At 71.7% G+C, this 55008-nt stretch carries 57 protein-coding genes and 1 pseudogene (1 of these 58 only partly in view); 30 read left to right on the top strand and 28 right to left on the bottom strand.

What is annotated here, in order from left to right; all coding sequences use genetic code 11:
- Positions 1-307: 307 nt before the first annotated feature.
- From ACP4J0_RS14005 to ACP4J0_RS14015, 3 genes are all read left to right on the top strand, one after another.
- Positions 308-865, top strand: a complete 558-nt coding sequence (locus ACP4J0_RS14005) for a hypothetical protein (RefSeq protein ID WP_426598994.1) — start codon at positions 308-310, stop codon at positions 863-865.
- 106 nt (positions 866-971) lie between these two features.
- On the top strand, positions 972-1670 hold the full coding sequence (locus ACP4J0_RS14010; RefSeq protein WP_426598995.1) for a class F sortase: 699 nt from the start codon (positions 972-974) through the stop codon (positions 1668-1670).
- 208 nt (positions 1671-1878) lie between these two features.
- Entirely contained in the window at positions 1879-3036 is a 1158-nt protein-coding gene (locus ACP4J0_RS14015) for a SchA/CurD-like domain-containing protein (RefSeq protein ID WP_426598996.1), read from the top strand.
- A gap of 85 nt (positions 3037-3121) precedes the next feature.
- On the opposite strand, the gene ACP4J0_RS14020 is transcribed toward ACP4J0_RS14015, so the two are convergent.
- The gene (locus ACP4J0_RS14020; RefSeq protein WP_426598997.1) at positions 3122-4150 is read right to left on the bottom strand and encodes a methyltransferase; all 1029 of its coding nucleotides are present in this window, start codon (positions 4148-4150) and stop codon (positions 3122-3124) included.
- Positions 4151-4209: 59 nt separating this feature from the next.
- Positions 4210-5280: a right-handed parallel beta-helix repeat-containing protein gene (locus ACP4J0_RS14025; protein ID WP_426598998.1), complete on the bottom strand. Its 1071-nt coding sequence runs from the start codon at positions 5278-5280 to the stop codon at positions 4210-4212.
- 142 nt (positions 5281-5422) lie between these two features.
- Here ACP4J0_RS14025 and ACP4J0_RS14030 point away from each other — a divergent pair, with 142 nt between their 5' ends.
- The 6 genes from ACP4J0_RS14030 to ACP4J0_RS14055 all read left to right on the top strand — a co-directional run bounded on the left by ACP4J0_RS14030 (position 5423) and on the right by ACP4J0_RS14055 (position 10726).
- Positions 5423-6220 (top strand): restriction endonuclease, encoded by a 798-nt coding sequence (locus ACP4J0_RS14030; RefSeq protein WP_426598999.1) that lies wholly within the window; start codon positions 5423-5425, stop codon positions 6218-6220.
- 77 nt (positions 6221-6297) lie between these two features.
- Positions 6298-6834, top strand: a complete 537-nt coding sequence (locus tag ACP4J0_RS14035) for a cysteine hydrolase family protein (RefSeq protein ID WP_426520100.1) — start codon at positions 6298-6300, stop codon at positions 6832-6834.
- Between the two features lie 55 nt (positions 6835-6889).
- Positions 6890-7231 (top strand): VOC family protein, encoded by a 342-nt coding sequence (locus ACP4J0_RS14040; RefSeq protein WP_426599000.1) that lies wholly within the window; start codon positions 6890-6892, stop codon positions 7229-7231.
- A 423-nt stretch (positions 7232-7654) separates the two neighbouring features.
- A complete protein-coding gene (locus ACP4J0_RS14045) occupies positions 7655-9124 on the top strand; it encodes an MFS transporter (protein ID WP_426599001.1) in 1470 nt (489 codons plus the stop codon).
- A 303-nt stretch (positions 9125-9427) separates the two neighbouring features.
- Entirely contained in the window at positions 9428-9769 is a 342-nt protein-coding gene (locus ACP4J0_RS14050; RefSeq protein ID WP_426599002.1) for a transglycosylase family protein, read from the top strand.
- Between the two features lie 87 nt (positions 9770-9856).
- Complete coding sequence (locus tag ACP4J0_RS14055; protein ID WP_426599153.1) at positions 9857-10726, top strand: oxygenase MpaB family protein; 870 nt, start codon at positions 9857-9859, stop codon at positions 10724-10726.
- Between the two features lie 45 nt (positions 10727-10771).
- Here ACP4J0_RS14055 and ACP4J0_RS14060 read toward each other — a convergent pair whose 3' ends face one another.
- The 6 genes from ACP4J0_RS14060 to ACP4J0_RS14085 all read right to left on the bottom strand — a co-directional run bounded on the left by ACP4J0_RS14060 (position 10772) and on the right by ACP4J0_RS14085 (position 16832).
- Positions 10772-11737 carry a YihY/virulence factor BrkB family protein gene (locus ACP4J0_RS14060; RefSeq protein WP_426599003.1) on the bottom strand — a complete coding sequence of 322 codons (966 nt, stop codon included), beginning with the start codon at positions 11735-11737 and terminating at the stop codon, positions 10772-10774.
- A gap of 303 nt (positions 11738-12040) precedes the next feature.
- A complete protein-coding gene (locus tag ACP4J0_RS14065) occupies positions 12041-12448 on the bottom strand; it encodes a hypothetical protein (protein WP_426599004.1) in 408 nt (135 codons plus the stop codon).
- A 105-nt stretch (positions 12449-12553) separates the two neighbouring features.
- Positions 12554-13390 carry an ABC transporter ATP-binding protein gene (locus ACP4J0_RS14070; protein ID WP_426599005.1) on the bottom strand — a complete coding sequence of 279 codons (837 nt, stop codon included), beginning with the start codon at positions 13388-13390 and terminating at the stop codon, positions 12554-12556.
- A 224-nt stretch (positions 13391-13614) separates the two neighbouring features.
- On the bottom strand, positions 13615-14343 hold the full coding sequence (locus tag ACP4J0_RS14075; RefSeq protein WP_426599006.1) for a S1 family peptidase: 729 nt from the start codon (positions 14341-14343) through the stop codon (positions 13615-13617).
- A 190-nt stretch (positions 14344-14533) separates the two neighbouring features.
- Positions 14534-15943 (bottom strand): cytochrome P450, encoded by a 1410-nt coding sequence (locus ACP4J0_RS14080; RefSeq protein WP_426599007.1) that lies wholly within the window; start codon positions 15941-15943, stop codon positions 14534-14536.
- A gap of 136 nt (positions 15944-16079) precedes the next feature.
- Positions 16080-16832 carry a sulfite exporter TauE/SafE family protein gene (locus ACP4J0_RS14085; protein WP_426599154.1) on the bottom strand — a complete coding sequence of 251 codons (753 nt, stop codon included), beginning with the start codon at positions 16830-16832 and terminating at the stop codon, positions 16080-16082.
- A 332-nt stretch (positions 16833-17164) separates the two neighbouring features.
- On the opposite strand from ACP4J0_RS14085, the gene ACP4J0_RS14090 reads away from it, so the two are divergent.
- The 6 genes from ACP4J0_RS14090 (at position 17165) to ACP4J0_RS14115 (ending at position 22380) form a co-directional block, all read left to right on the top strand.
- Positions 17165-18337 (top strand): ATP-binding protein, encoded by a 1173-nt coding sequence (locus tag ACP4J0_RS14090; protein WP_426599008.1) that lies wholly within the window; start codon positions 17165-17167, stop codon positions 18335-18337.
- Entirely contained in the window at positions 18334-18735 is a 402-nt protein-coding gene (locus ACP4J0_RS14095; RefSeq protein WP_426520120.1) for a roadblock/LC7 domain-containing protein, read from the top strand. The genes ACP4J0_RS14090 and ACP4J0_RS14095 overlap by 4 nt, the downstream gene beginning before the upstream one ends.
- Positions 18732-19112 carry a DUF742 domain-containing protein gene (locus ACP4J0_RS14100; protein ID WP_426599009.1) on the top strand — a complete coding sequence of 127 codons (381 nt, stop codon included), beginning with the start codon at positions 18732-18734 and terminating at the stop codon, positions 19110-19112. Before ACP4J0_RS14095 ends, ACP4J0_RS14100 begins: the two co-directional genes overlap by 4 nt.
- On the top strand, positions 19087-19680 hold the full coding sequence (locus tag ACP4J0_RS14105; protein ID WP_426599010.1) for a GTP-binding protein: 594 nt from the start codon (positions 19087-19089) through the stop codon (positions 19678-19680). Before ACP4J0_RS14100 ends, ACP4J0_RS14105 begins: the two co-directional genes overlap by 26 nt.
- A gap of 15 nt (positions 19681-19695) precedes the next feature.
- Positions 19696-21045 (top strand): cytochrome P450, encoded by a 1350-nt coding sequence (locus ACP4J0_RS14110; protein WP_426599011.1) that lies wholly within the window; start codon positions 19696-19698, stop codon positions 21043-21045.
- Positions 21046-21252: 207 nt separating this feature from the next.
- Complete coding sequence (locus ACP4J0_RS14115; protein WP_426599012.1) at positions 21253-22380, top strand: tryptophan dimethylallyltransferase family protein; 1128 nt, start codon at positions 21253-21255, stop codon at positions 22378-22380.
- A 99-nt stretch (positions 22381-22479) separates the two neighbouring features.
- Here ACP4J0_RS14115 and ACP4J0_RS14120 read toward each other — a convergent pair whose 3' ends face one another.
- From ACP4J0_RS14120 to paaI, 3 genes are all read right to left on the bottom strand, one after another.
- Positions 22480-23778 (bottom strand): flavin-containing monooxygenase, encoded by a 1299-nt coding sequence (locus tag ACP4J0_RS14120; protein WP_426599013.1) that lies wholly within the window; start codon positions 23776-23778, stop codon positions 22480-22482.
- A gap of 133 nt (positions 23779-23911) precedes the next feature.
- On the bottom strand, positions 23912-25258 hold the full coding sequence (paaK, locus tag ACP4J0_RS14125) for a phenylacetate--CoA ligase PaaK (RefSeq protein WP_426599014.1): 1347 nt from the start codon (positions 25256-25258) through the stop codon (positions 23912-23914).
- The gene (paaI, locus tag ACP4J0_RS14130; protein ID WP_426599155.1) at positions 25255-25668 is read right to left on the bottom strand and encodes a hydroxyphenylacetyl-CoA thioesterase PaaI; all 414 of its coding nucleotides are present in this window, start codon (positions 25666-25668) and stop codon (positions 25255-25257) included. The genes paaK and paaI overlap by 4 nt, the downstream gene beginning before the upstream one ends.
- A gap of 227 nt (positions 25669-25895) precedes the next feature.
- On the opposite strand from paaI, the gene paaA reads away from it, so the two are divergent.
- The 5 genes from paaA to paaE are packed head-to-tail and all read left to right on the top strand — an operon-like array spanning position 25896 to position 29669.
- Positions 25896-26873, top strand: a complete 978-nt coding sequence (gene paaA, locus ACP4J0_RS14135; RefSeq protein WP_426599015.1) for a 1,2-phenylacetyl-CoA epoxidase subunit PaaA — start codon at positions 25896-25898, stop codon at positions 26871-26873.
- A complete protein-coding gene (paaB, locus tag ACP4J0_RS14140; protein WP_426520136.1) occupies positions 26870-27163 on the top strand; it encodes a 1,2-phenylacetyl-CoA epoxidase subunit PaaB in 294 nt (97 codons plus the stop codon). Before paaA ends, paaB begins: the two co-directional genes overlap by 4 nt.
- A 9-nt stretch (positions 27164-27172) precedes the next feature.
- Positions 27173-28000, top strand: a complete 828-nt coding sequence (gene paaC, locus ACP4J0_RS14145; RefSeq protein WP_426599016.1) for a 1,2-phenylacetyl-CoA epoxidase subunit PaaC — start codon at positions 27173-27175, stop codon at positions 27998-28000.
- Entirely contained in the window at positions 27994-28509 is a 516-nt protein-coding gene (gene paaD, locus ACP4J0_RS14150) for a 1,2-phenylacetyl-CoA epoxidase subunit PaaD (protein ID WP_426599017.1), read from the top strand. Before paaC ends, paaD begins: the two co-directional genes overlap by 7 nt.
- The gene (paaE, locus tag ACP4J0_RS14155) at positions 28509-29669 is read left to right on the top strand and encodes a 1,2-phenylacetyl-CoA epoxidase subunit PaaE (RefSeq protein WP_426599018.1); all 1161 of its coding nucleotides are present in this window, start codon (positions 28509-28511) and stop codon (positions 29667-29669) included. Before paaD ends, paaE begins: the two co-directional genes overlap by 1 nt.
- A gap of 272 nt (positions 29670-29941) precedes the next feature.
- On the opposite strand, the gene ACP4J0_RS14160 is transcribed toward paaE, so the two are convergent.
- The 3 genes from ACP4J0_RS14160 to ACP4J0_RS14170 all read right to left on the bottom strand — a co-directional run bounded on the left by ACP4J0_RS14160 (position 29942) and on the right by ACP4J0_RS14170 (position 32210).
- The gene (locus ACP4J0_RS14160; protein WP_426599019.1) at positions 29942-30847 is read right to left on the bottom strand and encodes an aminoglycoside phosphotransferase family protein; all 906 of its coding nucleotides are present in this window, start codon (positions 30845-30847) and stop codon (positions 29942-29944) included.
- A gap of 79 nt (positions 30848-30926) precedes the next feature.
- The gene (locus ACP4J0_RS14165) at positions 30927-31520 is read right to left on the bottom strand and encodes a tellurite resistance TerB family protein (RefSeq protein ID WP_426599156.1); all 594 of its coding nucleotides are present in this window, start codon (positions 31518-31520) and stop codon (positions 30927-30929) included.
- A 309-nt stretch (positions 31521-31829) separates the two neighbouring features.
- Complete coding sequence (locus ACP4J0_RS14170; RefSeq protein WP_426599020.1) at positions 31830-32210, bottom strand: winged helix-turn-helix transcriptional regulator; 381 nt, start codon at positions 32208-32210, stop codon at positions 31830-31832.
- 104 nt (positions 32211-32314) lie between these two features.
- Here ACP4J0_RS14170 and ACP4J0_RS14175 point away from each other — a divergent pair, with 104 nt between their 5' ends.
- Both ACP4J0_RS14175 and ACP4J0_RS14180 read left to right on the top strand, forming a co-directional pair.
- Positions 32315-32722 carry a RidA family protein gene (locus tag ACP4J0_RS14175; RefSeq protein ID WP_426599021.1) on the top strand — a complete coding sequence of 136 codons (408 nt, stop codon included), beginning with the start codon at positions 32315-32317 and terminating at the stop codon, positions 32720-32722.
- Positions 32723-33153: 431 nt separating this feature from the next.
- Positions 33154-34035, top strand: a complete 882-nt coding sequence (locus tag ACP4J0_RS14180) for an SDR family oxidoreductase (protein WP_426599157.1) — start codon at positions 33154-33156, stop codon at positions 34033-34035.
- Positions 34036-34188: 153 nt separating this feature from the next.
- Here the strand turns inward: ACP4J0_RS14180 and ACP4J0_RS14185 are convergent, their stop codons facing one another.
- Entirely contained in the window at positions 34189-34629 is a 441-nt protein-coding gene (locus ACP4J0_RS14185) for a hypothetical protein (RefSeq protein ID WP_426599022.1), read from the bottom strand.
- A gap of 173 nt (positions 34630-34802) precedes the next feature.
- Here ACP4J0_RS14185 and ACP4J0_RS14190 point away from each other — a divergent pair, with 173 nt between their 5' ends.
- Positions 34803-35732, top strand: coding sequence for a GNAT family N-acetyltransferase (locus ACP4J0_RS14190; RefSeq protein WP_426599023.1), 930 nt, complete (start codon positions 34803-34805; stop codon positions 35730-35732).
- Between the two features lie 115 nt (positions 35733-35847).
- Here the strand turns inward: ACP4J0_RS14190 and ACP4J0_RS14195 are convergent, their stop codons facing one another.
- Positions 35848-36210 (bottom strand): hypothetical protein, encoded by a 363-nt coding sequence (locus ACP4J0_RS14195; protein ID WP_426520150.1) that lies wholly within the window; start codon positions 36208-36210, stop codon positions 35848-35850.
- 105 nt (positions 36211-36315) lie between these two features.
- Here ACP4J0_RS14195 and sigJ point away from each other — a divergent pair, with 105 nt between their 5' ends.
- Positions 36316-37236 carry an RNA polymerase sigma factor SigJ gene (sigJ, locus tag ACP4J0_RS14200; RefSeq protein ID WP_426599024.1) on the top strand — a complete coding sequence of 307 codons (921 nt, stop codon included), beginning with the start codon at positions 36316-36318 and terminating at the stop codon, positions 37234-37236.
- Positions 37237-37349: 113 nt separating this feature from the next.
- Here the strand turns inward: sigJ and ACP4J0_RS14205 are convergent, their stop codons facing one another.
- The 3 genes from ACP4J0_RS14205 to ACP4J0_RS14215 form a co-directional block, all read right to left on the bottom strand.
- Positions 37350-38045 carry a GntR family transcriptional regulator gene (locus ACP4J0_RS14205; RefSeq protein WP_426599025.1) on the bottom strand — a complete coding sequence of 232 codons (696 nt, stop codon included), beginning with the start codon at positions 38043-38045 and terminating at the stop codon, positions 37350-37352.
- A gap of 143 nt (positions 38046-38188) precedes the next feature.
- Complete coding sequence (locus ACP4J0_RS14210) at positions 38189-38929, bottom strand: aspartate/glutamate racemase family protein (protein ID WP_426599026.1); 741 nt, start codon at positions 38927-38929, stop codon at positions 38189-38191.
- 64 nt (positions 38930-38993) lie between these two features.
- Positions 38994-40481: an NCS1 family nucleobase:cation symporter-1 gene (locus ACP4J0_RS14215; protein WP_426599027.1), complete on the bottom strand. Its 1488-nt coding sequence runs from the start codon at positions 40479-40481 to the stop codon at positions 38994-38996.
- A 144-nt stretch (positions 40482-40625) separates the two neighbouring features.
- On the opposite strand from ACP4J0_RS14215, the pseudogene ACP4J0_RS14220 reads away from it, so the two are divergent.
- Positions 40626-41006 (top strand): annotated as a pseudogene (locus tag ACP4J0_RS14220) (hydrolase); the annotation flags it as partial.
- Between the two features lie 23 nt (positions 41007-41029).
- Here ACP4J0_RS14220 and ACP4J0_RS14225 read toward each other — a convergent pair.
- Positions 41030-42085, bottom strand: coding sequence for a LacI family DNA-binding transcriptional regulator (locus ACP4J0_RS14225; protein WP_426599028.1), 1056 nt, complete (start codon positions 42083-42085; stop codon positions 41030-41032).
- A 204-nt stretch (positions 42086-42289) separates the two neighbouring features.
- On the opposite strand from ACP4J0_RS14225, the gene ACP4J0_RS14230 reads away from it, so the two are divergent.
- The 4 genes from ACP4J0_RS14230 (at position 42290) to ACP4J0_RS14245 (ending at position 47430) form a co-directional block, all read left to right on the top strand.
- Positions 42290-43663, top strand: a complete 1374-nt coding sequence (locus ACP4J0_RS14230) for an extracellular solute-binding protein (RefSeq protein WP_426599029.1) — start codon at positions 42290-42292, stop codon at positions 43661-43663.
- A 21-nt stretch (positions 43664-43684) separates the two neighbouring features.
- Positions 43685-44635 carry a carbohydrate ABC transporter permease gene (locus tag ACP4J0_RS14235; protein WP_426599030.1) on the top strand — a complete coding sequence of 317 codons (951 nt, stop codon included), beginning with the start codon at positions 43685-43687 and terminating at the stop codon, positions 44633-44635.
- 2 nt (positions 44636-44637) lie between these two features.
- On the top strand, positions 44638-45537 hold the full coding sequence (locus ACP4J0_RS14240) for a carbohydrate ABC transporter permease (protein WP_426599031.1): 900 nt from the start codon (positions 44638-44640) through the stop codon (positions 45535-45537).
- A 69-nt stretch (positions 45538-45606) separates the two neighbouring features.
- The gene (locus ACP4J0_RS14245; protein ID WP_426599032.1) at positions 45607-47430 is read left to right on the top strand and encodes a glycoside hydrolase family 2 protein; all 1824 of its coding nucleotides are present in this window, start codon (positions 45607-45609) and stop codon (positions 47428-47430) included.
- Positions 47431-47480: 50 nt separating this feature from the next.
- On the opposite strand, the gene ACP4J0_RS14250 is transcribed toward ACP4J0_RS14245, so the two are convergent.
- The 4 genes from ACP4J0_RS14250 to ACP4J0_RS14265 all read right to left on the bottom strand — a co-directional run bounded on the left by ACP4J0_RS14250 (position 47481) and on the right by ACP4J0_RS14265 (position 50831).
- A complete protein-coding gene (locus ACP4J0_RS14250) occupies positions 47481-48419 on the bottom strand; it encodes a TauD/TfdA dioxygenase family protein (RefSeq protein WP_426599033.1) in 939 nt (312 codons plus the stop codon).
- 903 nt (positions 48420-49322) lie between these two features.
- Positions 49323-49769: a DUF2267 domain-containing protein gene (locus ACP4J0_RS14255; protein ID WP_426599034.1), complete on the bottom strand. Its 447-nt coding sequence runs from the start codon at positions 49767-49769 to the stop codon at positions 49323-49325.
- A 70-nt stretch (positions 49770-49839) separates the two neighbouring features.
- On the bottom strand, positions 49840-50268 hold the full coding sequence (locus ACP4J0_RS14260) for a DUF2267 domain-containing protein (RefSeq protein ID WP_426599035.1): 429 nt from the start codon (positions 50266-50268) through the stop codon (positions 49840-49842).
- 125 nt (positions 50269-50393) lie between these two features.
- Positions 50394-50831, bottom strand: a complete 438-nt coding sequence (locus ACP4J0_RS14265; protein WP_426520176.1) for an Hsp20/alpha crystallin family protein — start codon at positions 50829-50831, stop codon at positions 50394-50396.
- A 128-nt stretch (positions 50832-50959) separates the two neighbouring features.
- Between ACP4J0_RS14265 and ACP4J0_RS14270 the strand changes: the two genes are divergently transcribed.
- Positions 50960-51604 carry a type III effector protein gene (locus ACP4J0_RS14270; protein ID WP_426599036.1) on the top strand — a complete coding sequence of 215 codons (645 nt, stop codon included), beginning with the start codon at positions 50960-50962 and terminating at the stop codon, positions 51602-51604.
- Here the strand turns inward: ACP4J0_RS14270 and ACP4J0_RS14275 are convergent.
- The 4 genes from ACP4J0_RS14275 to gap form a co-directional block, all read right to left on the bottom strand.
- Positions 51585-52418 (bottom strand): class II glutamine amidotransferase, encoded by an 834-nt coding sequence (locus tag ACP4J0_RS14275; RefSeq protein ID WP_426599037.1) that lies wholly within the window; start codon positions 52416-52418, stop codon positions 51585-51587. The genes ACP4J0_RS14270 and ACP4J0_RS14275 overlap by 20 nt on opposite strands.
- Before the next feature lie 49 nt (positions 52419-52467).
- Complete coding sequence (locus ACP4J0_RS14280) at positions 52468-53946, bottom strand: glutamate-cysteine ligase family protein (RefSeq protein WP_426599038.1); 1479 nt, start codon at positions 53944-53946, stop codon at positions 52468-52470.
- 152 nt (positions 53947-54098) lie between these two features.
- Positions 54099-54596, bottom strand: a complete 498-nt coding sequence (locus ACP4J0_RS14285) for a peptidylprolyl isomerase (RefSeq protein ID WP_426520184.1) — start codon at positions 54594-54596, stop codon at positions 54099-54101.
- Between the two features lie 49 nt (positions 54597-54645).
- On the bottom strand, positions 54646-55008 hold the 3' portion of the coding sequence (gene gap / locus ACP4J0_RS14290; protein ID WP_426599039.1) for a type I glyceraldehyde-3-phosphate dehydrogenase. It continues 636 nt past the right edge of the window; only the last 363 of its 999 coding nucleotides appear in the window; its start codon lies beyond the right edge, outside the window; it ends in the stop codon at positions 54646-54648.

Below are 55008 nucleotides of genomic sequence, written 5' to 3' on the forward strand. Positions count from 1 at the left end.
GGTCCAGGGGTCGGTGACCGTCTTGGAGACGTGGACCCGCCGCCCGCCGCCCGCCGCCCGCCGCCCGCCGCCCGGTGCGCGTCCGGCGGCGTGCCGCGTGCGGGAGCGACGTGCGTGTGTACCACCGCTGGGTGATGCCGCGGCGTCCCTCCCACCCGCCCACGGGCCGCGGATCCGGCGGGCGTTCACCCGGCTGAGCGCCTCGAGTGGTGCGATGCGCGGAGTTGGCTGACGGTGATTCACGTCGGGGCCGGGTCACCTCAGCTGACGAAGCACCAGCTGCCCGGTCGTGACGGAAGGAATTCTGATGCGCTCAGCTCGCATGCTCCTGACCACGGCGGCGGCCTCGGCCGTCCTCGTCCTCGGTGCTCCCGGCGCCTACGCGGCGGTCGGGGGTGACTGGGACCAGGACGACGCCTCCCACAGCAAGGAGCACGACGACGCTTCCCACAAGAAGGACGACGAGGCTTCCCACAGCAAGGGTGACGACGACGCCTCCCACAGCAAGGGTGACGAAGACGCCTCCCACAGCGAGGGTGACGACGACGCCTCCCACAGCAAGGAACACGACAAGGGCGGCAAGTACGACGAACCGCGTGGCGGCATGCACACGGGTGGCGGTGCGCTGACCATGGTGAACGGCGACTGGGAGGGTGGCTCCAAGGGCTCGGACAGCCACAAGCAGGACGACGGTGAGAAGTCCTGGGGCGGCGGTGAGCACGAGAAGCCGCGCGGCGGCATGCACACCGGAGGCGGCGGGCTGGACGCGCCGACCACGACCGTGGGCGGGCTGGCCGTCCTGGCCGTGGCCGGGACCGGTCTGTACGCCGTCCGACGCAGGAAGTCGGCAAACGGGGTGGCGTGAGCCATGCCGGGCGCGATAGCAGTCGGGCCGCCACCCAGGCACCGTGTGGCGGCCCGGCTCGCTCCCTCCCCTCCTGTCCGCCCGTGCCTCAGTGAGGTGGTCCTCGATGCCAGTCCCCCCTTCTCCCCCCGCCGACGACGAGCAGGCGCCGACCACGTCCCGCAGCATGACGGTGCTGTGCGCCGTGGCCCTCCTGGTCCTGGCGATGAGCCTGCTCGGCGGCAACGACACGCCGACCGACTCCATGCGTCCCCCGGTCGCCGCGCAGCCCAGCGTGTCGGCTCCGCCCGCCGCGGCCGGCCAGGCGGGGGCGGACACGGACGCGGACGCGGACACGGACACGGACGCGAACCTTCCGCGCTCGAAGCCGGTACGCCTGCTCATCCCGGAGATCTCCGTCGACGCCCCCTTCACCGACCTCGCCATCGGCGCGAACGGGCAGCTCCAGGCCCCGCCGCCCGACGACACCAACCTCGTCGGCTGGTACGCCAAGGGCGCCTCCCCCGGAGAGAAGGGCACCTCGATCATCGCCGGACACGTGGACACGAAAACGTCCGCGGCCGTCTTCGCGTACCTCGGCCAACTGGACGAGGGCGACGTCTTCCACGTCGAGAGAGCCGACGGGCGCACGGCGTCCTTCGAGGTCGACGGCCTGGAGACGTTCGACAAGAACGACTTCCCCAGCGAGCGCGTGTACGGCGACGCGGACCGGGCCGAGGCACGGCTCATCACCTGCGCGGGCGACTACGACCGCAAGGCGAAGGACTACACCGAGAACCTGGTGGTCTTCGCGCACCTCACCTGAGTTCCGGACGACCGAGTTCCGTATACCGAGTTCCGTAGACCGAGTTCTGTACGACCGAGTCCCGCAAGCCGTCCCGGTACCGCCGGTCACCCGCGCAGTGCACACGAGTCGCGGGCCCGCGGGGCCGGGCACAGGATCGAGGCACGCTGGCGTCGCATCACTGCGGGTCGACGTTCAGTTCCTCCCCAGCGAAGGAGATGAGCGCAGGATGACCACTACGTCCACCCCTGCCCCGAAACCGCTGACGCGACAGGTGTCGCACCACGTCTCCCAGTCCGTGTTCGACGGCTCCAGACTCCGGGTCGTCCTGCTGGTGGAGGTCTACGACGGAGCCCAGCAGCAGTTCCTGGAGACGTACGAGCAACTGCGCAGCCATGTCGAGTCCGTCCCCGGGCACCTCGGCGAGCAGCTCTGCCAGTCCATCGAGAACCCCTCGCAGTGGCTGATCACCAGTGAGTGGGAGAGCGCCCCGCCGTTCCTGAACTGGGTGAGCAGCGAGGAGCACGTGCGGATGGTGAAGCCGCTGCACGACTGCGTCCGGGACACCAGGTCACTCCGCTTCCACGTGGTGCGCGAGACGAGCCACCGGGCTGCGGGTGCCGAGACCGCCCGGGGCGGGCTCCAGACGGCGCCGCGCGTCGGTGACGGCGTGATCCGGCACGCCCTCACGTTCACGGTGAAACCGGGCAGCGAGGAGGCGGTCGGCAAGATCCTCGCCGGCTACGCCGCGCCCGAGCTGCGGGTCGACGACTCCACGCGGCTGTGCCGTACGTCCCTGTTCCTGCACGGCAACCGGGTGGTGCGGGCCATCGAGGTGCGCGGCGACCTGCTGGCGGCCCTGCGGCACGTGGCCCAGCAGCCCGAGGTGCGGGCCGTCGAGGAGGCCATCAACCCGTATCTGGAGCAGGACCGCGACCTCGGTGACCCGGAGTCCGCCCGGATGTTCTACGCGCGGGCGGCGCTGCCCGCCGTCCACCATGTGACCGCGGGACAGGAGGACCCGGCCGCGCGGCGGCACGCCTTGTCGTATCCGGCCCGGCCGGGCTGCGGCATGCGGCTGGCCCGGCTGCTGGCCGAGCGCGACGAGGCGGTGGCGGACGACCCGAACAGCCCGGTCCTGTGCAGCACGATCTTCCAGCGCGACGACATCGTGGTGCGGCTGGTCGACGTACGTGGCGGGCTGGACGCCGCCGGCCCGGCGATGTCCCTCGGCCTCCGGGACGCCGGCCAGGTGGCCGAGCTGACCACGCTCCTGGACGGCCCGGCCGCCGCGGACGCCTCCGCGCCGGCGGGTGATGACCTCGCCCGCGCTCTCGAGGGTGCCCGCATGGAGCTCGTCACCGACCGCCGCTCGCCCGGTGCCTGACCCTCCTCCTCAAGGCGTCCACGTGTCGGCCGCCGGACCGCGTCGTGCGCGGGCCGGCGGCCGAGGTTCGTGTCTCCCGGTGGGCTCACCGGGGCACGGTGCAGTCGAACGCGTGCAGGTAGGGGTTGACGGGGCGGATGTCGTCGATGACGAGGCCCGCTTCGGTCAGCCGGCCGACCATGCTGTCGGTGGTGTGCTTCGCGCCGCCGACGTTGAGGAGCAGCAGCAGGTCCATGGCGGTGCTGAACCGCATCGAGGGCGTGTCGTCGACGAGGTTCTCGATGACCACGACCCGCGCCCCGGGCCCGCCCGCCGCACTGACGTTGCGCAGCGCGCGGGCGGTGCTGTCGTCGTCCCACTCCAGGATGTTCTTGATGATGTACACATCGGCCTGGACGGGGACGGCCACCCGGCAGTCGCCCGGTACGACGCGTACCCGGTCCGCGAGCGCTCCGCCCTCGCGCAGCCGAGGGTCGGCGTTCTCCACGACGCGCGGCAGGTCGAGCAGGGTGCCGTGCATCGCGGGGTACTTCTCCAGCAGGCTGGCCACCACGTGCCCCTGGCCGCCGCCGATGTCCGCGACCGACGTGGCGCCCGACAGGTCGAGGAGGGCCGCGACGTCCCGGGCCGACTGGCGGCTGGACGTCGTCATGGCCCGGTTGAAGACCTCGGCCGACTCGGGTGCGTCCTCGTTGAGGTAGGTGAAGAACTCCTTGCCGTACAGGCCCTCGACGACGTTGCGGCCGGTACGCACCGCCTCGTCCAGCCGAGGCCACGCGTCCCAGGTCCACGGCTCCGTGCACCACAGCGTGATGTGGCGCAGGCTGTGCGGATCGTCCTCGCGCAGCAGCAGGGACATGTCGGTGTGCGCGAACCTGCCGTCCTCGCCCTCGGTGAAGACGCCGTAGCAGGTCAGGGTGCGCAGCAGCCGGCGCAGCGGCCCGGGCTCGGTCTTCACCGAGGCCGCGAGGTCCGCCACGGCCATGGGGGTGTCACCGAGCGCGTCGGCGACCCCGAGCCGGGCGGCCGCGCGGAGGGCGGCGGCACATGCCGCCCCGAACACGAGCTCCCTCAGCCGCATGGGCGGGGGCGGGGCACTCCGTGCGGTCGTCATGTGCCGCCTTCCTTCCTGCTTCGGCCTGCGTCGGTCCACGGGTGGCTACGGCCGGTCGGTCAGCACAGCCCCGCGGGCTTGGATGCCCCGCAGGTGTTGCTTTCGAAGGTGTTGCTCTTGGCGGCCGCCCCGGTCTCGGTGCTGACGAGGTCGGCGGGGGAGTTGTCACGCAGCCTGTTGCCGTTGATCTCGTTCTTCTCGCCGGTGACACCCACGAAGCTCTTGAACAGGACGATGCCGCCCGACATCGGGGACGTGCCGGAGTTGCCCTCGACCATGTTGTCCGCGACCAGGACCTTCTCGGTGCCGGTCAGGACGATGCCGGAGCCCTGGAGCGCGTCCAGCCGGTCGGTCTTGGGGCAGGACTTGTTGTTGCGCACGACGTGGTTGTCGCGCACGACCAGGTCGCCGGCCTTGGGCTTGTTCTCGTCGCCGACGACGAACACGCCCGCGCAGTTGCCGCTGATGTAGTTGTCCGCGACGGCGAGGTTGCGCAGCCGGCGGACGGTGACACCGATCCGGTTGCCCTCGACCCGGTTGTGCACGACGACCGTGCCCTCGGTGTCCGCGGCGCCTTCCTCGGCCTTGACGGTGTTGGCGAGGAAGATGCCCGCGTCGCCGTTGTCGCGGGCGACGTTGTCGCGGAAGGTGCCGTGCACCGACTGCTCCTGGGCGATGCCCCAGACACCGTTCTTCTCCGCCGTCACGTTCCGCACGGTGAGCCCGTCGGTGGCCACGGAGAACAGGCCGGTGCGCTTGAAGCCGGTCACCGTCAGGTTGGCGATGGTGACGTCCTTGACGTTCTTGTCCTTCGTTCCGATCACGCAGATGCCGTTGCCGTCCTCGGCGCAGGTGCTGCCGGCGGCCTTCTCCGTGCTCGGCTTGACGACCGTGCTGCGGCCCACGCCGCGCAGGGTGAGCCCGGGCGTGCTCACCCTGACGCTCTCGTGGTAGGTGCCGGGGGTGACGAGAACGGTGTCGCCCGGCTCGGCGGCGTCCACCGCCTTCTGGATCGATTCGCCGGGGTGGACCACGTGGGTCGTGTGGTCGGCGGATGCCGGAGCCGCGCCGAGCCCCGTGCCGACCATCGCTGCGGTGCACACCAGGTACACAACATGGCATTTCTTCATATTCCGCACGTTATGCCCGAAAGATTCACGCGCGGGACGGATGAGCCATCCGACGGCGTGTCATGAACGGACGGTGAACCGGTGGTTCCCGGGCAGACGGCGTAAGTGACCGACATGCCGGCCGCAGGGAGGAACGACCATCGTGACCGTGTCCGAACACCGCACCCGCCCGAGACGCTCCGGGCGCCGCTTCGACCTCCGGGCGACGGCCATGTTCTTCGGTCTCGCCGCTGTCGGCCTGATCATCGCGGGGTGGGTCGTGCGGACGGCGTTCGACGTCGCGGAGCGGCGTCCCGCCTGGGCCGTCGTCCTGGTACTCGGGGCAGTGGTGGCAGGCGTCGTCTGTTGGCGCGGGCGCTCGGGGTTCTCCGCGTCCCGGCTGGCACGCCGCACCACCGGGGCGTTGGAGGAGGCCACGGCGACAGCCCTGGACGCGCTGGAGGAGCCGCGGACGGCCGCGCCGGCGGCCGAGGCGCACGGCGCCGAGGAGTCCGCCGAGGTCGCGGTCGTCGACCACGAGGCGCTGAGCCCCGACGAGTTCGAGCAGGTGATAGCCGATCTCTGCGTACGGGACGGCTGCGCCGAGGTGGAGGTCGTGGGCGGAGCGGGCGACCTCGGCGCGGATGTGGTGGCGCTGGCTCCCGACGGCCGGCGCGTCGTCATCCAGTGCAAGCGCTACGGCGACGACAACAAGGTCGGCTCCCAGGACCTTCAGCGCTTCGGCGGCACCTGTTTCACCGTGCACGAGGCCGACATCGCGGTCCTCGTCACCAGCAGCGACTTCACCGCACCGGCCGCCGAGTATGCCGAGCGGTGCGGAATAGTCTGCGTGAACGAGGAGCGGCTGCGCGCCTGGAACGAGGGCCGGGGACCGGCGCCCTGGGCACTGAGTCCCCTCGCCGGGGAAGCGACGGCACCCTCGGACCGGGCCCTCGGATGATCTGCCCGCGGACTCCTCGCCCCGCCGTCCGCCGGCAAAGAGCGGTTTTCCCGCCGCCCGGTGGCAACCTGGGCAGCATGGGCAAGACCGCGCTGATCGTCATCGACATGATCAACACCTACGATCACGAGGACGCCGACTCGTTGATCCCCTCTGTGGAATCCGTGCTGCCGGCGCAGACCGGCCTGCTGGAGCGGGCGCGGCGACAGGGCGTCCCCGTGATCTACGTCAACGACAACTTCGGTGAATGGCGCTCGCACCACGGCGAGATCCTCGACAAGGCTCTCTCGGGACCGCACGCCCGGCTCGTCGAGCCGCTGCGGCCCGACGAAGCCTCCCTCTTCGTGGTCAAGGCACGCCACTCGATCTTCTTCGAGACCCCGTTGACGTACCTGCTGCACCAGCAGGGCATCGACCGGCTCGTGCTGTGCGGGCAGGTGACCGAACAGTGCGTGCTCTACTCGGCGCTCGACGCCCACATCCGCCACCTGCAAGTCATCGTCCCGCGCGACGCGGTCGCCCATATCCACGCCGACCTCGCGGACGCCGCGCTGCGCATGATGCAGCGGAACATGGGGGCCCGGGTGTGCGACAGCGGCGAACTGTGGACGTGAGGTGATCCTCCGCGGTACGGCACGCCGAGGCGGGCGCCCGGCCGGTGCCGGCGGCGTGACCCTCGGCCTTCTCGCCGGCACCCCCGTCGACGACCACGCGGCGGCCCCGGGCCGGTACGAGCGGCTGCCGGGAGCACCGTCGGCGTTCGTCGCGAGCGGCTCGGAGACGGGGTGGGAACGCGCGGAGCACCGGTCGCCGGGCGTCGAGCACCGGCCCGATCGCTCCGGCCGCGCGACGCGCACCGTCTTCGCCGACGACTTCGACGCCCGCGTGGCCGCGATCGCCGAGCGCGGCCTGGAACCCGCGAAGCGGGAGGCCTGCCCGAACGGTGTGCGCAGGGCGGGACACCGGGACCCGGGCGGGAACGAGATCGAGTTCGGCGGCGCCCCCCGCTGACCGGGGTGCGCGTGTCGGGACCCGTCCCGTGGGATCCGCGGCCTGAACACGGGCAGTACGAGCCGCGGCCGACGTGCGCGTGTCCTCGCCGTCCGCCGAAGCGGCGCCGCCTCACCGTCGTCCGGCCCGCCACCGGGCCGGCGGCGCGTGGCGGAGGCCGGGCAGACGCCCCGCCGCGCTCGCCGCCTCCGTCACTGCGGTGTGCGCCCCGGCCGCCCTCACCGAGGTGGGCGACCCGGCCCTGACGGGCCCCGGCCGCGCCGTGCTCGCCGCCCGCGCCCCCAACCGCCTGCCGAGCGCCGCCGACTGCGCGGCCACCGCCGTACCGCGGGGTACCGCTCGACGAGACGGCCGCGGCCCGATCCATGATCGGACGATCCGGTCCTGACACACCCGCGTCCCCCACCCGCATTGGAATCCACCATGCCCTCCGTGCGCACCACCCCGGCCCCCCTGCCCTGGTACCGCGAGGTCTCCAGGGAGAAATGGAAGTCGTTCTTCGCCGCCTGGATCGGCTACCTCCTCGACGGCTTCGACTTCGTCCTGATCACCCTCGTACTGACCGAGATCGCCGACGACTTCGGACTGTCGACCGTGGAGTCCGCGAGCCTGGTCTCCGGAGCCTTCATCACCCGCTGGCTCGGCGGCGCCGTGCTCGGCGCGCTCGGCGACCGCTTCGGCCGCAAGAGCGCCATGGTGGCCAGCATCCTGCTGTACTCGGTCGGCACCTTCGCCTGCGGCTTCGCCTGGGACTACACCAGCCTGTTCACCGCCCGCCTCCTGATCGGCATGGGCATGGCCGGCGAGTACAGCGCCAGCGCCACCTACGTCCTGGAGAGCTGGCCCGTCCGGCTGCGCAACCGCGCCTCCGGGTTCCTCATCTCCGGCTTCTCGCTGGGCGGCGTCCTGGCGGCGGAGGTCTACGAGCACGTGGTGCCGGGGCACGGCTGGCGCTGGCTCTTCTACATCGGTCTCCTCCCCGTGGTCGTCGCGCTGTGGGTGCGGCGCGCGCTGCCCGAGGCCGACGACTGGGAGGCGCGGGTGGGGAACGCCGGTGAACGGCCGAACCCGTTCCGGCCGCTGTTCGCGGGCCGTCGCCGGGCGGTGGTCAACACCGTCCTCACGGTCGTCGCGACGGCGTCGCTCTTCGCGGTGTTCACCCCGTTCGGCGCCGGGGCGGTACCCGTCCTCTCCGTCGTGGCGGCGGCCTGTCTGGTGGCGTTCGCCGTGCAGCTGGGCGGGCGCAGACGGTGGCTGCTGTTCGTCGCGCTCTGCGTCACCGTGTTCTGCGCCTTCCTCTACAGCTGGCCGGTCCAGGCACTGCTGCCCACCTACCTCAAGACCGAGCTCGGCTTCACCCCCGAGCACGTCAGTGACGCGCTCTACTACGCCGGGTTCGGCACCATGGCAGGCTGCGTCGTCACCGGATTCCTCGGCGACCGGTTCGGCACGCGCAGGGCGTACGCCTGCACGCTGCTGGTCGGCATCGCCTTCGTCTTCCCCGTCTTCGCGATCAGGGACAGCCGGGTCGGACTGGGCGTCCTGCTCTTCCTGATGCTGGCCTGCATACAGGGCATCTCGGGGCTGCTGCCCAAGTTCATCGCCGGTCACTTCCCGACCGAGACCCGGGCCGCGTCCCTGGGCTTCACCTACAACGTCGGAGCACTGGGCGGCGCCGTCGCGCCGGTCCTGGGTGCCAGGCTGGCGTCGGCCATGTCCCTGGGCCAGTCACTCGCGGTGCTGACGTTCTCACTGACCCTCGTAGTGATCCTGCTGATCGGCTTCGACGTCCCGAGCCGTCTCAACCGCCTCGTCGACCCGGAGGCCGTACCGGACTACCTCGCCGCCGACGCGGTGACGGACAGCCCGCGTCGCGTACGGTCGGCGACGTGATGCCGGGTAGCGGGCGGGGGACCGGTGCGTCTCCCGCGTGAGGGCCTCGTCGTCCCACGACCCCACGCGCCCCTCGGCGCCCACGAAGCGCCGTCGTCGCGTCGTGGAGCATGCCGGAGTACACGAGGGCGGCGGCGTATGCCGGTACAACACCCCGGCGGGGCGGGCCGGTTGGTTTCACCGGGCCGGCCGTGTCGGGGATGGTTCGTGTGCTCCGACTGGCGTAAGGCGGGGTGTTCGGCGCGGCAGGCGGTCGTCACGTGCGGTAACAGTCTATGTATGATCTGTAGACGAAAAGCTCATATGAGTGGCGTGCGCAGTTCGCAGGGCCGCAAGGTCCGGACCGCCGTGGTGGTCCTGTTCGCCGCGACCGCACTGGGTACGACCACCGAAGCGGCGGCCTCCCGGTCGGTCCCCCTGCGCACCGACTGGGACGCCATCGCCGCGTGCGAATCCGGCGGCGACTGGGACGCCAACACGGGCAACGGCTACTACGGGGGCCTGCAGTTCGCACCGTCGAGCTGGATCGCGGCGGGCGGCCTCGAGTACGCCCCGCGCGCGGACCTCGCCTCCCGCGCGGAGCAGATCGCCGTGGCCGAACGCCTGGCCCGTATCCAGGGGATGTCGGCCTGGGGCTGCTCCTGATGTTCCCGCCGGGCGGAGCGGGGCAGACGTAGTCATATGTGAGCCACCCGGCCGCGGCAGGGGAAGGAGGGCTCGCCGGCCATGCGCATGCCTTCCGGAAACAGCTGCCCCGACCCGCGCGCACGGCTCGGTGACCTGATCTTCTCCAGGGTCGCCGGGCCGCAGGGGCCGGAGAACCACGCGCGCATCCACGACACACCGGGCCCACGCTGGTTCGGACCGGAGCGGCCGATCAGACGGGTGCACGGGGACGCCTCGATGTTCATCGGCGGCCTCTCCGCCCTGCTGCTCCAGTCGCTCCACCCCCTGGCCATGGCGGCGGTGGCCGCGCACTCCGGATTCCGCGGCGACCCCTGGGGCCGGCTGCAGCGGACGAGCACCTTCCTGGCCGTCACCACCTACGGACCGGCCGACAGCGCGCGGGAGGCGTGCGCGCGGGTACGGGCCGTGCACGACACCGTGCGCGGCACGACCTCCGACGGCCGGGCCTACGCCGCCGCCGATCCGCACCTGCTGTGCTGGGTGCACGTCGCCGAGGTCGACAGCTTCCTGCGGGCCCACCAGCGCTACGGAGCCCAGCCCCTGGACGACGACGGGTGCGACGCCTACGTGGCCGACACGGCGCGCATCGCCGTCGCGCTCGGCGTCCCGGACCCGCCCGTGGACCGTGCCGGACTCGTGGAGCGACTGGCCGCCTACCGCGGCGAACTGCACGCGACCGGCGAAGCGCGGAGCACCGCGCGGTTCCTGCTGCTGAATCCGCCCGTGCCGCTGCTCGCCCGCCTCCCGTACGCGGTCCTCGCCGCCAACGCGGTCTCGCTGCTGCCGGTCTGGGCCTCGCGTGCCCTGTGGCTGCCGCGGGTACCGCCGGCGGAAGGCGTGTGCGTACGCCCGCTCGGCGTGGCCGTGACCGCGGGCATCCGCTGGGCGCTGACCCCGCCCCGCGCGGGGACGTAGCCCCGGGGCCCGCGCCGGCCGGGCGCCCCGTGGACGCCGGCGACGTCAGGCACCCGGTCCGGGGTCCGGCTGTACGGGCGTACGGATACCGGCCCGGGCCGCTTCCAGCTGGGCGGCGAACGCGATGCCGAGGAAGAGCGCCACGGCGGTGAGGTTCGCCCACAGCAGCAGTGCGATGAAGGCGGTGAGCGGACCGTAGACGGCACCGAAGGCGCCGCTCCGGCCGACGTACAGCGCGAGCAGCCAGGTCGCCGAGACCCACAGCACGAGGTGGACCGCCGAACCGAAGGCCAGCCAGGTGTAGCCGGGCTGGTCGCGGCGGGGTGACCAGCGCAGGATCACCGCCGAGGCGACCCAGGCCAGCAGCAGTCCCGCCGGCACCTGCAGCACGCCCCACCACCCGGTGCCGCCGTCCCGGTCGCCGACGGAGCGGGCCACGGCGTCCCCGACGGCCTCGCCCGCGACGAGCACGAGGAACCCCAGCACCATGGGCAGCCCGGCGGTGAGCGCGAGCACCAGCGCCCTCGCGTACTTGCGGGGGAAGGGACGGTCGCGCTCGATGCCGTAGATGCGGTTGGCGCCCCGCTCGATCTGGCCCATGGCCGAAGCGAGGTTGAGCACGGCGAACGCCAGGCCCAGCCACAGAGCGAGCGTGCTCCACGCGTCGCTGCCGGCGCTGCGCCGGGTGGACTCGAACGCCTTCTGGACGACGTCGGCACTGGCCCCCGGCACGATCCGGCCGAGGGTGAGCTCGATGACCCGGCCCACGGCCTCGGTGTGCACCGACGTGGCCAGGCCGACGAGCGCGATGGTGAACGGGACCAGGCCGATCACGACCTGGAAGGCGAGGGCCCGCGCGTTGGTGAAGCCGTCCGCGTAGCGGAACCGGGTGAAGGCGTCGGTCAGCAGCCGCAGGCGGCCGTACCGGCGCAGGGCGGTCAGGGCTTCGTCGCCGGAGAGTTCTTCTCCGAGCATGTCCCGGGTCTGCGGGACGTGGACGGCGGTTCCCACGGTGTGGCTGCTCCTCGGCTCGGGCGGTCGGGCGGGCAGGCGGACGGGGCGGGGGTCCTCCACCCGTACGCATGCCCCGTCAACGAGGCGGCAGCGCGGACGGGACGCCCCCCGCACCTCGCCGGCATCACCGTGTTGACCGGGGTAACCCGTGGGCGTGCACTTGCGCCCCCATCGCCGCAGGGCCCGTTTTCTCCGGACGGCGGACGGGCAGGCCACCGCAGGGGGAGCCGAGGGGCGGTCCCGGACGTTCAGTGGCCGATACGCCCGGGGCCGCCCCTCGCACCGCTCCCGCCCGACGGGCTACGCGTCGGCCTCCCCCTTGTCCCGGGCGGCGAGTTCGTGCAGGCGGGCCAGTTCGGCGGCGTGCTCGCTCACCCGCACACCGATGAGTCCGTAGGTGAGGAGCACCGCACCCCCCACGGAGACGGGGACCGAGAGGCCGAGCAGAGCCAGCGCCTCGGGCCAGTCCCGTTCGTCACCGCAGGGATCCTTGAACGGTCCCTCGTTCGCGGTCCCGTCATCGGTGAACAGGCGGGCCTCGCACTCCACCGGGTTGGTCGCGTACGTGCGGTCGGCTTCGTACGGGGTGGTGAGCAGTACGCCGCACCACACCCACAGCACGGCTGCCACGGCGAGCAGTCCGAAGCCGAAGCTCGTTGTCCGGCGGCCGCGTTCACGGAACCGCATGTCGAATACTTGTGGATGCACGGGGGGTGAACTTAGCAGCTGTGCGGCGAAGTACCGGTCATGCGACAACTCGGATCGACCGGGTGAACCACTGTGGTCATGCGGGCACTCGCGCAGGCGAGTCACTCAACTCCGCACACCCCGCCCCGAGTAGGCGGACCAGCGGCCCCCGTGCCTGGCCACCGTGATGTCACGGCCGAAGCAGGTGGTCAGGAGGGAGTCGGTCAGGACGTCGGTCACGGGTCCCTGGGACAGGATCCGGCCCTCGCGCAGCAGCAGGGTGTGGCTGACCGTCGGGAACAGCTCCTCCAGGTGGTGGGTGACCGTCACGGTGGCCAGCTGCGGGCGCCCCTCGGTGAGTCGGTGCATGGCCTCGACGAGGTCCTCGCGGGACGGCAGGTCCAGTGCGTTGAACGGCTCGTCCAAAAGCAGCAGGGCGGGGTCGGCCATCAGCGCCCTGGCGATGAGGACGCGGGCCCGCTGCCCGCCCGAGCAGACGCCGTACGGCCGGTCCGTGAGCTCCTCGACGCCGAGTTCGGCCAGGAGTCCGTGGGCGCGGAGCCGGACCTCGCCGTCGTACGTCCGCCACAGGGGCTGCACGGTGCCGCTGTGGCCGGTGAGTACGACCGCGTGGGCGGTGAGGTCCTGCGGCACCCGCTGGGCGGAGGTGACATGGCCGATGTGTGTCCGGAGCTCGCGGACGTCCACCCGGCCGAGCCGGCTGCCGAGGACGTCGACGGTGCCGGTCGTGGGGTGCATGAGCGCGCCGAGCAGCCGCAGCAGGGTGGTCTTCCCGGCGCCGTTGGCCCCCAGGAGCGCCCAGTGCTCTCCCGGCCGGACCGTCCAGTCGATCCCGTCGAGGATCAACCGGTCCGTCGTGTGGCGGCCGACGCTCACGTCCTGGAGCCGGAGCACGGCCGCCTCGTGCTCGTCCGCCGGGGACTCGGCTGTCTGTCCGGCCATACCGGGGCTCCTTCGCGCGGGACGCAGATCGTTCACGGTGAACGGTAGATGCATTCACCACGCGCTTGTCGGGCCGTCCGGTCCCTGGACGCCGGGCACCGGGAACGCGTCGGCGTCCCGCCGGTATCGACGGCGAGCGCCGGGTCCCGCGGCCTGCCTCCGCCGGAACGGAGACAGGCCGCGGTCGGGCCGGACGCCGGTTCGGTCCTCGGGGTGGGGGCGGGTCAGACGCCCGCGACGGACTGGATCCACGAGCGGTAGGCGGTCACGTTCGTGTACGCCGTCGTGGTCTGCCGGTCGCTGGTCGAGGCGACGCCCACCTGGATGCCGCCGGCCATCATCGGGCCGCCGGAGTCGCCGCCCGCGGTGATGCCGTCGACGGGACGGGCACAGATCGCCGAACCGTAGTAGGCGTCGCGGCAGCCGTGGGTCACGCTCACGTTCGCGACCTTCAGGTACGGGGACTGGCAGTTGATCTCCGAGCCGCACCGGGAGGTGGCACCCCAGCCGTAGACCTGTACGGTCTGGCCGACCCGCACCGTACCCGGCTGCCCGAGCTGTGCGTAGGAGGCGGAGACGGAGCGGTCGAGCCGGACCAGCGCGAGGTCCGACGAGGAGTGGGTGACGGTCCGGACGCCGTTCGCCACGGTGCCGCCGGACCGCTGGTCGAGGCTGCCGATGCGGAAGGAGAGTCCTCCGCCGCTCACGCAGTGCTTGGCGGTCAGGATCCAGGTGGGGGAGATGATGGTCGACGAGCAGGTCTGGGTTCCGTTGGAGAACAGCCGGGCGGCCCAAGGGGCGTTCTGCGCGTAGCCGCCGCCGATGATCGGCTGGGGGCCGCCGTCACCGGGCCGCGGCTCCGCGGCGGAGGCGCTCGGCGCGAGCGCGAGGGCGGACAGCAGGGCTGCCAGGAGAGCGGCCGTCAAGGCGGGGACGAGTCTGGATATGCGCAAGGCTCCTCGATTCCGACGACACGCGTGGGAGCGCGTGGTGATGTGTGGGGGCGCCGCTCAGCATGTCCGGCGGGGATCCGGGGCCACCAGTCCCGACTTCTCATAACGCGCCGTTATGCCGAGGGATCCGGGCCGGCTGTCGGGTCCGGGCCGGCCTTCGCAGCCTGCCGGCCGGCCCGGCACCTCGGTTTCAGCCGGCGGACGGAGCCGGGGAGTCCTCTCTGCCGCGCACGGTCATCAGCAGGGTGCGGGGCCGCACGGTGGCCGCGGCGACGGGCCGTACCGTCTGGCCGGGGGCGAGTTCGAGCCGTACCCGCCGGGTGATCGTGGCGAGGGCGGTGACGAGTTCGGTGAGGGCGAACCGGTCACCGATGCACTTGTGCTTGCCCGCGCCGAAGGGCAGGAACGCGTGCGTGGGGCGGGGCTGGTCGCTGTCCAGCCAGCGGTCGGGGTCGAAGCGCAGCGGGTCCGGGAACAGTCGCGGGTCGCGGTGGAGGGCATGCTGGCAGTAGGCGAGTTCGGTCCCGGCGGGCACGGTCCAGGGGCCGAGCCGGGTCTCGGTGACGGTGCGGCGGGTGACGAGCCACCCGGTGTGGTGCAGCCGCAGGGTCTCGTCGACGACCCGCCCGAGGTACGGAAGCCGCCCCAGGTCGTCGAACGTGACCGGCCGGTCGCCGAGGACGTCGTCGAGTTCCCCCAGGACCCGCGCCTCGACCCCGGGGTTCCGGGCGAGTTCGTACAGCACCCAGGACAGCACCGAGGCGGTGGTCTCCGTGCCGGCCACGGCCAGGGTGAGGATCTCGGAGGAGATCTGGTGCCCGGTCGGCGGCCGGCCGGTCTCCTCGTCGGTGGTGCGCAGGAGCAGGGACAGCATGTCGCCGGTGTCGTGGCCGGAGGCCTGGAGGTCGGTGACGGCACGGTCGACGGTGGCCCGTACGGCGTCGCGCGCGGCGGTGAAACGGCGGTTGACGGGCAGCGGCAGCCGCTCGATCCAGTCGGGCAGCATGACGCGGGCGCCGACGCCGTTCATCACGACGGAGAGGTCGGCGCGCAGCCGGCGGAAGGTGGCCTCGTCGAGGCTCCCGGAGAACACGGTCTTGGCGAGCATGTTCAGGCTGAGGCCGACCATGGCCTCGCGCACGTCGAGCCGCTGCCCCGGCGCCCAGCCGTCGACGGCGGCCTCGGTCTCGCCGCGCATGGTGTCGACGTAGCGGGCGATCCGGTCGCGGGCGAAGGCCGGTTGGAGCTGACGTCGTTTGCGGACGTGGGCCTGGCCGGCGGCGGTGACGACGGAGTCGCCCAGCAGCTGGCCCATCTTCTCGAAGAACCGGCCCTTGTCGAGGTTCGGTCCGAGGTCGGTCAGCATGGTGCGGATGAGGTCGGGGTCCTGGACGACCAGGGTGCGGGTGCCGGGCTGGAGGGTGATCTCGACGAGCGGTCCGTAGGCGGTGCGCAGGGAGGCGATGAAGCCGAGGTTGTCGCGCAGGAGCTGTACCGCGTGTCCCAGAAGCGGCAGCGAGCCCGCTGCCCTGGGTATGGGGGGAGGCGCTACGAGCGTCACGAGGGTGCGTCCCTTCGAGTCGACCTTGGGCGCCTCCATGGCTTCCCTGATCGCTCCCCGGGGCAATCCGCGCGACGGCGTGGTGTATCCCACGCGCCCTGGCCGCGCGGTCACGGTGTGGGTTAACAAGCGGCGGGGAAGATTCCACTTTTGTCCGCCTCCCCGGGCCGCCGGGTCAGCGGAGCAGTAGCTGCACGAGGGCGACGGTGCCGACCGCCAGGACCAGCATCCGCAGGACCAGAGGGCTGAAGCGCCGGCCCACCTTGGCCCCGCTGTAACCGCCGAGGGCCGAGCCGACGGCGATGAGCGCGACGGCCGTCCAGTCGAAGTCCGCGGCGAAGAGGAAGAAGAGCGCGGCGACGGTGTTGACGACGGCGGAGAGCACGTTCTTGACGGCGTTGAGGCGTTGCAGGGACTCGTCGAGGAGCATGCCCATCAGGGACAGGTAGATGATCCCCTGCGCGGCGGTGAAGTAGCCCCCGTAGACGCTGGCGAGCGTCAGGCCGGTGAACAGCAGTGGGCCGCCGTCACGGCGGGGGGAGGCGCCGGTGCGTTCGCGGCGGCGCTGCACCAGCCTGCCGAGCCGGGGCTGGAGCGCCACCAGCACCAGGGCCAGACCCACCAGAACCGGCACGATCGTCTCGAAGGCGTCGGCGGGCAGGGACAGCAGCAGAGTGGCGCCGGTGAGACCGCCCAGCAGCGCCCCGAGGCCAAGTTTCAGGATGCGCCGGCGCTGGCCCCTCAGTTCCTTCCGGTAGCCGATGGCCCCACTGATGGAACCGGGGATGAGCCCGAGCGCGTTGGAGACCGTGGCGGTGACGGGCGACAGTCCCGTGGCCAGCAGCACCGGAAAGGTGATCAGCGTTCCGGAGCCGACGACGCTGTTGATGGCGCCGGCCCCGAAGCCCGCCGCGAACACCGCGGCCATGGCCTCCGGCGTCACGCCGTGCCGTCCCGCGCCGACCCCGGGCCCGACCGGAAGGTGTCGTGTGCATCTTTCACGGGGTCGACTGTACTCACCGTCCAGGACCGGCCGTGCGCCGGTCCCCAACCGCTGCTGAACGAGCGTTTCTTGACGTCAATTCACCTGATCATGCGGTGATACGATCACCGCGTTTGCGGAGCGGGCGGATGGGTGAAAGACGGCATTCCCGACTTCAGGGACAGCCTGGGCAGCCACCTCGGTGCGGGCAGTCCACCGGGCCGCCCGCGTAGACGGGAACTCAGCAAACCGGCCTTCAGTCGCCTGAAGAGAGTCTTATGACGGAATACATAGGGAACCCATTGCTCTGGGTCGCCCTCGTCGCCCTCGTCGCCGCCGCCGCGCTCATCAGCCGCCAGCGCAGGGCGGCGCGAGCTTTGCGGCAGGAGGTTCAAGGGCTCAGGGCCCATTACACAGAGCTGGAGAACGATTACGGCAAGTCCGTGCAGGCGGCACAGGAGCGGGCCGAGGACGAGACGAAGACCGTCCTGAAATCGGCCATGCGGACCCTTCAGGGCCTCGCCGCCGAACAGCAGCTGGTCCTCTCCCGGCTGCAGACCAAGTACGGCGACTCGGCGCTCCTCCAGGACCTGCTGGAGATCGACCACACCAACTCGCAGTTCGGCCGGCGTGCCCAGTCCATCGCGGTCCTGTGCGACGGCTGGCTGGGCGGCCGGCGGGACACCGCCTCGGTCTACGACGTGGTGCGCAGCGCGCAGGGGCGCGTCCGGCACTTCCGCCGGGTGGAGATCCTCTCGCAGGTCGACTTCGGCATCACCAGCCGGGCCGTCGAACCCGTCGCCCTGGCCCTCGCCGAACTGCTCGACAACGCCACCAGCTACTCCAGCCCGGACACCGTCGTCGAGATCAACATCCGGACCGTGCCCAAGGGCATCTGCGTCGTCGTCGACGACGCCGGTGTCGGCATGAGTGACGAGGAGCGCGCCCGCGCCGACAAGCTGCTCGCCACCGAGCGTGCCTCGGGTGTCGCGGGGCTCGGCAATCCGCCGCAGTTCGGCTTCGCGGTCATCGGCCTGCTGTGCGAGCGCTTCGGCTTCGAGGTGTCGGTGGACTCCTCTTCCCCCTACGGAGGTGTACGCGCGGTGGTCCTGTTGCCGCACGAACTGCTCACCGCCATGCCGGAGAAGAAGGCACCCGCCCCGGCCGCCCGGGTCACGGCCCGGCCCGGCCAGGACGGCGGACCGGAAGCAGCGCTCACCTCGTCCCGGACCGATGACGGTCTGCCCCGGCGCCGCCGCAAGCGCCCGATGGCCATCGTGCCCGGCAGCGCGCCCACCCCGCGCTCCGCCGGCCGCTCCGACTCCGAGCAGGCGCAGATCATGGCCGCCTTCCAACGGGGCACGCAGACCGGCCGCGTCACCCGGCCCGAGGAGACGGGCCGGACGAGCAGAACACCCGGTGCAAGCAGCGAAGGACATGAGGACTCGTGAACGACGACCTGTCATGGATGCTCGACAGCGCCCTGGAGATTCCCGGGGCCCTGCACGCGGTCCTGATATCCGCCGACGGACTGCTGATGGCCCGGACGCAGGACTTCGACAAGGACGACGCCGACCGGGTCGCCGCCGCGATGAGCGGCGTGCAGTCACTCAGCCGCACCCTCGCCTTCTTCTGTGAGGACCCGAACCACGCGTGGCGGCAGACCCTGGTCGAGTTCGACGGCGGCTGGGTCTTCCTGATCTCCGCCGGCGAGGGCGCCTACCTCGGCGTCTCCGCCTCCCCGGAGGTCGACATGGCGGACATCACCTTCCGGATGCAGCAACTCGTCGCCCAGCTCGGCAAGCGGCTGACGACACCGCCGCGCGAGAACCTCGGCACCCGCTCATGACCGGCCACGACGACGGCTGGGAGTCCGAGGCCCCCGAATTAGTGCGGCCGTACGTCATCACCAAGGGCCGCGGCCTGCCCGACGAGGAGCACCTCTCCCTCATCACCCTGGTCACCGCCTCCGCCGAGGACGCGCGGCGGCCGGCCCGGCTGTCCCCCGAGGAGCAGAGCCTGCTGGACCTCTGCTCCGCCGGCTACCTCTCGGTCGCCGAGATCGCCGGCCACTCCCACTTCCCGCTGGGGGTGGTGCGGATCCTGCTGGCGTCCCTCATGGAGGGCGGCCACCTCATGACCCGCCCGCCCGTGGCCCGCGCACGCCTGGCCGACAAGGAAATCCTGGAGGAGGTGCTCAATGGTCTCCGCGCCAAGTTTGGGTGAGCAGGACTACGTACGCGGCGGAGCTACCCAGACGGCGGTGAAGATCCTCGTCGTCGGCCACTTCGCGGTGGGCAAGACCACCCTCATCGGCTCCATCTCCGAGATCGAGCCGCTGTCCACCGAGGAGACGATGACGCAGGCCGCGGAGTCGGTCGACGACCTCAAGGGGGTCCAGGGCAAGACCACCACCACGGTCGCCATGGACTTCGGCCGCCTCACCATCAGCGACCGCGTCGTGCTCTACCTGTTCGGCACGCCCGGTCAGCAGCGCTTCGTCCAGATGTGGGAGGACATGGCCCGCGGAGCGCTCGGCGCCCTGGTGCTGGTCGACCCCGAGCGGCTGGCCGACTCGTTCCCCGTGATCGACCTCATCGAGCACTACGGACTCGACTACGCCATCGCCGTCAACCACTTCGACGGCGCCCCGCTGCGCGACGAGCGGGCGCTGCGCGAGGCACTGGACCTGCTCGACGACACCCCCGTCGTCACCTGCGACGCCCGCGACGAGAAGTCCTCGGCCGCCGCACTGACCACCCTCGTCCGCTACTTGCTGGACCGCACCCGCTAGGAGCTGGGAGCAGACATGAACGCCCACGACACCGCCCCGGTGCCGCCGCCCGGGTGCCCGGCACACGGCTCCGGTGCCCGCGTGCCGCTGCACGGCCCGGAGTTCGCCGCCCACCCGCAGGCGTACTACGAGTACCTGCGCCACTACGGGGCGGCCGCACCCGTCGAACTGGCCCCCGGGGTCGAGGCGACGCTGGTCACGGACTACGCGGCGGCGCTCCAGCTGCTGCAGGACTCCGGTTCCTTCCGCAAGGACGCGCGTCGCTGGCGGGCCTTCAACGAGGGCAAGGTGGGCCCGGACAGCCCCGTCGCACCGCTGCTGGCCTACCGGCCCAACTGCATGTTCGCCGACGGCGCCGACCACCTGCGCCTGCGTCAGGCGGTCACCGACAGCATGGCGCGGGTGGACACCCGCCGGCTGAGCCGCAGCACCGAGCAGATCTCCGGCTACCTCATCTCCCAGTTCGGCGGCCGAGGCTCGGCCGACCTGCTCGGCGACTACGCCAGGCAGCTGCCGTTGTTCGTGTTCAACGAACTCTTCGGCTGCCCCGCCGACATCGGCGACCGGGTGCTGTTCGGCATCTCCGGCATGTTCGACGGAGTCAACGCCGACAAGGCCACCGCCGTGCTGTTCCAGGCGGTGGAGGAACTGGTCGCGCTCAAGCGGAGCAAGCCGGGTGAGGACGTCACCTCCTGGCTGATGCGACACGAGGCGCGGCTGACCGACGAGGAGATGGTCCACCAGCTCGCGCTGCTGCTGGGCGCGGGCGCCGAGCCGCTGCGCAACCTCATCGGCAACACCCTGCACCGGCTCCTCACCCACGACCGGTACGCCCGTGAGGGCGGCCTGATCGACGAGGCCCTCGACGACACGCTGTGGGAGAACCCTCCCATGTCGAACTACGCGCCGCACTACCCGGCCGCCGACACGGAACTCGCCGGACAGCACCTGCAGGCGGGCGACCTGGTCCTGGTCAGCTTCGCCGCGGCCAACACCGGCCCGGCGCTCAAGGCCTCGCGCCAGGCCGGCAGCAACCGCGCGCACCTGGCCTGGAGCGCGGGCCCGCACGCCTGCCCGTCCAAGGAACCGGCCCGGCACATCACGGTCACCGCCATCGAGCACCTGTTCAACGAGCTGCCCGACGTCGCACTCGCCGTACCCGAGGACAGCCTGACGTGGCGTCCGGGCCCGTTCAACCGGGCCCTGGCCACGCTGCCGGCCCGCTTCACCCCGGTGCGGTCCGGACGGGGTACCGGCCCGGAGCCGGACACCGCGACGGCCGCGCGGGAGAAGGCGGCGAACACGGCCCACCCGGCCGAACGCAGCGGCATGTGGAGCCAGTTCCTCAACTGGCTCACCAGGTGACATGCGCAACACCTGACCAACCCGCCCCTTCCGCATGAAGATCCAACGGCACGGGTAGTGAGCAACGCGGCATTCAAGTTGCTTACGAGTAAAAGGAGGTGTCGTGGACCACATATCCACGGACGCCGCTTTCCCGCCGCCGATCCCCCCGATACCCGCCTCCCCAGGCGGGTATCGCTTTGTGCGGCTCCGGCGGGGGCCGGGCCGGTGACCGCCGACACGACGGGCACGGTCCTGCGGGGCACCCCGACGCTCGGCGCCCTCACCAGCGGTCAGCTGCGAAGACTCGGCGCGGTCGCCGGCCTGTCCGAGTCCGACGTCGAGACCTACGCCCAGGTCCTGACCGGCTCTCTGGGGCCGGTGGCCGAGCGACCGCTGAACCTGCCGCCGCCCACCCGCACCTTCCTGTCCGACGACCACACCCCCGTGGAGTTCTCCCTCTCCTTCCGGCCGGACGCGGCTCCCGCCCTGCGGTTGCTCCTGGAACCGGGCTGCGGCGCAGACAGCCTGGCCCGCAACGGCAGCGTCGGAGTCGAGACGATCCGGGCGATGGCACGGCGCTGGAACTTCACCACCGGCCCGCTCGACGACCTCCAGGACCTCTTCCTGCCACCCGCCCCGCACGGTCCCCTGGCCCTGTGGTGCGCCCTGGAACTGAGACCCGGCGGTGTGCCCAAGGTCAAGGTCTACCTGAACCCGGCAGCGAACGGCGCGGAACGTTCCGCCGCGACGGTGCGCGAGGCGCTGCACCGGCTGGGCCATCACAGGGCCTTCGCCACCCTGCCTCAGGGCAGCGGATACCCGTTCCTCGCCCTGGACCTGGGTGACTGGGAGGAACCCCGGGTGAAGGTCTACGTGCGCCACGACAACCTCACGGCCGGCCAGGCCGGGCGGTTGTCCCGCATGGACCCGGGCCCCGGCCCCGCGGGCATCGAGGGCTTCTTCCGCACGGCCGCGGGCCTCGGGCCCGACGCCACGGGGCTCGGCAGGCGGCCCGGCCTGTCCTGCCACTCCTTCACCGACACCGCCACCGCCCGGCCGAGCGGCTTCACCCTCCACATCCCGGTCAGGGACTACGCCCGGCACGACGGGGAGGCCCTGGAACGGGCGGCGAGGCTGCTGCGCCACCACGGCATGGACGCCTCGGCGCTCGTGCGCGCGCTCGCCGCCGTCACCGACCGGCGGCCCGAGGACGGCGTGGGGCTGATCGCCTACCTGGCGCTGGCCCACCAACAGGGCCGCCCGCCGCGGGTGACGGCCTACCTCTCCTCGGAGGCGTACGCGGTCAGGCCGCCGGTCGCGGAGGCTGTCCGCCGTCCGGTGGCGGTGCGCTGAGCGGACCGTGCGGACACCGCAGGGCTCCCGGCGGACGTACCGGGAGCCCTGGTCACGGACGTGGTGGCCGGGCACCGCCGACGGCGCCCGGTGGGGCGGCTACACGGGCAGCGACTCCCGGAACTCCGCCAGATACGGGCCCACGTCGACCTGGATCGACGCGCCCTGCGTCCGGCCGTAGCGCTGGACGATGGCGGCGAGGTAGGTGTCGATCTCCTCGCGCATCTCGTCCGCCGCGGGCAGCTCGGCATCGCCGTCGATGATCCGCGCCACCCACTGTGCCTGGGCCTCCACCAACCGGGTGATCGCGCCCACCGGCCGGACCAGTCCGACGAAGTACAGGCCCGGCCGGTCGGCCGGGACGACCCGTCGGTACAGCTCGACCGAGCCGTCCGCCGCCACCGGACAGCCGGCGGGCAGGAAGGGGAAGGTCATCTGGAAGCCGGTGCAGTACACGACCGCGTCCGCCGCCACCCGGGTGCCGTCGGTGAAGACGACTTGGCCGCCGTCGAAGGAGCCGATCGCGGGCTTCGGGGTCACGGCGCCGTGCCGGATCCGGCTGAGGATCTCGTCCGAGAGGGTCGTGGCGGAGGAGAAGAGCGGATGGTCGGGCTCGGGCAGTCCGTAGTCCGCCAGCCTGCCGCGCGCGACGTGCAGGGCCTCCTCGGCCCACTGGCGCCGCTCGGCGAAGGACATCTCGTTCCACCACGGCGCTTCGGCGATCTCGTCGAGCGACTGCCCGTACAGCTGCTTGGGCACGATGTGCAGTCCCCGGCGCACCGACAGCACGGTCTGGGCGGCATGCCGGGAGAGGTCCGCGGCGATGTCCACCGCCGAGGCGCCGAGGCCCACGACGACGACACGCTGTCCGGCGAAGTCGCGGCCGTCGCGGTAGTCGAGGGAGTGCAGGATCCTTCCGGTGAACGCGTCGGAACCCGCCGGAAGAGGGTCGGGCAGCGCGGGGTCGGTGTGGTGTCCCGACGCGACGATCACCTGCTCGAACCGCCGCGACGCCACCGCGCCGTCCGCGTCCCGGCTGACGACCGTCCACATGCCGTCCGGGTCCCGGCCCACGGACACCACCTCGGTCCGCAGCTCGACGTGGTCGCGTATGCCCGCCCAGTCCGCGAAGGAACGCAGATAGGCGGCGACCTGGCTGTGCCGGGGGTAGAGCGGGTACGAGGACGGCATCGGGAAGCCGGCGTAACCGGTCAGCTGCTTGGCGGTGTTGAGATGCAGCGACAGGTACCCGGGGCCACGCTCTCCGGCCTCCGGCTGACGCCAGATCCCGCCGACGTCGGGAGCCTTCTCCAGGCAGACGAACCCGATGCCACGCTCCTTGAGGGCGTGGGCCACCGCCAGCCCCGACAGACCTGCACCGATCACACACACACGCACGGGATTTACCCCCAGGACGTACTCAATCTCCCCCGATCATGCATTCACTGCCCATCCACACCTCCGTGCACACCAGTACGGGAGGTGAACGGACGTGTCGGTGCTCACGTTTCGTCCCTCCGCAGGCCGACGGTCACTCCCCGCGCAGATCCCTGACCCGGCGGAGCTTGCCGAGCGAGCGCTCCAGGGTCTCCGGGTCGGTGATCTCCACCTCCACGGTGACGCCCACGCCGTCCTTGACGCCCCGTCCGATCGCCTCGGCGGCGGCCTCGCGCTGCTCGGGACCCGCGTCGGGGCGGGCCTCCACCCGTACGGTCATGTGGTCCATGCGGCCGCGCTCGGTGAGCCGGATCTGGAAGTGCGGGGTGACGCCGGGCGTGCGCAGCACGATCTCCTCGATCTGCGTCGGGAAGACGTTCACCCCGCGCAGGATGATCATGTCGTCGCAGCGGCCGGTGACCTTCCGCATCCGGCGGAAGGCGGGCCGTGCGGTGCCCGGCAGCAGCCGGGACAGGTCGCGCGTGCGGTACCGGATCACCGGGAGCGCCTCCTTGGTGAGCGAGGTGAAGACCACCTCACCCTCCTCGCCCTCGGGCAGCACGGCGTCCGTGAGCGGGTCGACCACCTCCGGGTAGAAGTGGTCCTCCCACACGTGCAGCCCGTCCTTGGTCTCGACGCACTCCTGTGCCACGCCGGGGCCGATCACCTCGGACAGCCCGTATATGTCGACGGCGTGGATGTCCATCCGCTCCTCGATCTCGCGGCGCATCTCCTCGGTCCACGGCTCGGCACCGAAGATGCCGACCTCGAGGGAGGTGGTGCGCGGATCGACGCCCTGCCGCTCGAACTCGTCGAGCAGGGTGAGCATGTAGGAGGGGGTGACCATGATGATCTCGGGCCGGAAGTCCTGGATGATCTGCACCTGCCGCGCCGTCATGCCGCCGGAGGCCGGGATCACCGTGCACCCGGCGCGCTCGGCGCCGTAGTGGGCACCGAGGCCGCCGGTGAACAGGCCGTAGCCGTAGGAGATGTGCACCTTGTGCCCGGGACGGCCGCCGGCGGCCCGGATCGAACGGGCGACGACGTCCGCCCACATCGACAGGTCGTTGTCCGTGTAACCGACGACGGTGGCACGGCCGGTGGTACCGCTGGAGGCGTGCACGCGCCGCACGTCGGCCATCGGGACGGCGAACATGCCGAAGGGGTAGGTGTCCCGCAGGTCGGCCTTGGTGGTGAAGGGGAACCGGGCCAGGTCCGTGAGGCTGCGGCAGTCGTCGGGCGTCACCCCGGCGGCGTCGAACTTCTTCCGGTACAGCTCCACGTTCTCGTAGGCGTGCCGGAGGGTGGTGCGCAGCCGGTCGAGCTGCAGCTCCCGGAGCCGCTCCCGGGACAGCCGCTCGGCGTCGTCCAGCAGGTCGTGGGGGAGGGGCTCTCCCCGGCGGGGAGCCGGGGCCGCCCCGGTCGTCGGCTCGCTGCTCATCGCGACTCCTTCGTCGTCGTGCCCGGCGTCTCGCGCGCCGTAGTGTCCCGCATGCTGCGGCTGCGTCCGCGGAACTCCGCGATCACCTCTCCGGCGCGCCGCACGGTCACGTCGTAGACGCCGCTGCGGCCGAACCGGGCGCGCTCCTCGGCACGCGCCACGAGCACGTCGCCCTCACGGGCCGGCGCGACGAACACGATGTCGGCGCCCGCCGCCACGGTCACCGGGCCGTGGCTGTTGCACGCGCAGGCGAAGGCGGTGTCGGCGAGGAGGAACAGGTAGCCGCCGTGGGCGATCCTGTGTCCGTTCACCATCGCCGGGGTCACGGTCATGCGGAGTACGGCGCTTCCCTCCCCGTGTTCGACCAGCTCGATGCCCAGCCGCCGGGACGCCTCGTCCGCGCGGAACATCACCTCCGTGGGCGACGGCTCAGCGGCCCGCGACACCTGTCCCACCACGTGGTTCCACCACCTTGTCTCCCGACCGACCATTCGGTTCGCACATGGCAGGGCCCAGTAATCCAGCGGTGTGTCCGCCCTGTCAAGAGTGTGGCCGGCGTGAGTCCCGGGTCTTGCCCGGCACCGGGAAACGCGTCACACTGATACCGAACGAATGGTCGGTTGGGAAGCTGGTGACGATGACCACGACACACGCCGCCGAGGCACCGCCCCCGGACGGGTTGCAGGAGCAGTTCGACGCGACGATCGCGCACGACCAGCGCGTCGAACCGCGCGACTGGATGCCGGACGGCTACCGGAAGACGCTGATCCGGCAGATCGCCCAGCACGCGCACTCGGAGATCATCGGCATGCAGCCGGAGGGCGAGTGGATCACCCGGGCGCCGTCGCTGCGCCGCAAGGCGATCCTGTTCGCCAAGGTCCAGGACGAGGCCGGGCACGGGCTGTATCTGTACTCGGCGGCCGAGACGCTCGGCGCGGACCGCGACGACCTCACCGAGCGGCTCATCGAGGGACGCCAGAAGTACTCGTCGATCTTCAACTACCCGACGCTGAGCTTCGCCGACGTCGGCGTGATCGGCTGGTTCGTGGACGGCGCGGCGATCTGCAACCAGGTGCCGCTGTGCCGCAGCTCGTACGGGCCGTACGCGCGCGCGATGGTGCGCATCTGCAAGGAGGAGTCCTTCCACCAGCGGCAGGGCTACGAGCTGCTGATGACGATGATGCGCGGCACCGACGCCCAGCGCGAGATGGTCCAGGACGCGGTGGACCGCTGGTGGTGGCCGTCCCTGATGATGTTCGGCCCGCCCGACGACGCCTCGCCCAACTCGGCGCGGTCGATGGCCTGGAAGATCAAGCGGCACAGCAACGACGAACTGCGCCGCCGCTTCGTCGACATGACCGTCCCGCAGGCGGAGAAGCTCGGCGTCACCCTGCCCGACCCGGAGCTGCGCTGGAACGAGGAGACCGGCCACCACGACTTCGGCACCCCGGACTGGGACGAGCTGATGCGCGTCATCAAGGGCGACGGCCCGTGCAACGAGCAGCGGATCCGGCGGCGGCGGACCGCCCACGAGGAGGGCGCCTGGGTGCGCGAGGCGGCCACCGCCCACGCGGCCAAACAGGCGGCCCGCGCGGAGAAGGGAGCGGCGGCATGACCTCCGGGAAGCAGGGCTGGCCGCTGTACGAGGTCTTCGTACGCGGCAAGCGCGGCCTCAACCACGTCCACGTCGGCTCGCTGCACGCCGCCGACGACACGATGGCCCTCACCCACGCCCGCGACCTCTACACGCGGCGCAACGAGGGCGTGAGCATCTGGGTCGTGCGCTCCGAGCACATAGCCGCCTCCACCCGCGACGAGAAGGACCCCTTCTTCGCCCCCAGCGCCGACAAGGTCTACCGCCACCCGACCTTCTACGACATCCCCGACGACGTCCCCCACATCTAGGAGCAGGGCATGAGTGACGACCACGTCTACCTGAGCCTGGCCGAGGGGCACGAGGACGACACCCGCTGGGCGTACGGCACCGGCTTCGAGGACCCGCTGCACGGCGTCGACACCGCCGTGCCCGAGGGCGTCGACGCCGGTGAACTGGCCGCGGACTGCGTGGCCCTCGCCGACGACGCCCTGGTCAGCGCGCAGCGGCTCGCCGAATGGGTCACCCGCGCGCCCGAGCTGGAGGAGGAGGTGGCGCTGGCCAACATCGGCCTGGACCTCCTCGGCCAGGCCCGCCTGCTCTACTCGCGCGCCGGCCAGGCCGACGGCACCGGCCGCGACGAGGACGCCTACGCCTACTTCCGGGATGCCGGCGACTTCCGCAACGTGACCCTGGCCGAACTGCCCGGCGGCGACTTCGCCTTCGCGATCGTGCGGCTGCTGGTGCTCTCCAGCTGGCGCCTGGCCCACTTCCAGCGGCTGGTGACCCACCCCGACCCGGTCCTGTCCGCGGTCGCCGCGAAGGGCGTCAAGGAGCTGACGTACCACCGGCAGTACGCCGCCGAGTGGGCCGTGCGGCTGGGCGACGGCACGGACGAGTCGCACCGCAGGACGCGGGCGGCGCTGGACCAGGTCGCTCCGTACCTCGGCGAACTGCACACGGCGTACGACGCACGGGACGAGGTCGCCGACGACCTGCGCCAGGTCACCGAGGCGGCCGGACTGACCCTGCCGGTGTACCGGCCCCTGCCCGGCTCCGGCCGTACCGGCGAGCACACCCCGCATCTGGCGCCGCTCCTCGCGGAGTTGCAGGGCGTCGCCCGCGCCCACCCGGAGGCGACATGGTGACCGGTGGCCTCGCACCTCTGGACGCCCGCCGCGCGCGGCACGTCGCCGAGCAGGTGCCCGACCCCGAGCTGCCCATGCTGACCCTCGCCGACCTCGGTGTGCTGCGCGGCGTCGAGGTGACCGGGGACGGCACCGTGGTCGCGAGCCTCACTCCCACGTACTCCGGGTGCCCGGCCATGGCCGAGATGCGGGCGGACGTCGCCGCCCGGCTGCGGGACGCGGGGTTCGCGCGCGTGGAGATCCGTACGGTCCTGGATCCGCCCTGGACCAGCGACTGGATCACCGGGGCCGGCCGCCGCAAGCTCGCCGAGCACGGCATCGCCCCGCCCGGCGCCGCCCCCCGCGGCCCGGTCGCCCTCGTCCTGTCGCCCACCCGGCCCGCGGTGCCCTGTCCCCGGTGCGGCTCGGCGGACACCGAGGAGACCTCCCGCTTCGCCGCCACGTCCTGCAAGGCGCTGTGGCGCTGCCGGTCCTGCCGCGAGCCGTTCGAGTACGTCAAGGAGATCTGATGGCCCCGACCGCCCCCGCCTCGGCGACCGCGTCCGGCTCGGCGACCGCGTCCGGCTCGGCGACCGCGTCCGGTTCGGCGTCGCCGGCGCGCGCCCGCCGCCGTCCCGCCTTCCACCGCCTGCGCGTCGCCGCCGTCCAGCGGCTGTGCGCGGACGCGGCGGCCGTGAGCTTCGAGATCCCGGACGAACTGGCCGAGGAGTTCGCCTTCGCGCCCGGCCAGTCGCTCACCCTGCGGCGTGAGGTGGACGGCCGGGACGAGCGCCGTTCGTACTCGATCTGCGCGCCGGCCGGCTCGACGCCGCGCATCGGGGTGCGGGTGGTGCCGGGCGGCCTGTTCTCGGCGTGGCTGGTGAGCGAGGTGCGTCCGGGCGACACCGTCGAGGTGATGGCCCCCACCGGCCGCTTCACACCCGACCTGAGCACCCCGGGCCACCACGTGCTGATCGCGGCCGGCTCGGGCATCACGCCCATGGTGTCCATCGCCGAGTCGGTGCTGGCCGCCGACGACCGCTCGGCCGTCACCCTCTTCTACGGCAACCGCCGCACCGACACGGTGATGTTCGCCGACGAACTGGCCGACCTGAAGGACCTCCACCCGAGCCGCTTCCACCTGGCTCACGTGCTCTCCCGGGAACCCCGCGAGGCGGAGGTGCTCTCCGGCCGCCTGGACGCCGGACGGCTGGCGACGCTCGTCGACTCCCTGGTGGACGTGGAGAGCGCGGACCACTGGTGGCTGTGCGGCCCGCAGGGCATGGTCGCCGACGCCCAGCAGGTCCTGACCGGCCTCGGCGTCCCGGCGGACCGGGTCCACCGGGAACTGTTCCACGCCGACGACGAGCCCGTGCGGGAGGTCCGTCACGAGGAGGCCGGCCCGCGGGGACCCGTCAGCGAGGTCACCGTCGTCATGGACGGCCGCGCCACGACCTCCGCCCTCTCCCGGGAGCGGCCGGTCCTCGACGGCGCCCAGCAGACCCGCCCCGACCTGCCGTTCGCCTGCAAGGGCGGCGTATGCGGCACCTGCCGGGCCCTGGTCACGGACGGCAGCGTCGACATGCGCCGCAACTACGCGCTGGAAAAGGCCGAGGTCGACGCCGGCTACGTCCTGACCTGCCAGTCGTACCCGGTCTCCGAGAAGCTGACCGTGGACTACGACAGTTGAGCGGACGTCACCCTCTTGTGCCTCGGGTTCGGGCGGGGCCGGCACGGCCATCGCCGCGTCCTGCGGTGCCGTCGACACGGGGGACACGGGGGACACGGGGAGGGCACGGGGAACGGCGGCGTTCGTTCCTACGAGCCCGGTCTCCGCCCCGCGCCGTACGCCTCCGGGAAGGGCCGCGTCCGGGCGGACTCGGCCGCCCGTCACGGCCGCCGTGCGGGAGCGGGCCCGGAACCCGGTCGAGGGTGTGAGGACCGCGCCGTAAGAGGCTCTGGTCAGCCGTCCTCCGACAGCACCGCCCGGATCACGTGCCGGGCGTTGCCGGCCATCGCGGCATTGGTCTCCCGGTAGTACGGCAACGCGATCAGTGCCTGCGACAGGGTCCGCCCCCGGCCGCGTCTCCACGTCGCCTCGTCCACACCGAGCGCCTCGCGGAAGACCGTCCTCGCACCGGCCGGCAGCAGATTCCACGCCGGGAAGAGATCGCAGGCCGGGTCGCCCACTCCCATGCACCCGAAGTCGATCACCGAGGACAGTCTGCCGCCGTCCACCAGCAGATTGCCCGGCATCAGGTCGGCGTGCAGCCAGACCGGTGGTCCGTCCCACGCCGGTGCCCGCAGCGCGTCGTCCCACACGGCGGTCAGGGCGTCGCAGTCGAAGCCTTCCTCGGGGAGAGCGCGCAGTTCCCCGATCGCGGCCCGCGTCGGCTCGTCGAGCGTGGCGAGCGGGCCGCCGCGATGGGCCCACGGGGCGCCCGGCAGGGCGACGCGCCGCATCGCCGCCACGAACCCGGCCAGGTCCCCGGCCAGCAGCGCGGGTTCGTCCAGTGCCCCGGCCTCGGGAATCTCCCCGGGCAGCCACCGGTACACCGACCACGGCCACGGATACCCTTCGGCCGGTTCGCCGTCCCCGAGCACCTCGGGGACGGCGGCGGGCAGAAGGGGCGCCAGGCGGGGCAACCACTTCCGCTCCGCCAGCACGTCCCCGGCACCGCCCTCGACCAACGGCAGCCGTACGACCATGTCGTCGCCCAGCCGGTACATCGCGTTGACCGTGCCACCGGACGGGAAGCGCTCGACGGGCAGGCCCGTCCACTGCGGGAACCGTCCCTCGACCAGCCGCCGTACGAGACGGACGTCGAGAGGGTACCGGCCCGGATGCGTCTGCTGCCCTGAACTCATGGACCCCATCCGAGCCTTCGACGCCGACGGCCGTCAAACGCTTTCCCGTCCGTGAGTTCCCGTCCGCGAGCGGACGGGATCAGACGCCGAACTCCGAGGGCGGCACGCCGAGCGCGGTGCAGGCCTCGCGGATCGCGTACTGCTCGGAGGGCTCGAAGACGCCGTCGGCCCCGGCGATGACCATGCCGGTCTGGATGACCGCGCGGGCCTCCGCGGGCTTCTTGGCAGCCTTGGCGATCACCTGCAGGGCCTCGCTCTTGCCCAGCTCGAAGTTGCCGACGAGCCGGTCCACATGCTGGTTGAACCGCTGGCGGAGCTGGTCCGCCGGGAAGTTCTGCAGGACCTCGTTGGAGACGATCAGCTCCTCCACGCGCTGCCGCTCCGCCGGCTCCACCTGCCCGTCGGCCGCGGCGACCAGGGCGCACATGGCCATGCTGGCGTCCCGGTAGGCGCCGCTCTTGAGCTCGGTCTTGACCGATGCGAGCTGGGTCTTGAACATCCCGATCAGCTGGGCCTTGGAGCCGCCGGAGGACGAGCCCGGCCGGCCGGAACCCTGAGGGCCCTGGTAGCCCTGATGCCCCTGCGGTCCCTGCCCGGGTCCGCTCGCTCCCCGAGTGCCCTGGGACTGCTGGAAGGTCTTGGCCTGGTCCTTGATCTTGTCCCACATCGCCACTCGTGCCACCTCGGCTTCTGTTGCTGCTGCGTATCCGTCTTGGTCCTCGGCCGCGATTTCTCGCGGCTATCAGGATGAACGCACCCGGGGGCCACGTGGTTCCCGAAAGGCAAAGACCAGGCAAAGTGTCTCACGGTGGCGTAGTGGGCGGTGCGGCCAGGAGTTGACGGTCGGTCGGCTGGACGAGCGAGCGAGACCTGTGGCCCGGCTGAACGCGTCGTCGGCCGCTGCCGGGTCCTGCGCGCCGCTCCCCGCACTCCGCGCTTCCCGCTCCCCCCGCGCCGGGGACGCTGAACCGTGCCCCGCCCGTCAGGGGCCGAAGCTGCGACGGGAGGCCTCGATGTGGCCCAGGTACCGGTGGGTCCAGTCGCACATGTGGTGTGTCGTCTCCCGCAGTCCCTGACCCGGTTCCGTGAGGGTGTACTCGACGCGCGGCGGCACGGTGGGATGCACGCACCGCTCCACCAGCCCGTTGCGCTCCAGCATGCGCAGATTCTGCGTGAGCATCTTGTGGCTGATGCCCTCGATCTCGTTGCGCAACTCGCTGAAGCGCAGGGTGCGGTCACCCAGCGCCTCGATGATCAGAAGTGCCCATTTGTTGGCGATGTCCGAGAAGATCTCCCGCGCCAGGGAGTCCGCGCGTGTCAGGTCCGCGTCGTCGGGCGAGCCGGTGAACTGCTTGGTCACCATCGGGTTCCCCAGTCACTGAAAAGTGCGTTCTTCCATGTCAGTGGCCACTCTCCTACGGTTCCCGAGTAACCACAAGAGACCGCAAGGGCAAGGAGACAGAAGTCATGGCCATCACCCTGGTGAACCCCGCCGGACTGCCGGAGATCGACGTCTACCGGCAGGTGTCGATCGCCTCCGGATCGAAACTGGTCTTCATCGCGGGGCAGGTCGCCTGGGACGCCGACGGGACCACGGTCGGCGAAGGCGATCTCGCGGCACAGGCCGAGCAGTGCTACGTCAACGTCGGCATCGCCCTGGCCGAGGCCGGCGCCTCCTTCGACGACGTGGCGAAGATGAACGTCCACGTCGTCGACTGGACCCCCGACAAGATGCCCCAACTGCTGGAGGGCATCGCCCGGGGGAAGGCGAAGCTCGGGGTCACCGCGGCACCGCCAGCCACCCTGCTCGGCGTCGCGGCGCTGGACGTGCCCGAGCATCTGATCGAGGTCGAGGTCACCGCGGTCATCGACTGAACAGCCGTTCCGCGGCCCGACCGCCCTCTCCTCCCGTCGGCTCGGCACTGGGCCGGCAGGGGAGAGGGCGGCCGACCCGACAGAAGCGAGCGGCCGAACGCGTGCTCCGTCTGCTCGGGTCGTCCCCGGTCCGCCGTCCGCGACTTCGAGCACGGCGCGACCGTCCGTCGCACCGCCCCCGGTCCTGACCGCGGTCCTGACCGCGGTCTCCTGACGGACCGGGCCGACCGGTTCCCGTGAGCCGCTGGGAGACCCGCCCGCCCGGCTCTGCTCGCCCGGGCCCCGGACGTGGCTTGTTTGCGTGTCCGCGCTCGGGACAGGCGACTGCTGGGCGCCGCCGGCCGGTGGCGCCGACCGCGCAGGCGATCGTATGGAGGCCAGTAATGGTGGAGAGGAAGGGAACGGGCGACGGACCGCTCGACCGTCCGGCGATGCCCCAGGAGGAGGCGGAGTTCTCTCCGCCCTACCGGTTCCAGCGCCAGCAGCGCCCCGGCCTGGAAGAGCGGATGGAAGTGCGCCCGCGCTACCTCGCCGCCAACTACCGGGGCTCCGGGAAGCTCGCCGGAAAGGTCGCGCTGATCACCGGGGGCGACTCCGGGATCGGCCGTTCGGTCGCCGTGCTCTACGCCCGCGAAGGGGCCGACGTCGCCATCGTTTACCTGCCCGAGGAGCAGAGCGACGCCGACGAGACCAGGGAAGCGGTCGAGAAGGAGGGCCGCGCCTGCCTGCTGCTGCCGGGCGACCTGTGCGAGCCGGCCTTCTGCGCGGACGCCGTCGAACGCACCGTCGCGGAGCTGGGCGGCCTGAACGTCCTGGTCAGCAACGCCGCCTTCCTCAACAGCCAGAACAGCCTCTCCGACCTGACCGCCGAGGACTTCGACCGGGTCTTCAAGACGAACGTCTACGCCTACTTCCACCTGGTGATGGCGGCCCTGCCGCACCTCTCCCACGGCGACGCCGTCATCGCCACCGCGTCCGAGGAGGCGCTCAAGGGCAGCGAGATGATGATGGACTACGCCGCCTCGAAGGCAGCTCTGGTCGTCTTCACCAAGTCCATCGCCCCCCACCTCGCCGAGCGCGGCATCCGCGCCAACATCGTCTCCCCGGGGCCGACCTGGACGGTGCTCAACCTGGCGGGGCAGCGGTTCCCCGACGACTATCTGACCAACCTGGGCAGCTCTTCCCCCATGGGGCGGGTCGCCCAGCCGGAGGAGGTGGCTCCCGCGTACGTGTACCTGGCCTCCGACGCGGACTCCAGTTTCACCGTCGGCGAGGTCATCGCCGTCACCGGCGGTCTGACGGACACCCGCTGACACGGTGGCAGGCACGCGTGGGCCGCGGGGTTCTTCCCCGAACGGGCCCGGCGGCCCGCCCCCACCGGCGCCGTGACATCTCTGCCACGGCCGGTCCGGTCCCTTGCGGAAGAAGTACGCCGAGACGTCCGGCGGGCGGACGACCGCCGGTCCCTACCGCGGCCCCGTGCGGGTCCGGCCCCCGTCCCGAGCGCCGGCACGATGGCGGCATCCCGCGTCGTGCTGTGCGCCCAGAGACGTCCACCACCGCTCGCAGCAGCCGACGCGGAGGGGGACGCGGGCGGCAGCGGGGCGGGTGCACTCCGGGCCGTGCCCCGCGCCGTCGGAGCGCTGCCAGAACGCGCAGCACACGGGGAGATCGGTACTGAGCGGCCGCCGGCGGCGCGGGCGTGCCAGCCGCTCGGCGCGCTGCGCCCGCGCGACCAGCAGCCGGTGCCCGGCCCGGGCGCGGGCCGCGCACCACGCGAACACGGCGGCGGCGTACAGGCCGGGGAGGGCGAGCCAGGGGTGGTGGGTGGCCGCGTATCCGGCGGCGGCAAGGAGCAGGGCGGCGGCGGCACGGCACGCGCGGGCGGTCCGCAGGCTCGGCGTCACAGGGAACTCCCGTTGGTCGGCGACGGAGAGGGCCTCGGGACCTCCGTATGCCCGCGGTTCGCCGCCCTACGTGCCCGGATCGACACCGGCATCGGCAAGAGGACGGACCGTGGACAGCGCGGCCGGCGGAAAACCCGTTGCGGTCACCCCGCGGCGCACACGACCCTGCCCCCATGTCCCCTGCTGCCCTGCGGTCGGCCACCCTCGCCGACGCCCCCGCCATCACCGACCTCCTCAACGAGATCGACCGGATCGAGATCGGCCGGCCCGAGACCGACCAGCACACCGTCGAAGCCGACCTGAAGAACCCTCGGACGGATCTGGCGCGGGATTCGTGGCTGGCCTTCGACGACGGCCGGCTGGTGGCGTACGGGCTGCTGTGGGACGAGTCGGGAGGAGAGCGCATCGACATCGACCACTACGTGCTCCCCGACCACCAGCGGACCGGACTGCTCATGCTGGCGGCCATGGAGGCCCGCGCCCTGGCCGTGGCACGGGCCAACGGAGCCGCGCGGGCCGTCGTCCACCTGCACCTCGCCGCCCGGCCCACGACCGACACCGAACTCCTCGAGGCGCGGGGCTGGAGCGTCGTACGGCGTCATCAGGTACTGCGCCGAGCGGTGGACCCGGCGAGCGACCTCCCGCCCGACGTCCCGGCGGGAGTGCGGATACGGGCCTGCGCCACGGAGGCCGACCGGATCCGGGTGTACGAGCTGTACCAGCAGGCGTTCGCGGACCACTTCGACTTCCAGCCGCGCGACTACCGGCTCTGGCTGAACGACATTCACGCCGAGGGGCTGGACTGGTCCCTGGTCTGGATCGCCGGCACCGAAGACCTGGGCGACGCCGGGTTCCTGCTGGCCCGGGACGACCGCGAGGCCATGGGCTGGATCCGCAGCATCGGTGTCCTGCGCGAGGCCCGAGGCCGCGGCCTGGGCGCGTTCCTGCTCCGGCACGCCTTCGCCCACTTCGCCGCTCGGGGCCGGGACACGGTGGGCCTCGGTGTCGACACCGAGAACGCGACGGGCGCCCCGCGGCTGTACGGCCGCCACGGCATGACGGTCCACTACGCCGTCGACACCTGGGAGGCCGTGATCGGCTGACGGCCGCCGAACGCGTCCGTCCGCCGACACCGACGAGTAACACCCGGCCCAGGCCCTGCCCGGCGGGCCCTGCCACCGTCCCGGGACGCTCTGTCACCGCCCCCGGTGGCGGACCTCAGCGCCGTGCCAGGGCCAGCACGCTCAGTCCGAACATCAGGACACCCAGGGGGAGATGGACCGACGACATGTGGGCGATGCCCACCACGACCTGGACCGAGGCGAGGACGAGGAAGCCGCACGCGTTCCAGATGGGCCGGGGCGAGCCGCCGCCCGGCTTCCACGCCAGCACCGCCGCGAGCACGTACAGCATCGACGCCCCGTACATCACGCGGGCTCCGGCACTGTGCAGCGTCTCTCCGTAGGACGAGGACATCAGCAGCCCGGCGGAGACCGCCTGAAGGAAGATGGTCAGGGTCTGCAGGGCGATCGCGATCCGCAGGAACGAGTAGCGGCGGTGTGTCGTTGCCGAGGCTGCCATGTCACGGTCCCCTTCTTTTCCGCCCGGGGGGCGGTAGATCGGTAAGGTCTCACCAGCCCGACGACGCGGGCCTGCGAAAGGTAAGGCGAGGAGGCGGTCGGGAGTATGGGGACGGCCGGCGCGCGCACCGATGGGACAGCCGGTGAGCGACGCCAACTGATCAATGTCGCCTACCGGTTGCTCGGTTCACTGGCCGAGTCCGAGGACGCCGTGCAGGAGGCCTACGCGCGCTGGTACGCGCTGCCGCAAGGCCGGCGGGACGAGATCGTGTCCCCCGGCGCCTGGCTGACGACGGTGACCGGCCGCGTCTGCCTGGACGTGCTCGGCTCGGCGCGGGCCCGGCGGGAACGCTACGTCGGCGCGTGGTTGCCCGACCCGCTGCCCGACCGCGCCGAGTGGGGGCACGGCCATGGCACCGACCCAGCCGACCAGATGGTCCTGGACGAATCGGTGTCCATGGCCTTCCTCGTCGTCCTGGAGTCGATGACCCCCGCCGAGCGGGTGGCCTTCGTCCTGCACGACGTCTTCCGCTACCCCTTCGCCGAGATCGCCGACGTCCTCGGCCGGACCCCCGCCGCCTGCAAGCAGCTCGCGGCCTCCGCCCGGCGGCGGGCGCGCGGCGCCCGCGCTCCGGCGACCGCGGCCGGGCAGGCCGACGCGGTACGGCAGGTCAAAGCGGCGTGGGAGACCAAGGACATCGCGGCCCTCGTCGACCTCCTCGACCCGGCCGCTGTGATGACCGCCGACGGCGGCGGCATGGCCGGTGCCGCCCTACGCCCGATCGAGGGCGGTGCGCGCATCGCCCAGTACATGGCCGCCATCGCCGACAAGGCTCCCGGGCTCGAACTCCTGCAGCGGTCGGTCAACGGTGTGCCGGGCCTGGTGGCCCGGCGTGCCGGCGCCGTCGTGACGGTGGCCTCGTTCGAGGTCGCCGACGGCCGGGTCACCCGGATCTGGGTCGTCCGCAATCCGGAGAAGCTGCGGCCGTGGGTGCGGGACGGCCGGGGCCCGTCCGGGGAGTCGTGATGTCACCACCGCCGTCCGGCCCGCGCGGACGGCCCTGACCGAACGGGCCTTCACCCGGCGCTTCCGTTCGCGGACGGACGACAGCCCCGCCGGCGAGCCACCGGGAGCCGCGGTCAGGTCTCCCCGTGCCCCTGCTCCGGTACCGCCTGGCTCCGGCTCTCCGGCTGCTCCTGAGCGTGGTGTCCCAGGGCCGCGCTGCGGCTCGTCGCCAGGTGGTGCAGGACGAGGGCCTGTACGCGCTCGACGTCGCGCTCCGCGATGGCCCGGTAGAGGGCCTCGTGTTCCAGCGCCACGCCCAGCAGGTCGTCGTGCTGGCCCATGAGCCATCGCAGCCGGCTGCGCAGGACGCGCTCGAGTTCGTTGAGCAACTCGTTGGCCGCCAGGGAGATGACCGTCTGGTGGAAGTCGGCCGCCGCCCGGCGGGCCCGCACCGCGTCGCCCGCGCGGGCCGCCGCCAGTTCGGCGTCCACCGTCGCGCGGAGCCTCTCCAGCCCGGCGCGTGTGTGGCGCTGGGCGGCGAGCCGGAAGCCGAGGGTCTCCAGGCCCGAACGGACCTCGTCGAGATCGGCGATGTCGCTGGTGGTGAACTCCCGCACCACCGCCCACGTCCGCGGTCGCGGAGTCACCAGCCCCTCGGCCACCAGGGTCTTGAGGGCCTCCCGGACGGGGAGCCGGCTCACGCCGAGTGCCTCGGCCAGTTCCCGCTCGACCAGGCGGCTGCCCGGCCGCCGCGCACCGTCGATGATCTCGTCGCGCAACTGCCGCGTGACCCGCTCGGACTCGGGCATGAAGCCCTGTGACGCAGCCATCGCCGTCCTTCGTCTGTGGTCCCGTTCCGAGTCGCAGACCGCGCCGGTGCGGAGCGTCGGTCGGGCGACCCGTCAGAATACCCCGCGGCCGGCGTGCCCCGTGGCGGGCCGCCGACCGGGGACGAGGAACGGCACCGGATGTGTCACGGGACGCGCCCCCCGGCCGTCCTCGGGGGCCAGTTGAGGATCCGCTTGGGGCGCGGACGCGCGTAGGTGCGCACCTTGGACGTGGACAGGCCGAGGCGGACCAGCGACTCGGCGACCGTCACGGCGGCGGCGACCCCGTCGACCACGGGGACCCCGGTACGCTCCACCACGCGTTCGGCGAGACCGGCCATGCCCCCGCAGCCCAGGCAGATCACCTCGGCCCGGTCGTCCTCGACGGCGCGCGCGGCCTGTTCGGTGATGGCGTCCACGGCGGTCTGCTCGTCCTGTTCCAGGTCGAGTACGGCAAGCCCGCTGGCGCGTACGGAGGCGCACCTGGCGCTCAGTCCGGCCACCTCCAGCCGCTCCTCGATCAGGGGGACCGTGCGGTCGAGGGTGGTGACGACGGAGTAGCGGCGGCCCAGGAACTGCGCGGTGCTCGCCGCGGCCTCGGTGATGTCGACGACGGGAACGTCGAGCAGTTCCTGGAGCCCTTCCCGGCCGTGTTCGCCGTATCCCGCCTGGATCACCGCGTCGAAGGGCTCCGGGTGGGCGCGGACGGTCTCCATGACGGCGACCGCGGCGAGGTAGCTCTCGTAGTTGCCCTCGACGGACTCCGCGCCGAAGGAGGGCGTGAGCGGAACGATCTCGGTGCCCGGGGAAGCCGCGCCGGCCGCCTGTTCGCCGATCGCGTCGGTGATGGACTGCGTGGTGTTGACGTTGACCACGAGGATGCGCATGGGGTGGGCCTTCTGCTCGGGTGGGCCTGCTGCTCGGGTGGGACGGCCCGCGACGGTGGCGGAGCTATTCCGCGGCGACGGCGATGGTCTCGCCGTCCACGTCGCGGATCGGCGAGGCGCGGTCGGCGATGACCGCGTACAGCACGGCGCCGATGATCGCGCCGACGAACCAGGAGAACCCGGCCGCGGCGTGGAAGAAGGGCACCAGGGCGACGACGACGGCGATCGCGGCGCTGGGGACGAAGGCGGCGACGGCCCGCGGGTTGTAGCCGCGGCGGTAGTGGTACTCGGCGCCCGCGTCGTCGGTGTAGAGGGCCGGCACGTTCACGCGGGACTTCCGCAGCAGCCAGTAGTCCGCCATGATCACGCCGAAGAGGGGGCCGAGCAGGGCGCCCAGCCCGCCGAGGAAGTAGTTGACGACGACCGGGCTGTTGTAGAGGTTCCACGGCGTGATGACCAGGCCCAGGACCGCGCTCACCAGACCGGCGCGGCGGAAGTCGAGCCGGTGGGGGAAGAGGTCGACCAGGGCGTAGATCGGCGCCACGAAGTTGGCCAGCAGGTTCACCGCCACCGTCAGGGCGATGAGGGCGAGCGACGCGACGGCCAGCAGGAACATGTGGGGGATGGTCCTGACGATGTCCGTCGGGCTGGTGATGACCTGCCCGTCGAGACGGAACTGGGCGCCGCTGAGGACCGCCACGATGCCGGCGAAGAAGAGCATGTTCACAGGGATGCCGATCACGTTCCCGCGGACGATGGAGCCGCGGCTCCTCGCGGACCGGGTGAAGTCGCAGAAGTTCAGGACGAACGTCCCGTAGATCACGACCCACAGGGCGGCGGCCTGCAGCACCTGGAGCCACATCGCGCCGCCGGTGAGCGGCTCACCGTTGGACAGGGAGACCGAGCCGTCCGCCCGGACGAACATCCACACCGCGAGGGCGCACATGGTGAGCAGGGTGGTGGGCGCCGCGACGGCCATGTACCGGCGGATCATCTGCATCCCGTAGCTCACGATGAGCACTTGCAGGGCCCACAGGACCAGGAAGGTGATCCAGCCGAGCGTCGACTGGCCGAGCAGGGAGTTCGTGTCCAGGCCGGCCAGGCCGGGGAACATCGCCACCAGGAGAGTGCTCAGTACCGCGGCGGCGAGATAAGTCTGGATACCAAACCAGGCGATGGCGACGAGACCTCGGACGGCGGCCGGGATCTTCGCCCCTTTGACGCCGAACGCGATGCGGCTCATCACCGGGAACGGCACACCCGTCTTGTGCCCCATGAACCCGGACAGCGTCAGCAGCAGGAAGAGCAGGACCGACGCGAGCGCGAAGGCGGCGAGGATGCCCCACACGTTCAGTCCGAGGGCGAACAGCCCGATGGCGAAAGCGTAATTGCCCAGGCTGTGCACGTCGTTGGCCCAGAGCGTGAAGACGTTGTAGGCGCCCCAGCGGCGCCCTTCCCTCTTCGTGGGTGCCAGGTCGTACGTGTAGAGGCTGGAGCTGGTGGCGGTGTCGCCGGTCTCCGCGGGCGAGCGGCGGTCTTCCAGGGCAGTCATACGGGACTCCTGGGATCAGGGTGTGGGGAGTCGCAGAGTTCCGCAAAGCGGAAGCGGCTTTTCGATGAACAGAACGTAGTTTTCGCCGAACAGCACCGTCAAGAGGTCTGCGGCAAATGGAATACCATTTTTGGGCGGTTGGGCGAGGGCCGTTCGAGCGGCCCCGGCGGCGTCACCTACAGCGGTGCCTGGACCTGCGGAACGGGCTGCGCCGCCCAGTGCTTCTGGAGCGACGGCCACTGGAGCGACCGGGCCGGTGCCACGGCCGCCCTCTCCATCACCGGTACTCGCATCGCCCTGCTCTCCGCCAAGGGCACGGGCAACGGCTACGCGGCGATCAGCGTCGACGGGGCCCCGAGCAGCGGGTGGGCTTCCACAACTCGATCCGCGTCGGCGAGGCGGTGCGGTACGTCAGCCCAAGGCTCGCGCGGCCGCCACACCCTGCGGGTCCGGGTGACGGGAGGGCGCAACTCCCCGTCCGGGGCATCCTTCGTGAGCGCCGGCCGCGCCGAGGTCCACATGAACTGGCCGCCGGGCCGACCACCCCGTCAGGGGCGCTGGCGGCCTTCCGTGCTCTCCCTCAGGACGAGCCGGTGGGCCACGATGCGGTCCTGGGGCGACAGCACGCCGGACTCGCTGCCGGCACTCACGCCGTCCGGTGCCGTCGCTTCCTCGATGCGGCGCTGCAGCAGTTGTACGGCGGTCTTGGCCACCGCCGCCTTGTCGGGAGCCACCGTGCTCAGCGTGGGTACGGAGAACCGTCCGCCCTCCACGTCGTCGAAGCCGACGACGGCGACGTCCTCCGGCACCCTGGCCCCGTGCTCGTGCAGGGCACGCAACGCGCCCAGCGCCAGCTGGTCGTTGAGGCAGAGCAGCGCGTCGGGCCGGGCGCCGCCGCGCAGCGCCCGTGCCACGGCCCGGGCGCCGTCGGGCATCCTGAAGGAGTCGACCGGCAGCAGGGCGGCCGGATCGTAGGCGATGCCCGCTTCCGACAGGGCGGCACGGTAGCCGCGCGTGCGGGCCTCGGCGGTCCCCAGGCCCGAGTCGTCGCGCCCGCCGACGGCGAGGATGGTGCGGCGCCCGAGACCGATCAGGTGGGCGGTCGCCTCGCGTGCGGCACGCTCGTTGTCGATGGCCACATGGTCGGCGCCCTCCTCCAGCAGCTCCCCGAGCAGCACGGTGGGCGGGGCGCCCACGCGATCGCGCAGGTCGGCGGCGGTCAGGGCGAGCGGACTCAGGATGATCCCGTCCACGAAGGTGGAGCCGAAACCGGCCAGCGCCGCCAGTTCGTGGGCGCGGTCCGCCCCGGACTGATGGATCAGGACGGTCAGGGAGCGCTGCTCGGCCTCGCGGATGACGTGCCGGGCCAGCTCGGCGAAGTACGGGATGTCCAGTTCGGGAACGACCAGGGCGATGATGCCGGTGCGGCCCTTGCGGAGGTGGCGGCCGGCCAGATTCACCCGGTACCCGAGCTGCTCGATGGCTTCGCGGACCACCTTCCTGGTCCGGTCGGACACATGGGCGTAGTCGTTGATGACATTGGACACCGTCTTCTCCGAAACGCCCGCATGACGTGCGACGTCCTTGATCCTGGGCCGTGCCACCGAGACCTCCCTGCCTCTCCCGCGGCTGCCGAGTCTATGTCCCGGCACCGCACGGATCCGATCGCGGGCCCGGCCTGACACCACGGCGCAACCCCGGTCGCGCCGTCACCACGGTCCAACCCCGTCCCCACCTCTTTACAGCCCATGTACATCGATGTAAAAAACAAGCCACCGCATGAGCGTCCGGCCGTCGAAAGGTCCGCGATGAGTTCCCGTTTGCCTGCCCACGGGGTGCCGGCGGCGTCCGACCCGGGACGCCGTCTCAGCCGCCGCCGGCTGCTGCGTCACACCATGACCGGAGCGGGAGCCCTGCTCGCCGCGGGCCCGCTGTCGGGCTGCGCCGTACCGGCCGCCGCCTCCGGGACGTCCACGCTGAGCGTCTGGGACCTGTTCCAGGGCGGCGACGGCATGCTGATGGACGACATGATCGACGCGGTGTCCAAGGGGTCCGAGGGGTCCGAGGGCTTCGACATCGACCGCACGATCCTGGACTGGGGCCCGTCCTACTACACCAAGCTCGCCATGTCGGCCGCCGGCGGCCGGGCCTCCGACGTGGCCGCCATGCATCTGTCCCGGCTGGCGGGCTACGCTCCCGGCGGCCTGGTGGACGCCTTCGACCTGGACCTGCTCGCCGAGTTCGGCGTCACGCGGAAGGACTTCACGCCGGCGGTCTGGGAACGGACCCAGCACGACGGGACCGTCTACGCGATCCCGCTCGACGTCCACCCCTTCATCGTCTTCTACGACAAGGAGGCCGCGGAGACCGCCGGCCTCCTGGACTCCTCGGGCGAGCTGGCTCCCATGGGTTCGCCGGAAGCCCTCCTGGACGCGGGCAAGGCCCTCGCCGAGGCGACCGGCCAGGCGGGCATCCTGTTCGGCCACGTCACCGACACGGCACAGAACTGGCGCCTGTTCGCCGGCCTCTACGCCCAGACCGGCGCCGAGTTCACCCTGCCGGACGGCGGCCCGCCAGGGATCGACGTCGACGCCGCCGTACGCGTCGTCACGTTCATGCGGCAGCTGTTCGACGGCCGCACGAACCCCAACAACCTGGACTACTACGGGTCGGTGGCCGGCTTCACCGGCGGCCGCGGCGGCATGGCGATGCTGGGGGAGTGGGAGCTGCCCACCCTCGCGAAGTCCGGCATGCCGCTGGGCGCCGCGCCCTTCCCGCAGGTCTTCGACAAGCCGGCCGTCTACACCGACAGCCACAGCTTCGTCCTTCCGCACCAGAAGGACCCTGACCCGGCACGGCGCCGCGAGGCCCACCGGTACGTCGCGGAGATACTCAAGCGGAGCCTCACCTGGGCGGGCGCCGGCCACATCCCCGCGTATCGGCCCGTGCTCGCGGAGCCCGAGTACGCGGCCCTGAAACCGCAGTCCTCCTACGCGGACGCCGCGGAGGTGGCGGTGCTCGACCCGCCCAACTGGTTCGCCGGCGCCGGGTCGAACTTCCAGAACCGCATGTGTCAGCCGCTCCAGTCGGCGCTGCTGGGCAACACGTCCGCCGAGAAGGCGGTACGTCAGATGGTCCGCGAGGCGGACGCGCTGCTGCGGCAGCCCAACCCGGTGGCCTGACCAGCAGAAGGAGTGACCGACGTGACCACCACCGCACCCCTCGGCGCCGAGGCGCGGACCGACCCGCCCGAGGGCCGCGCGGGCGGCCGCCGCCGCGCCGTCCTGCGCCGCCTGCGCGTCACCCCGGGCTCCGGGATCGTCTTCGTCCTGCCGTTCCTGCTCGTCTTCGGCCTCTTCATGGTGTGGCCGATCGTGCAGGGGCTCTGGATGAGTTTCACCGACACCTCGCTCGCCCTGCGCGACACGAGCTTCATCGGCTTCGACAACTACACCGAGGCCCTCGGCGACCCCGACGTCTGGAGCAGCCTCGGCAACACGCTCTTCTTCACCGTCATCTCCAGCGTGCCGCTGGTGCTCGTCCCGCTGGCGATGGCGCTGCTGGTGCACAGCGGGCTCGCCGGACAGTGGGCGTGGCGGCTGGCGTTCTTCGCCCCCTACCTGCTGCCCGTGACCGTGGTGACCCTCATCTGGACCTGGCTGTACCAGCCGGAACTGGGCTTCGGCAACCAACTCCTCGACACCCTCGGGATGGAACCCGTGGGCTGGTTGTCCGACGAGTCCGTCGCCATGTGGTCCGTCGCCGCCCTCACCGTCTGGTGGACGGTCGGTTTCAACTTCCTGCTCTACCTCGCGGCACTCCAGTCCCTGCCCTCGACCTTCGACGAGGCGGCGGCGCTCGACGGGGCCGGCGCGTGGCGGCGCCTGTGGTCCATCACCCTGCCGCAACTGCGCAGGACGACCGCGCTGGTGGCCATGCTCCAGATCCTCGCGTCGCTCAAGGTGTTCGACCAGATCTACATCCTCACCAAGGGCGGCCCGGGCGGCTCGACCCGCCCCGTCCTGGAGTACGTCTACGACGTCGGCTTCACCGGCTACCGGCTCGGCTACGCCTCCGCCATCTCCTACCTCTTCTTCGCGCTCGTCATCGTCGTCTCGCTCGTGCAGCTGCGCCTCTTCCGGCAGGAGGACTGACCGTGTCCGCAACCGCAACGACCCTCCGCCCGCGGCGCCGCCCGCCCCGCGAAGATACCGGCGCACCCCTGCTCCTCGGCCACGGCCGGCTGCCCCGCGTCCTGGCCGGCACGGCGCTGGCCGTCCTGGCGGCCGTCTGGCTGCTGCCGTTCCTGTGGGCGATCGCCACCTCGCTGCAGAGCGAGCAGGACGTCAACACCCCCGGCCTCTCCCCGTTCAAAGGCGCCTTCACGACGGAGGCGTACCAGCAGATCCTCGAACGCGGGAACGTGGCCGTCTGGGCCTTCAACAGCTTCCTGATCGCCGGACTGGTCACGCTGATCACCGTCGTGGTCTCCACCCTCGCGGCATACGGCTTCTCGCGCGGCACGTTCCGCGGGCGCCGGGCGCTGCTCGCCGTCACCGTCGCCGCCATCATGGTCCCGCCGCAGCTGCTCGTCGTGCCGCTGTTCGAGCAGATGCTCCTGTTCAACCTGGTCGACACCTACGCGGCGGTCATCCTGCCCCAGGTCGTCGCTCCCATGATGGTGTTCATCCTCAAACGGTTCTTCGACGCCGTCCCCAGGGAACTGGAGGAGGCGGCCCGCATCGACGGCGCCTCCGAGTTCCGGGTCTTCCGGTCGGTCGTGCTGCCGCTCTCACGGCCGATCGTGGCCGCGGTGGCGATCTTCGTCTTCATCGGTGCGTGGAACAACTTCATGTGGCCGTTCATCGTCACCAACGACCCGGACCTGATGACCCTCCCGGTGGGCCTGGCCACCGTGAGGGACTCCTACGGCATCGTGTACGCGCAGTCCATGGCGTCCGCCCTGCTGGCGGCGCTGCCGCTGATCGTGGTCTTCCTCCTCTTCCAGCGCCGCATCGTCAACTCCGTGGCCACCACCGGCCTCGGCGGTTCCTGAACCACGCCCCCCACAGCCGTACACACGGGTCCGGCGCCCGCGCCGGCCCACCGATCGACTGGAGCATGTGTGCCCACTCACTCCGCACCGCGCCCGGAGTACCCGCGACCGCAGTTCGTGCGCCGCGACTGGCTCAACCTGAACGGCGCCTGGCAGTTCGAGACCGACCGGGGGGACAGCGGACTGGAACGCGGTCTGCTCGACCGGGAACTGCGAGGCGAGATCCTCGTGCCGTTCCCGCCCGAGTCCGAGTTGTCCGGCGTCGGGGACACCGACTTCCTGGAGGCCGTCTGGTACCGGCGCGTCCTCACCCTGCCGGCGGCGTGGGCCGGGCGCCGCGTGCTGCTGCACTTCGGCGCCGTCGACTACGACACCACCGTGTGGGCCGACGGCAGGGAGGTCGCCCGGCACCGCGGCGGCTTCACCCCCTTCACCGCCGACCTCGGCGACGTCGCCGGGTCGGGGGAGGAGGTCGTGGTCACCGTCCGCGCCCGCGACCCGAAGTCGGGCCCGCAGGCGCGCGGGAAGCAGGCCGTCAAGTACGCCAACCACGACTGCAACTACACCCGGGTGACCGGAATCTGGCAGACCGTCTGGCTGGAGCCGGTCCCTCAGGCGCACCTGCGCCGGCCCCGCATCACCCCCGACCTGGCCGGCTCCGCCTTCCACCTCGAACTGCCCCTGTCCGCCAACCGTCCCGGCCACCGGGTACGCGCCGTCCTCGGCGACGCCGACGGCGAGGTGTGCCGCGCCGAGGCCCGCGCCGACCTGGACCTGGCCCCACGCCTCCACCTGCCGGTACCGGAGGACCGGCGACGGGAGTGGAGTCCCGACGACCCCCACCTGTACGACCTGCGCCTCGAACTCCTCGACGCCGACGGGCAGGTGGTCGACGGCGCGGAGAGCTACGCCGGGCTGCGCGCCGTGGGCCTGCGCGGCAAGGCGGTCCTCCTCAACGGGCGGCCGCTCTTCCAGCGTCTCGTCCTCGACCAGGGCTGGTACCCGGACGGGCTGATGACCGCCCCGACCGACGAGGCACTGGTGAGGGACATCGAACTGGCCATGGCGGCCGGCTTCAACGGGGCCCGGCTGCACCAGAAGGTCTTCGAGGAGCGCTTCCTCTACCATGCCGACCGCCTCGGCTACCTGGTCTGGGGCGAGTTCGGCGACTGGGGCTGCGAGACGGGCGGTTCCTCCGGCGACAACCAGCAGCCCGACGCCTCCTACGTCGGCCAGTGGCTGGAGGCCCTCGAACGGGACTACTCGCACCCCTCGGTCATCGGCTGGTGCCCGCTGAACGAGACCTACCAGAAGCTGCACGACCGCGTCACCCAGCTCGACGCCGTGACCCGCGCGATGTTCCTGGCCACCAAGGCCATGGACACCACCCGTCCGGTCATCGACGCCTCCGGCTACGCGCACCGGGTCGCCGAGACCGACATCTACGACTCCCACAGCTACGAGCAGGACCCGGCCGTCTTCCGGCAGCTGATGTCCGGCCTGGCCAAGGACACCCCCTTCGTCAACGCCCACGAGAGCGGCACCCCGTACTCCCAGCCGTACCGCGGACAGCCGTACTTCGTCAGCGAGTTCGGCGGCATCTGGTGGGACCCCGAGGCGGCCGCCGACCGGTCCGGCGAGGACCGCACCGTGTCCTGGGGCTACGGGGAACGGGTCCGCGACGAGGACGAGTTCCACCAGCGGTTCAGCGGCCTGACCGGGGTCCTGCTGGAGGACCGTGACATGTTCGGCTACTGCTACACCCAGCTGACGGACGTCTTCCAGGAGCAGAACGGCATCTACCGGTTCGACCGCGGCGTGAAACTCGACGTCGCCCGCATCCGTGCCGCGCAGCTGCGCCCGGCCGCGATCGAGGAACAGGACCCGGCCTAGCGCACCCGGGCCGGAGGCGGACGGCAGTCTCCGGCCCGGGTGCGCGCCGGTCAGAAGGGACGGTCGCCCTCGATGGCGACGCGCTCGGCGACGCGGCGGTCGGAACCGTAGTCGCCCACGGCGTAGTGCTGCGTGGCGCGGTTGTCCCAGAAGGCGATGTCGCCGGGCTGCCAGCGGAAACGCACCTGGTACTCGGGGACATGCGCCTGCTGGAACAGGAAGCGCAGCAGCCGGTCGCTCTCGTCACGGTCCATGCCGGTGATGTGGGTGGTGAACGAGGCGTTGACGAACAGCATGCGCCGCCCGGTCTCGGGGTGGGTGCGCACGACGGGGTGTTCCACGGGAGGGAAGAGCTCCTGGTGCGGGATCAGCCGCTCGGGTCCGTAGAACCTGGCGAAGCCGGGGATGAAGTCGTGCACGGCCCGGGCGCCGTCGACGCGGTCCTTCACCTCCTGGGGGAGGTTGTCGTAGGCGGCCGCCATGTCCGCCCACATCGTGTCCCCGCCGAACGGCGGGACCTCGCGCAGCTGGAGGACCGCGCCGAGCGCGGGCCGCTCGCGGAAGGTGACGTCGGTGTGCCAGACGTTCTCGTACGTCGGGGTGGCTCCGTCGGCCTTGTCGAAGCGCACGACGTCCTCGCTGGAGCCGGCGGCGAGCAGGGGATTGGTCTCCAGCTCGCCCCAGTTGCCCGCGAAGTCGCGCTGCTGGTCGGAGGTGAGGTGCTGGGCGCGGAAGAAGAGCACCTTCCACTCCAGCAGGGCGCGGTTCAGCTGCTCGCGCAGTGCGGGGGAGAGCGGGCGGGAGAGGTCGACGCCCCTGATCTCGGCGCCGATGGTGCGAGCCTGCGGAACGACCTCGAACAGTTCGTAGGGCCGTTCCTCCCATCCCTCGGGCAGCCGGCGCAGCACGCGCCGTCCCTCGTACATCCCGTCCCCCGGGATGCGGGCCTCGCGCAGGCCGGCGGTCGGACCGGCGGTCGTGACGGTCATGGAGTCCTCCCCTTCACATGCAATGGTGGTCTGACCAGGCCCCGGCGGCGGCTCGGCAGCGCATCGGCGATACGGCGATACGGCGATATAGCGACATGGTGAGATGTCGCCTGTCGGCAGCCGTGGAGGATGACGCGGTGCGGCCGTGCCGGATGTCCTGGGAAACGGACGTGCTCCGGAACTTCTCCGGTAAGAAGACCGATTCGTTCCGTACGCGGCGCGGGTCGAGCCTTCGGCTCGGAGACAGCCGGCTATCGGCCGGAGCGCTCACATCCGGTTCGATCGGGCACGCGCAGAGGCTCCGCCGTCGTCTCGAACCGGTATCGGGTCATGGCCCGATTGTGTGATCTTCCAGGGGTCCTGTCAACGGGCGCGCGGTGTTCGGAGACATGCCTCACCGTCCTGATCAGGACGGTCTCGCGCCAGGGGGGCGCAACGGTCGTGTCAGCGGTGGTGTTTCCCAGGATGCGGGACCGGGACAGGAGCCCGGCGCAGGGGCGGCCACCGGGGATCCGCTGTACGTGGATTGCCCACGAACAGGAACGCCCGATGGTGCCCGTGGCCGCGACGTCGCCGCAGGATGTCGAGCTGGGGAAGTGCGGCTCAACCAGCCCGGGGCGACGGCGCCGTGTCCAACCGTCCAGCAGGCGCCCGCCCGGGTTACCGCCGACCAGGCCTACGCGGAGCGCGCGCCTTGCGCAGCCCGGCTCCTCGGTCCGGTACCGGAAGACGGCCGGGGCGGCTGACACGCCGGCCGGGGCCCGCCCACGCTGGTCACCGCGGTCGCCCCGGACGGTCGCTGCCCGCGCCGTGTGCCGCCGCCTGCTCGACGCGGTGCGCGGCGCGGGCCGGTTCCGCCGTCCCGTTCCGGGCGCGGCCCGGCCCGGCCCCGGGGCACGGACGTCAGGCCGCCTGGGTGAGTTCCGCGCGTCCGAAGAGGATCGCGTACCCGGAGGGGAGACGGTCGAGGATGCGGTCCAGCAGGGCCGGCCCCGCGAGGTGGGCGACGACGCCCAGGACCGAGCCGACGTCCCAGCGTGTGGTGGCGAGGCTGCCGCCGGTGCGGGCGGCGAGGTCCCGGACGAAGGCCCAGCCGGTCAGCGAGTCCGTCATGGGGATCTCGGAGGCGAAGATCCGGGCGGCTTCGCGGGGGAGCCGGGCCGCGAGTTCGACGCGCTCCTCGCCGGTGACGCGGCGGCCGAGGGCGGCGAGGACGGCGGAGACGACTTCCTCGGCCCGCTCGCGGGTGGGGTACGCGCCGTTGTAGCGGACCTGCTCCAGCATCTGGCCGAACGACATGGCCGGCTCGGTGGTGAGGGTGAGGGTCGCCGGGGCCGTCTTGGACTGCATCGGTGAAGACGCCTTTCTCGTTCATGGGATTGTTCGACGGGGTGGCCGGCGGCCGGCGGACACGGTCGTGTCAGTCACCGGACGCGCGGGCCGTTCTCGGGGCCGTGGTGTCCTGCGGGCGGCCCATGAGCAGGTCGTATCCGGGCGGGAGCTGCAGCAGGATGCGGCGGGTCAGCTCCTCGCCCGCCGCGTCGGCGGTCACGCTGAGCACGGCGCCGACGTCCCAGGCCGCGGTCTGTTCGGTGGCCCCCTCGATCCACGCCGCGGTGGCCCGCACGAACCGCTCGGGGGAGAGGGGTTCGGCGGCCTGGAGCGGGTTGAGGAGGATCAGGGCGAAGGTCTCCGGGAGCCGGGCGGCCAGCTCGGCCCGTACCTCACCGACCAGGTGCGCGCCGAGCAGCGCCAGCACGGTGCGCGCGGCACGCTCCGCCTCGGTGCGGGTCGGGTACTCGCCGCGGTCCTGTACATGGTCGAGGAACACTTCCCACCGCATGGCCATCGGGGTCCTCCTTGCCTGGCGTTCCGTGTCGACGTGCCGACGTGCCGACGTGCCTGCGCAGGGGCGGAGGGCGGGAGTCGCCGTGGGCGGTTCCCGCCCTCCGCCACCGGGAGGGCGGCTCCGCCTCAGCCCGGGATCTCCCTGCGGTCCGGGCCGGTGCCGATCGAGATCTTGCGCGGCTTGGCCCGCTCGGCGATCGGGACGCGCAGCGTGAGGACGCCCGCGTCGTAGTCGGCACTGATGTGCTCGGTGTCGAGGGTGTCGGCCAGCATCACCTGGCGGGAGAAGACACCCAGGGGACGTTCCGACAGTTCCATCTGAACGTCTTCGCCCTTGGTGACGGGACGGCGTTCGGCCCGGACGGTCAGCATGTTCCGTTCGACGTCGATGTCGATCGCGTCCGGGTCGACACCGGGCAGGTCGAGGGCGATCACGTACGCGTCGCCCTCGCGGTAGGCGTCCATGGGCATCGCCGTGGGCCGCGACCAGGTGCCGGACGCGTTGCCGAACAGTTGCTGGGCGACCCGGTCGAACTCACGGAACGGGTCGGTGCGCATCAGCATCGGGAAACACCTCCACTTCGAGCAGAACCGCTCATGCGCTGCTTCCTGCTTTTCTTGTAGCATGTCATCGAAACGATGACAAGTGATGGCGTCATCCGTCGGGTGACACGATCGAACGGAGGTGACCCATGACCGCAGACGAGCGGGAAGCCGGGGCCCGGCCCGCGTCCTTCCCCGCCGCCGAGGCGGCGCTGGCGGCCATCGACGAGGCCGTGCGCACCGCCCAGGCACCGCAGCCCGCGGCACAGCCCGGTTCACCGGTCAGTTCCGACCAGGCCCTGGCCGCGCTGCTGCTCCTGCGCGAAGTGCGCGACCAGCTCGCGGGATGGGAGACGGGACTGATCGAAACCGCCCGCGAGGTGGGCGCGAGCTGGTCCGACCTCGCCCACCCCCTCGGCGTGGCCAGCCGGCAGGCCGCCGAACGGCGCTACCTGCGCCTGCGCCCCGGAGCTCCCGGCACCACCGGCGAACAACGCGTCCAGGCCACCCGGGACCGCCGCGCCGCCGACCGCGCCGTCACCACCTGGGCCCGTGGCAACGCCGCCGACCTCCGCCAGCTCGCGGGCCAGATCACCGCCCTGGCCGGCCTCCCGGCCGAGGCCCGCACGCCGCTCGTACGGGCGCTGGGCCAGGACGACGCCGCCGGGCTCGTCGGCCCGCTGAGCGGCGCCCGCCCTCATCTCGCCGCTCACCATCCCGAGCTGGCCGCCCGCGTCGACAGCCTCGCCGACCACGCCGACCGGCTCCGCCGCCTCAGGCCGCCAGCGGAGTGAAGGGCAGCATGGCGTCTCCCTCGGCCTGGACGACGCCGTAGCTGCTCTCCGGCACCTTGTTCCAGACGCCGGGCAGATCGCCCAGGGGTTCCGAGACGATGAGGCGGGTGTCGTCGGATGCCTCCCGGAGGAAGGGCAGGTCGGGATGGAGCGCCCGCAGGCTCTCCACGCGTGAGCTGTAGAAGAGGGACCGTGAGGCGCCCTGACTGGAGTAGCGGAAGGCCCACAGCCGCCGCCCGTCGGTCACGGCGACCGTCATCTGCAGCGGGTACTGCACGCCGTGCTCGTGGCCGATCTCCTCCACCAGCCCCGCCATCCGCGCCACGGCCGCCGGGGGATCGTCCTCCAGGCCGAACGTGAGGGCCAGGAAGAACATCATCTCCGAGTCCGTCGATCCCTCGATGTCGAGGAACAGCCGCGGATCGACGGCCAGGGCGAGGTCGCGCCGGACGCGGTGGAACTCGGCGATCGCGCCGTTGTGCATCCACATCCAGCGGCCGTGGCGGAACGGGTGGCAGTTGGTCTGCTGCACCGCGCTGCCCGTCGACGCCCGGATGTGCGCGAAGAACAGCGGAGAGCGGACATGGCCCGCGATCTCCCGGAGGTTGCGGTTGCTCCACGCCGGACCGATCTCCCGGACGATCGCGGGCGTCGTCATCTCCGGACCGAACCATCCGACGCCGAACCCGTCCCCGTTCGTCGTCTCGACGCCCATCCGGGCGTGCAGGCTCTGGTCGATCAGTGAGTGCTGCGGCTGGTAGAGGATGGTCTCCAGCAGCACGGGCGTTCCCGAGTAGGCAAGCCATCGGCACATCGTCTGCCGCCTCCCTGGTCCTGGCGCGTGCCGCGCGGGGTGCCGGCCCTCAGTCGACCGGCCAGGTGTGGACCGGGGCGTTGAGATGCATGTAGTCCATGTACTGCCGGGTCATCCGGCGCAGCGCCTCGTGGCGGCCCGGACGGGCATCGGCGTCGATGTGGTGGAACATCTCCTTCTGCCAGACCGCGCCGTTGCGCCCGGTGACGCACCGCTGCTCGATGATGCCGAGCAGCGGCTCCCGCCAGGCCGAGTCCATGCCGGAGAGCTCCAGTCCCCGGTGCGCCAGCGGCAGCAGCCGCCGCAGGACGAGCTCGGGTACGGTCACCTCGCCCATTCCCGGCCAGTACAGCCGTGCCTCGATGCCGTGCCGGGCCGCGGTGTGCAGGTTGTCCTCGGCGACCGAGAAGGACATCCGCGACCACACCGGCCGTTCCTCCTCCACCAGGGCGCGGGTGAGCCCGTAGTAGAAGGCGCCGTTGGCGAGCGTGTCGGCGACGGTCGGACCGGCGGGCAGCACGCGGTTCTCCACCCGGACGTGCGGTGTGTCGTGGGCGACGGCGTAGACGGGCCGGTTCCACCGGTAGATGGTGCCGTTGTGCAGGGTGAGTTCGCCCAGTTCGGGGATGTCACCACGGTCCAGTGTCTCCACGGGGCTCTGCTCGTCGCACAGGGGCAGCAGGGCCGGGAAATAGCGCAGGTTCTCCTCGAAGAGGTCGAAGACGCTGTTGATCCAGCGCTCCCCGAACCACACCCGGGGCCGCACTCCCTGGGCCTTGATCTCCTGCGGCCGGGTGTCGGTGGCCTGCTCGAACAGCGGGATGCGGCTCTCGTGCCAGAGTTCCTTGCCGAGCAGGAAGGGCGAGTTGGCCGCGAGGGCGACCTGGACGCCGGCGATGGCCTGTGCCGCGTTCCAGTAGTCGGCGAACTCGTCGGGGGACACCTGGAGGTGGAACTGCGTGCTGGTGCAGGCGGCCTCCGGCGTGATCGTGTCGGCGTAGGTGCGCAGGCGGTCGACGCCGTCCACCTCGATGTGCAGGTCCTCGCCGCGGGCGGCGAACACCTGGTCGTTGAGCAGCCGGTAGCGGGGGTTCTCCGACAGCGCGGCCTCGCCCACGTCCGACTGGCGCAGCGTGGGCAGGATACCGACCATGATCAGATGGGCGCCGATCGACTTCGCCCGGTCCTCCGCGTGGTTCAGGGCGGCGCGGATCTCGGTCTCCCAGGCGTCGGGGCCGCCCGCCGTCAGCCGGCGCGGCGGGATGTTGATCTCCAGGTTGAACCGGCCCAGCTCGGTGGACCAGGCGGGGTCCGCGATCGCTTCGAGCGCGTCGCTGTTGCACATCGCCGGCTCGGCCTCGTCGTCGACCAGGTTCAGCTCGATCTCCAGGCCCACCTGGGGGCGCTCGGTCTCGAACCGGGACTCGCGCAGCATCTGCGCGAAGGCCTCGAGGCACTCCTGCATCTTGCTCCGGTACCGGCGGCGGTCCTCGCGGGTGAAGACCAGCGCCGGGACGTCCCGTCCCATCGGCCCTCCCGGGGTTGCCCTTCTCGGACGCCTCTCCACCCCAGCGTCGCATCACCTGGCGCCCCTCACCAGACGGGGACGGGACGGGGGCCCACCGCACCGTGTGCGATGGGCCCCCGTCGGTTCAGGTCCTCGTGCGGCCGGTCAGCCCCTCAGAGCTTGCCGGACTCCCGCACCGTGATCTTCGCGGAGGTGCGGCCCGACGGGGAGGAGCCGTAGCCCTCGACCTTGTCGACCACGTCCGTGCCCTCGACGACCTTGCCGAAGACGACGTGCTTGCCGTCCAGCCAGGGGGTGGGGACGGTGGTGATGAAGAACTGCGAGCCGTTGGTGTTCGGACCGGCGTTCGCCATCGAGAGCAGGTACGGGCCGGTGTGCTTCAGCTGGAAGTTCTCGTCCGCGAACTTCTCGCCGTAGATGCTCTTGCCGCCGGTGCCGTTGCCGTTGGTGAAGTCACCGCCCTGCAGCATGAACTGCGGGATCACGCGGTGGAACGGGGAACCCGCGTAGCCGAAGCCGTGCTCGCCGGTGGCCAGCTCGATGAAGTTCTTGGCGGTCTTGGGCGTGACGTCCTCGAAGAGTTCGAAGACGATGCGGCCCGCATCCTGGCCGTCGATGTCGATGTCGAAGTAAACCTTGGAATTGCTCATCGCACCATTGTGACGTGTGAGCCCCGGTGATGTCGCACCGGCCGTCCCTTCAGCGTGTGGCGAGCAGTCCGAGCGTGTCGATGACCCGGTTCGAGAAGCCCCACTCGTTGTCGTACCAGGCGACCACCTTGACATGGCGGCCGTCGACGCGGGTCAGGGCCGAGTCGAAGATCGACGAGGCCGGGTTGCCCGTGATGTCCGAGGAGACCAGCGGGTCGTCCGAGTATTCGAGTACGCCGGCGAGCGGCCCCTCGGCGGCGGCGCGGTACGCGGCCAGCACGTCGTCGCGCGACACGTCACGGGCGACGGTCGTGTTGAGTTCGACGATCGAACCCACCGGTACCGGCACACGGATGGAGTCGCCCGACAGCTTGCCGTCGAGGTTCGGCAGCACCAGGCCGATCGCCTTGGC

The sequence above is a fragment of the Streptomyces sp. WG7 genome (assembly GCF_049975785.1).
Lineage (GTDB): Bacteria > Actinomycetota > Actinomycetes > Streptomycetales > Streptomycetaceae > Streptomyces.

What these genes read in the sequence shown, in the direction of transcription:
- ACP4J0_RS14025 (WP_426598998.1), bottom strand. Translation starts at nt 5,280, where the DNA reads ATGAAGAAATGCCATGTTGTGTACCTGGTGTGCACCGCAGCGATGGTC.
- ACP4J0_RS14035 (WP_426520100.1), top strand. Translation starts at nt 6,298, where the DNA reads ATGGGCAAGACCGCGCTGATCGTCATCGACATGATCAACACCTACGAT.
- ACP4J0_RS14210 (WP_426599026.1), bottom strand. Translation starts at nt 38,929, where the DNA reads ATGCGCATCCTCGTGGTCAACGTCAACACCACGCAGTCCATCACCGAC.
- ACP4J0_RS14180 (WP_426599157.1), top strand. Translation starts at nt 33,154, where the DNA reads ATGCCCCAGGAGGAGGCGGAGTTCTCTCCGCCCTACCGGTTCCAGCGC.
- paaE (WP_426599018.1), top strand. Translation starts at nt 28,509, where the DNA reads ATGGCCCCGACCGCCCCCGCCTCGGCGACCGCGTCCGGCTCGGCGACC.
- ACP4J0_RS14080 (WP_426599007.1), bottom strand. Translation starts at nt 15,943, where the DNA reads ATGGAGGCGCCCAAGGTCGACTCGAAGGGACGCACCCTCGTGACGCTC.
- ACP4J0_RS14160 (WP_426599019.1), bottom strand. Translation starts at nt 30,847, where the DNA reads ATGAGTTCAGGGCAGCAGACGCATCCGGGCCGGTACCCTCTCGACGTC.
- ACP4J0_RS14195 (WP_426520150.1), bottom strand. Translation starts at nt 36,210, where the DNA reads ATGGCAGCCTCGGCAACGACACACCGCCGCTACTCGTTCCTGCGGATC.
- ACP4J0_RS14250 (WP_426599033.1), bottom strand. Translation starts at nt 48,419, where the DNA reads ATGACCGTCACGACCGCCGGTCCGACCGCCGGCCTGCGCGAGGCCCGC.
- sigJ (WP_426599024.1), top strand. Translation starts at nt 36,316, where the DNA reads ATGGGGACGGCCGGCGCGCGCACCGATGGGACAGCCGGTGAGCGACGC.
- ACP4J0_RS14175 (WP_426599021.1), top strand. Translation starts at nt 32,315, where the DNA reads ATGGCCATCACCCTGGTGAACCCCGCCGGACTGCCGGAGATCGACGTC.
- paaD (WP_426599017.1), top strand. Translation starts at nt 27,994, where the DNA reads ATGGTGACCGGTGGCCTCGCACCTCTGGACGCCCGCCGCGCGCGGCAC.
- paaB (WP_426520136.1), top strand. Translation starts at nt 26,870, where the DNA reads ATGACCTCCGGGAAGCAGGGCTGGCCGCTGTACGAGGTCTTCGTACGC.
- ACP4J0_RS14005 (WP_426598994.1), top strand. Translation starts at nt 308, where the DNA reads ATGCGCTCAGCTCGCATGCTCCTGACCACGGCGGCGGCCTCGGCCGTC.
- ACP4J0_RS14170 (WP_426599020.1), bottom strand. Translation starts at nt 32,210, where the DNA reads ATGGTGACCAAGCAGTTCACCGGCTCGCCCGACGACGCGGACCTGACA.
- ACP4J0_RS14275 (WP_426599037.1), bottom strand. Translation starts at nt 52,418, where the DNA reads ATGTGCCGATGGCTTGCCTACTCGGGAACGCCCGTGCTGCTGGAGACC.
- ACP4J0_RS14015 (WP_426598996.1), top strand. Translation starts at nt 1,879, where the DNA reads ATGACCACTACGTCCACCCCTGCCCCGAAACCGCTGACGCGACAGGTG.
- ACP4J0_RS14050 (WP_426599002.1), top strand. Translation starts at nt 9,428, where the DNA reads ATGAGTGGCGTGCGCAGTTCGCAGGGCCGCAAGGTCCGGACCGCCGTG.
- ACP4J0_RS14215 (WP_426599027.1), bottom strand. Translation starts at nt 40,481, where the DNA reads ATGACTGCCCTGGAAGACCGCCGCTCGCCCGCGGAGACCGGCGACACC.
- paaC (WP_426599016.1), top strand. Translation starts at nt 27,173, where the DNA reads ATGAGTGACGACCACGTCTACCTGAGCCTGGCCGAGGGGCACGAGGAC.
- ACP4J0_RS14190 (WP_426599023.1), top strand. Translation starts at nt 34,803, where the DNA reads ATGTCCCCTGCTGCCCTGCGGTCGGCCACCCTCGCCGACGCCCCCGCC.
- ACP4J0_RS14270 (WP_426599036.1), top strand. Translation starts at nt 50,960, where the DNA reads ATGACCGCAGACGAGCGGGAAGCCGGGGCCCGGCCCGCGTCCTTCCCC.
- ACP4J0_RS14280 (WP_426599038.1), bottom strand. Translation starts at nt 53,946, where the DNA reads ATGGGACGGGACGTCCCGGCGCTGGTCTTCACCCGCGAGGACCGCCGC.
- ACP4J0_RS14045 (WP_426599001.1), top strand. Translation starts at nt 7,655, where the DNA reads ATGCCCTCCGTGCGCACCACCCCGGCCCCCCTGCCCTGGTACCGCGAG.
- paaK (WP_426599014.1), bottom strand. Translation starts at nt 25,258, where the DNA reads ATGAGCAGCGAGCCGACGACCGGGGCGGCCCCGGCTCCCCGCCGGGGA.
- ACP4J0_RS14085 (WP_426599154.1), bottom strand. Translation starts at nt 16,832, where the DNA reads ATGGCCGCGGTGTTCGCGGCGGGCTTCGGGGCCGGCGCCATCAACAGC.
- ACP4J0_RS14230 (WP_426599029.1), top strand. Translation starts at nt 42,290, where the DNA reads ATGAGTTCCCGTTTGCCTGCCCACGGGGTGCCGGCGGCGTCCGACCCG.
- ACP4J0_RS14265 (WP_426520176.1), bottom strand. Translation starts at nt 50,831, where the DNA reads ATGCTGATGCGCACCGACCCGTTCCGTGAGTTCGACCGGGTCGCCCAG.
- ACP4J0_RS14090 (WP_426599008.1), top strand. Translation starts at nt 17,165, where the DNA reads ATGACGGAATACATAGGGAACCCATTGCTCTGGGTCGCCCTCGTCGCC.
- ACP4J0_RS14055 (WP_426599153.1), top strand. Translation starts at nt 9,857, where the DNA reads ATGCCTTCCGGAAACAGCTGCCCCGACCCGCGCGCACGGCTCGGTGAC.
- ACP4J0_RS14205 (WP_426599025.1), bottom strand. Translation starts at nt 38,045, where the DNA reads ATGGCTGCGTCACAGGGCTTCATGCCCGAGTCCGAGCGGGTCACGCGG.
- paaA (WP_426599015.1), top strand. Translation starts at nt 25,896, where the DNA reads ATGACCACGACACACGCCGCCGAGGCACCGCCCCCGGACGGGTTGCAG.
- ACP4J0_RS14105 (WP_426599010.1), top strand. Translation starts at nt 19,087, where the DNA reads ATGGTCTCCGCGCCAAGTTTGGGTGAGCAGGACTACGTACGCGGCGGA.
- ACP4J0_RS14110 (WP_426599011.1), top strand. Translation starts at nt 19,696, where the DNA reads ATGAACGCCCACGACACCGCCCCGGTGCCGCCGCCCGGGTGCCCGGCA.
- ACP4J0_RS14255 (WP_426599034.1), bottom strand. Translation starts at nt 49,769, where the DNA reads ATGCAGTCCAAGACGGCCCCGGCGACCCTCACCCTCACCACCGAGCCG.
- ACP4J0_RS14285 (WP_426520184.1), bottom strand. Translation starts at nt 54,596, where the DNA reads ATGAGCAATTCCAAGGTTTACTTCGACATCGACATCGACGGCCAGGAT.
- ACP4J0_RS14010 (WP_426598995.1), top strand. Translation starts at nt 972, where the DNA reads ATGCCAGTCCCCCCTTCTCCCCCCGCCGACGACGAGCAGGCGCCGACC.
- paaI (WP_426599155.1), bottom strand. Translation starts at nt 25,668, where the DNA reads ATGTTCCGCGCGGACGAGGCGTCCCGGCGGCTGGGCATCGAGCTGGTC.
- ACP4J0_RS14100 (WP_426599009.1), top strand. Translation starts at nt 18,732, where the DNA reads ATGACCGGCCACGACGACGGCTGGGAGTCCGAGGCCCCCGAATTAGTG.
- ACP4J0_RS14020 (WP_426598997.1), bottom strand. Translation starts at nt 4,150, where the DNA reads ATGACGACCGCACGGAGTGCCCCGCCCCCGCCCATGCGGCTGAGGGAG.
- ACP4J0_RS14070 (WP_426599005.1), bottom strand. Translation starts at nt 13,390, where the DNA reads ATGGCCGGACAGACAGCCGAGTCCCCGGCGGACGAGCACGAGGCGGCC.
- ACP4J0_RS14260 (WP_426599035.1), bottom strand. Translation starts at nt 50,268, where the DNA reads ATGGCCATGCGGTGGGAAGTGTTCCTCGACCATGTACAGGACCGCGGC.